50 protein-coding genes and 3 tRNA genes are annotated in these 55226 nt (G+C 73.9%); 44 read left to right on the forward strand and 9 right to left on the reverse strand.

What is annotated here, in order from left to right; all coding sequences use genetic code 11:
• The 4 genes from ACQZ2A_RS18250 to ACQZ2A_RS18265 form a co-directional block, all read left to right on the forward strand.
• Window positions 1-529 (forward strand): helix-turn-helix transcriptional regulator (locus ACQZ2A_RS18250; protein WP_430213930.1); only part of this gene is annotated, 529 nt, incomplete at its 5' end.
• A gap of 73 nt (window positions 530-602) precedes the next feature.
• Entirely contained in the window at window positions 603-851 is a 249-nt protein-coding gene (locus tag ACQZ2A_RS18255; RefSeq protein WP_430213932.1) for a DUF4242 domain-containing protein, read from the forward strand.
• Window position 852: 1 nt separating this feature from the next.
• Complete coding sequence (locus ACQZ2A_RS18260; protein WP_430213934.1) at window positions 853-1539, forward strand: hypothetical protein; 687 nt, start codon at window positions 853-855, stop codon at window positions 1537-1539.
• A 50-nt stretch (window positions 1540-1589) separates the two neighbouring features.
• Window positions 1590-2813 carry an AI-2E family transporter gene (locus tag ACQZ2A_RS18265; RefSeq protein WP_430213935.1) on the forward strand — a complete coding sequence of 408 codons (1224 nt, stop codon included), beginning with the start codon at window positions 1590-1592 and terminating at the stop codon, window positions 2811-2813.
• A gap of 7 nt (window positions 2814-2820) precedes the next feature.
• Here ACQZ2A_RS18265 and ACQZ2A_RS18270 read toward each other — a convergent pair whose 3' ends face one another.
• Window positions 2821-4359, reverse strand: coding sequence for a carboxypeptidase regulatory-like domain-containing protein (locus ACQZ2A_RS18270; RefSeq protein WP_430213937.1), 1539 nt, complete (start codon window positions 4357-4359; stop codon window positions 2821-2823).
• 118 nt (window positions 4360-4477) lie between these two features.
• Here ACQZ2A_RS18270 and ACQZ2A_RS18275 point away from each other — a divergent pair, with 118 nt between their 5' ends.
• The 6 genes from ACQZ2A_RS18275 (at window position 4478) to ACQZ2A_RS18300 (ending at window position 14046) form a co-directional block, all read left to right on the forward strand.
• Window positions 4478-9985 (forward strand): carboxyl transferase domain-containing protein, encoded by a 5508-nt coding sequence (locus ACQZ2A_RS18275; protein ID WP_430213938.1) that lies wholly within the window; start codon window positions 4478-4480, stop codon window positions 9983-9985.
• A 110-nt stretch (window positions 9986-10095) separates the two neighbouring features.
• Window positions 10096-11541, forward strand: a complete 1446-nt coding sequence (locus ACQZ2A_RS18280; protein WP_430213939.1) for a DUF222 domain-containing protein — start codon at window positions 10096-10098, stop codon at window positions 11539-11541.
• A 54-nt stretch (window positions 11542-11595) separates the two neighbouring features.
• Entirely contained in the window at window positions 11596-11889 is a 294-nt protein-coding gene (locus ACQZ2A_RS18285) for a hypothetical protein (protein ID WP_430213940.1), read from the forward strand.
• Window positions 11886-12359, forward strand: a complete 474-nt coding sequence (locus tag ACQZ2A_RS18290) for a hypothetical protein (RefSeq protein WP_430213941.1) — start codon at window positions 11886-11888, stop codon at window positions 12357-12359. The genes ACQZ2A_RS18285 and ACQZ2A_RS18290 overlap by 4 nt, the downstream gene beginning before the upstream one ends.
• A 65-nt stretch (window positions 12360-12424) precedes the next feature.
• A complete protein-coding gene (locus tag ACQZ2A_RS18295) occupies window positions 12425-13429 on the forward strand; it encodes a MerR family transcriptional regulator (protein ID WP_430213942.1) in 1005 nt (334 codons plus the stop codon).
• 74 nt (window positions 13430-13503) lie between these two features.
• Window positions 13504-14046, forward strand: a complete 543-nt coding sequence (locus ACQZ2A_RS18300; RefSeq protein WP_430213943.1) for a hypothetical protein — start codon at window positions 13504-13506, stop codon at window positions 14044-14046.
• 31 nt (window positions 14047-14077) lie between these two features.
• Here ACQZ2A_RS18300 and ACQZ2A_RS18305 read toward each other — a convergent pair whose 3' ends face one another.
• Window positions 14078-15178, reverse strand: a complete 1101-nt coding sequence (locus tag ACQZ2A_RS18305) for a DNA glycosylase AlkZ-like family protein (protein ID WP_430213945.1) — start codon at window positions 15176-15178, stop codon at window positions 14078-14080.
• Window positions 15179-15234: 56 nt separating this feature from the next.
• On the opposite strand from ACQZ2A_RS18305, the gene ACQZ2A_RS18310 reads away from it, so the two are divergent.
• The 11 genes from ACQZ2A_RS18310 (at window position 15235) to ACQZ2A_RS18360 (ending at window position 26210) form a co-directional block, all read left to right on the forward strand.
• The gene (locus ACQZ2A_RS18310) at window positions 15235-15834 is read left to right on the forward strand and encodes a nucleotidyltransferase family protein (RefSeq protein WP_430213946.1); all 600 of its coding nucleotides are present in this window, start codon (window positions 15235-15237) and stop codon (window positions 15832-15834) included.
• Window positions 15831-16214 (forward strand): DUF202 domain-containing protein, encoded by a 384-nt coding sequence (locus ACQZ2A_RS18315; protein ID WP_430213947.1) that lies wholly within the window; start codon window positions 15831-15833, stop codon window positions 16212-16214. The genes ACQZ2A_RS18310 and ACQZ2A_RS18315 overlap by 4 nt, the downstream gene beginning before the upstream one ends.
• Window positions 16211-16561, forward strand: a complete 351-nt coding sequence (locus ACQZ2A_RS18320; RefSeq protein WP_430213948.1) for a DUF202 domain-containing protein — start codon at window positions 16211-16213, stop codon at window positions 16559-16561. Before ACQZ2A_RS18315 ends, ACQZ2A_RS18320 begins: the two co-directional genes overlap by 4 nt.
• 44 nt (window positions 16562-16605) lie before the next feature.
• Window positions 16606-17496 carry an AAA family ATPase gene (locus ACQZ2A_RS18325; RefSeq protein ID WP_430213949.1) on the forward strand — a complete coding sequence of 297 codons (891 nt, stop codon included), beginning with the start codon at window positions 16606-16608 and terminating at the stop codon, window positions 17494-17496.
• Complete coding sequence (locus tag ACQZ2A_RS18330; protein ID WP_430213951.1) at window positions 17493-18617, forward strand: vWA domain-containing protein; 1125 nt, start codon at window positions 17493-17495, stop codon at window positions 18615-18617. Before ACQZ2A_RS18325 ends, ACQZ2A_RS18330 begins: the two co-directional genes overlap by 4 nt.
• Window positions 18610-19746, forward strand: a complete 1137-nt coding sequence (locus ACQZ2A_RS18335; RefSeq protein WP_430213952.1) for an XdhC family protein — start codon at window positions 18610-18612, stop codon at window positions 19744-19746. Before ACQZ2A_RS18330 ends, ACQZ2A_RS18335 begins: the two co-directional genes overlap by 8 nt.
• Before the next feature lie 162 nt (window positions 19747-19908).
• Window positions 19909-20391 (forward strand): (2Fe-2S)-binding protein, encoded by a 483-nt coding sequence (locus tag ACQZ2A_RS18340; RefSeq protein ID WP_430213953.1) that lies wholly within the window; start codon window positions 19909-19911, stop codon window positions 20389-20391.
• Complete coding sequence (locus tag ACQZ2A_RS18345; protein ID WP_430213955.1) at window positions 20391-22871, forward strand: xanthine dehydrogenase family protein molybdopterin-binding subunit; 2481 nt, start codon at window positions 20391-20393, stop codon at window positions 22869-22871. The genes ACQZ2A_RS18340 and ACQZ2A_RS18345 overlap by 1 nt, the downstream gene beginning before the upstream one ends.
• On the forward strand, window positions 22868-23716 hold the full coding sequence (locus ACQZ2A_RS18350; protein ID WP_430213956.1) for an FAD binding domain-containing protein: 849 nt from the start codon (window positions 22868-22870) through the stop codon (window positions 23714-23716). Before ACQZ2A_RS18345 ends, ACQZ2A_RS18350 begins: the two co-directional genes overlap by 4 nt.
• 7 nt (window positions 23717-23723) lie before the next feature.
• A complete protein-coding gene (locus ACQZ2A_RS18355; RefSeq protein WP_430213958.1) occupies window positions 23724-24467 on the forward strand; it encodes an SRPBCC family protein in 744 nt (247 codons plus the stop codon).
• 66 nt (window positions 24468-24533) lie between these two features.
• Window positions 24534-26210 carry an FAD-dependent oxidoreductase gene (locus tag ACQZ2A_RS18360; RefSeq protein ID WP_430213960.1) on the forward strand — a complete coding sequence of 559 codons (1677 nt, stop codon included), beginning with the start codon at window positions 24534-24536 and terminating at the stop codon, window positions 26208-26210.
• Here the strand turns inward: ACQZ2A_RS18360 and ACQZ2A_RS18365 are convergent.
• Window positions 26194-26484, reverse strand: a complete 291-nt coding sequence (locus tag ACQZ2A_RS18365; protein ID WP_430213962.1) for a hypothetical protein — start codon at window positions 26482-26484, stop codon at window positions 26194-26196. The genes ACQZ2A_RS18360 and ACQZ2A_RS18365 overlap by 17 nt on opposite strands.
• A gap of 82 nt (window positions 26485-26566) precedes the next feature.
• Between ACQZ2A_RS18365 and ACQZ2A_RS18370 the strand changes: the two genes are divergently transcribed.
• The 6 genes from ACQZ2A_RS18370 to icmF all read left to right on the forward strand — a co-directional run bounded on the left by ACQZ2A_RS18370 (window position 26567) and on the right by icmF (window position 35732).
• Window positions 26567-27520: a GlxA family transcriptional regulator gene (locus ACQZ2A_RS18370; protein ID WP_430213963.1), complete on the forward strand. Its 954-nt coding sequence runs from the start codon at window positions 26567-26569 to the stop codon at window positions 27518-27520.
• A 67-nt stretch (window positions 27521-27587) separates the two neighbouring features.
• A complete protein-coding gene (locus ACQZ2A_RS18375; protein WP_430213965.1) occupies window positions 27588-28289 on the forward strand; it encodes a response regulator in 702 nt (233 codons plus the stop codon).
• The gene (locus tag ACQZ2A_RS18380) at window positions 28286-30931 is read left to right on the forward strand and encodes a DUF4153 domain-containing protein (RefSeq protein ID WP_430213967.1); all 2646 of its coding nucleotides are present in this window, start codon (window positions 28286-28288) and stop codon (window positions 30929-30931) included. Before ACQZ2A_RS18375 ends, ACQZ2A_RS18380 begins: the two co-directional genes overlap by 4 nt.
• 34 nt (window positions 30932-30965) lie before the next feature.
• Entirely contained in the window at window positions 30966-31409 is a 444-nt protein-coding gene (aroQ, locus tag ACQZ2A_RS18385) for a type II 3-dehydroquinate dehydratase (protein WP_430213968.1), read from the forward strand.
• Window positions 31399-32424 (forward strand): hypothetical protein, encoded by a 1026-nt coding sequence (locus ACQZ2A_RS18390; protein ID WP_430213970.1) that lies wholly within the window; start codon window positions 31399-31401, stop codon window positions 32422-32424. Before aroQ ends, ACQZ2A_RS18390 begins: the two co-directional genes overlap by 11 nt.
• Before the next feature lie 62 nt (window positions 32425-32486).
• On the forward strand, window positions 32487-35732 hold the full coding sequence (icmF, locus tag ACQZ2A_RS18395; protein ID WP_430213972.1) for a fused isobutyryl-CoA mutase/GTPase IcmF: 3246 nt from the start codon (window positions 32487-32489) through the stop codon (window positions 35730-35732).
• Window positions 35733-35736: 4 nt separating this feature from the next.
• Here icmF and ACQZ2A_RS18400 read toward each other — a convergent pair whose 3' ends face one another.
• Together ACQZ2A_RS18400 and ACQZ2A_RS18405 are read right to left on the reverse strand one after the other, a co-directional pair.
• Entirely contained in the window at window positions 35737-36270 is a 534-nt protein-coding gene (locus ACQZ2A_RS18400; protein WP_430213974.1) for an ASCH domain-containing protein, read from the reverse strand.
• A 34-nt stretch (window positions 36271-36304) separates the two neighbouring features.
• Window positions 36305-36892 (reverse strand): GNAT family N-acetyltransferase, encoded by a 588-nt coding sequence (locus ACQZ2A_RS18405; RefSeq protein WP_430213976.1) that lies wholly within the window; start codon window positions 36890-36892, stop codon window positions 36305-36307.
• A gap of 86 nt (window positions 36893-36978) precedes the next feature.
• On the opposite strand from ACQZ2A_RS18405, the gene ACQZ2A_RS18410 reads away from it, so the two are divergent.
• Window positions 36979-40527, forward strand: coding sequence for an ATP-binding cassette domain-containing protein (locus ACQZ2A_RS18410; protein ID WP_430213977.1), 3549 nt, complete (start codon window positions 36979-36981; stop codon window positions 40525-40527).
• Window positions 40528-40568: 41 nt separating this feature from the next.
• Here the strand turns inward: ACQZ2A_RS18410 and ACQZ2A_RS18415 are convergent, their stop codons facing one another.
• Window positions 40569-41369, reverse strand: a complete 801-nt coding sequence (locus tag ACQZ2A_RS18415) for a deoxyribonuclease IV (RefSeq protein ID WP_430213979.1) — start codon at window positions 41367-41369, stop codon at window positions 40569-40571.
• A 70-nt stretch (window positions 41370-41439) separates the two neighbouring features.
• Here ACQZ2A_RS18415 and ACQZ2A_RS18420 point away from each other — a divergent pair, with 70 nt between their 5' ends.
• From ACQZ2A_RS18420 to ACQZ2A_RS18460, 9 genes are all read left to right on the forward strand, one after another.
• Window positions 41440-42201 carry an SDR family NAD(P)-dependent oxidoreductase gene (locus tag ACQZ2A_RS18420; protein WP_430213980.1) on the forward strand — a complete coding sequence of 254 codons (762 nt, stop codon included), beginning with the start codon at window positions 41440-41442 and terminating at the stop codon, window positions 42199-42201.
• A 7-nt stretch (window positions 42202-42208) separates the two neighbouring features.
• Window positions 42209-42961, forward strand: coding sequence for a helical backbone metal receptor (locus ACQZ2A_RS18425; RefSeq protein ID WP_430213982.1), 753 nt, complete (start codon window positions 42209-42211; stop codon window positions 42959-42961).
• A gap of 50 nt (window positions 42962-43011) precedes the next feature.
• Window positions 43012-43084, forward strand: a tRNA-Thr gene (locus tag ACQZ2A_RS18430).
• Between the two features lie 53 nt (window positions 43085-43137).
• A tRNA-Met gene (locus ACQZ2A_RS18435) sits at window positions 43138-43211 on the forward strand.
• A gap of 129 nt (window positions 43212-43340) precedes the next feature.
• Window positions 43341-43508: a 50S ribosomal protein L33 gene (gene rpmG, locus ACQZ2A_RS18440; RefSeq protein ID WP_030526789.1), complete on the forward strand. Its 168-nt coding sequence runs from the start codon at window positions 43341-43343 to the stop codon at window positions 43506-43508.
• A gap of 121 nt (window positions 43509-43629) precedes the next feature.
• Complete coding sequence (locus tag ACQZ2A_RS18445; protein ID WP_430213983.1) at window positions 43630-44079, forward strand: FAS1-like dehydratase domain-containing protein; 450 nt, start codon at window positions 43630-43632, stop codon at window positions 44077-44079.
• Window positions 44079-44501: a MaoC family dehydratase gene (locus ACQZ2A_RS18450; protein ID WP_430213984.1), complete on the forward strand. Its 423-nt coding sequence runs from the start codon at window positions 44079-44081 to the stop codon at window positions 44499-44501. The genes ACQZ2A_RS18445 and ACQZ2A_RS18450 overlap by 1 nt, the downstream gene beginning before the upstream one ends.
• Entirely contained in the window at window positions 44501-45574 is a 1074-nt protein-coding gene (locus ACQZ2A_RS18455; protein ID WP_430213985.1) for a UDP-N-acetylmuramate dehydrogenase, read from the forward strand. Before ACQZ2A_RS18450 ends, ACQZ2A_RS18455 begins: the two co-directional genes overlap by 1 nt.
• A 542-nt stretch (window positions 45575-46116) precedes the next feature.
• Window positions 46117-46857, forward strand: a complete 741-nt coding sequence (locus ACQZ2A_RS18460) for a hypothetical protein (RefSeq protein ID WP_430213986.1) — start codon at window positions 46117-46119, stop codon at window positions 46855-46857.
• Between the two features lie 445 nt (window positions 46858-47302).
• On the opposite strand, the gene ACQZ2A_RS18465 is transcribed toward ACQZ2A_RS18460, so the two are convergent.
• From ACQZ2A_RS18465 to ACQZ2A_RS18475, 3 genes are all read right to left on the reverse strand, one after another.
• Window positions 47303-48277, reverse strand: coding sequence for an adenosine deaminase (locus tag ACQZ2A_RS18465; RefSeq protein WP_430213997.1), 975 nt, complete (start codon window positions 48275-48277; stop codon window positions 47303-47305).
• 83 nt (window positions 48278-48360) lie between these two features.
• Window positions 48361-48873, reverse strand: a complete 513-nt coding sequence (locus ACQZ2A_RS18470; RefSeq protein WP_430213988.1) for a DUF5709 domain-containing protein — start codon at window positions 48871-48873, stop codon at window positions 48361-48363.
• 4 nt (window positions 48874-48877) lie between these two features.
• Window positions 48878-50179, reverse strand: coding sequence for an aminotransferase class I/II-fold pyridoxal phosphate-dependent enzyme (locus ACQZ2A_RS18475; RefSeq protein ID WP_430213989.1), 1302 nt, complete (start codon window positions 50177-50179; stop codon window positions 48878-48880).
• A 168-nt stretch (window positions 50180-50347) separates the two neighbouring features.
• On the opposite strand from ACQZ2A_RS18475, the gene ACQZ2A_RS18480 reads away from it, so the two are divergent.
• The 7 genes from ACQZ2A_RS18480 to ACQZ2A_RS18510 all read left to right on the forward strand — a co-directional run bounded on the left by ACQZ2A_RS18480 (window position 50348) and on the right by ACQZ2A_RS18510 (window position 55145).
• Complete coding sequence (locus ACQZ2A_RS18480; RefSeq protein WP_430213990.1) at window positions 50348-51175, forward strand: endonuclease/exonuclease/phosphatase family protein; 828 nt, start codon at window positions 50348-50350, stop codon at window positions 51173-51175.
• Between the two features lie 156 nt (window positions 51176-51331).
• Window positions 51332-51404, forward strand: a tRNA-Trp gene (locus tag ACQZ2A_RS18485).
• 116 nt (window positions 51405-51520) lie between these two features.
• Window positions 51521-51784 (forward strand): preprotein translocase subunit SecE, encoded by a 264-nt coding sequence (secE, locus tag ACQZ2A_RS18490; RefSeq protein ID WP_430213991.1) that lies wholly within the window; start codon window positions 51521-51523, stop codon window positions 51782-51784.
• Window positions 51785-51840: 56 nt separating this feature from the next.
• Window positions 51841-52788, forward strand: a complete 948-nt coding sequence (gene nusG / locus ACQZ2A_RS18495; protein ID WP_430213993.1) for a transcription termination/antitermination protein NusG — start codon at window positions 51841-51843, stop codon at window positions 52786-52788.
• Window positions 52789-52879: 91 nt separating this feature from the next.
• Complete coding sequence (rplK, locus tag ACQZ2A_RS18500; RefSeq protein ID WP_430213994.1) at window positions 52880-53311, forward strand: 50S ribosomal protein L11; 432 nt, start codon at window positions 52880-52882, stop codon at window positions 53309-53311.
• Between the two features lie 77 nt (window positions 53312-53388).
• Window positions 53389-54105, forward strand: a complete 717-nt coding sequence (rplA, locus tag ACQZ2A_RS18505; RefSeq protein ID WP_430213995.1) for a 50S ribosomal protein L1 — start codon at window positions 53389-53391, stop codon at window positions 54103-54105.
• A 203-nt stretch (window positions 54106-54308) separates the two neighbouring features.
• On the forward strand, window positions 54309-55145 hold the full coding sequence (locus tag ACQZ2A_RS18510; protein WP_430213996.1) for a hypothetical protein: 837 nt from the start codon (window positions 54309-54311) through the stop codon (window positions 55143-55145).
• The last annotated feature ends 81 nt before the right edge of the window (window positions 55146-55226 follow it).

The following is a 55226-nucleotide window of genomic DNA, read 5'->3' on the forward strand; positions in this document are numbered from 1 at the left end:
GCCGGCGGCGCTGCGTGCCGACTGCCCCTGGAACCGCGGGTCGGTCGCCACCTGGCTCTCGCCCGAGGTCGAGGTGGACACGGGCTCGCTGGCACCGCCCTACGCCGCCGAGCGTTCCGGTCGATGGGAGGAGGCTGCGGCGCTCTGGGACCGCCTCGGCTGCCCCTTCGAGCAGGCGCTCGCCTTGGCCCGCAGCGGGGAGCGGGAGGCGCTGACGGACGCCGTCCGCGGGTTCGACCGGCTCGGTGCCGGCGGAGCGGCTGCGCGGGCGCGCTCGATGCTTCGCGCGGGGGGATGGCCCGCGCCCCGGCCGCCGCGCGGGGCCCCGCACGTGCACGGGCTGACGGCGCGTGAGGTCGAGGTGCTCGCCCTCGTCTGCGAGGGGCTCACGGACGCCGGGGTCGCCGAGCGGCTGCAGATCTCCCGGCGCACCGCCGAGCACCACGTCGCCTCGATCCTCGCGAAGGTGGGCGCGACGTCCCGCCGCGAGCTGGTGGGCGTGGGTAGCGGTGAGCCGCAGGATGGGTAGCCGCCACCGATGAGGAGTGCAGTGCCCGGCGCCTACACCTGAGGGACCACACCCTCAGGGAAGGACCACCACCATGCCGCTCTTCATGGACGTCCACAGCCTCGGCGACGGAGTCACCCTCGCCGACGTCGCGACGGCCCACGCCGCCGACCTGGCCATCCAGGGGGCCCACGACGTGAGCTACCTGCGCTACTGGGTCGACGAGGGCCGGGGGCAGATCTTCTGCCTCGTCGAGGCGCCCGACGCCGAGGCCGCCCACACCGTGCACCGCGAGGCCCACGGCCTGGTCGCGGACGAGATCTACCGGGTGGAGGAGGGCTGACATGCCACCGACCCACGCGCCCGCCCGTCGCGGCCTGGCCGTCATCCTCGGCGGCGCCCTCCTCGGCGCCGGCGGCTGCGCGACCGACCCGGGTGCCGGGCCGGCCGCCCACGAGCGCTCGCACGCCGACGACCGGCTCGAGCTGGACCACTACCTCGCGAACCGCTCCGCGACAGCCACGGCGCGGGACGAGCACGGGGGGCACGGCGCGTCTGTGAGCCGCACCGATCGGGCCCGCGCGCAGCTGGCCACCGCGGCCTTCCAGGACGTGAGGGCCGCGGAGGCCGCCGGCTGGCGGAGCAGCCTGACGACGCTGGGCTGCTTCCAGGACCCGGAGCGCGGCGGGATGGGTGTGCACTACGTCAACGACGCCCTCCTCGACGACCGGGTCGACGTCAGGCGGCCCGAGGCGCTCGTGTACGAGCTGGGCCGCGGCGGCCGCGTAACCGGGCTCGTCGCCCACGAGTACATCGTGCCGGTCGACGCGTGGCACCGGACCTCGCCCCCGCAGCTCTTCGGCGTGGCCTTCCACCGCCACCCCAGCCTGCCGCTCTACGTGCTGCACGCGTGGCTGTGGAAGGACAACGCCCGCGGCGACCTCGACGACTGGAACCCCGCCGTGCGCCTCTGCCCGCCGGGCGTCCCGATCTTCGGGCAGGCCCGGCCGACGGGCGATGGCCGCTCCTGAGGCCGCGTCGCGGGTCCCGCCCGGGCGGCCGCCCCCTAGCATCGGGCCCCATGAGCGAGACGACGCCCGCCGCCGCCCCGGGGAGCGACCCCGACATCCTGGACCCCGCGCACCGGACCGACCGTCGCCGCACGGTCGCCGTGGTGGGGGTGCTGCTCGGCGTCGCGGTGCTCGGCTTCGTCCTGTGGCGCGGCAGCTCGATGGTCTTCTACGTCATCATGAGCTGGTTCGTCGCGCTCGCGATGGAGCCGGCCGTCTCCCGCCTCACCCGCTGGATGCCGCGCGCCGCCGCGACCGCCACGGTGATGCTCACGACGCTCGTCGGCCTCGCCGCCTTCCTCTGGCTGTTCGGCAGCCTGCTCGTCGACCAGCTGACGGCCCTCGTCACCGCGGTCCCGGGCATCGCGGCCGACGTGCTGGAGCAGGTCAACAGGGCCACGGGCTCGCAGTACACCTACGACGACCTCCTCGACCAGGCCGGCATCTCCGCCTCGGACCTCAGCGGCTACGCCCAGAACGTGGCCTTCGGCGTCGTCGGGTTCCTCACGGCCCTGCTCGGCGCGTTCTTCGGCATCTTCGTCGTCGCCTTCCTCGTCTTCTACATCTCGGCCGGGATGCCGCGCCTGCGGCTCTGGCTGGCCGGCCGGATGAACCCTCGCGTCCAGGTGCCCTTCCTCACCGCGTGGGACCTGGCCAAGGTCAAGGTCGGCAACTACATCGCCGCGCGGGTCGTGCTCGCCGCGCTCAACGCCTCGTTCAGCATGGTCGCGTTCTTCCTCCTCGACCTGCCGTACTGGCTGCCGCTCGCGCTCTGGACCGGCCTGGTCGCGCAGTTCATCCCCAACATCGGCACGTACGTGTCGATCGCCCTGCCGGTCGTCGTCGGCCTGACCTCGCCCGACCCGTGGCTCGGTGTGTGGGTGCTCGCCTGGGGCATCGCCTACCAGCAGGTGGAGAACCTCACCATCGAGCCGCGCATCTCGGCCAAGGCCGTCGACGTCCATCCGGCCGTGTCGTTCGGCGCGGCGCTCCTCGGGGCCCAGCTGTTCGGGCTGTCCGGGGCGCTGATGGGGGTGCCGCTCGCGGCCACCGCGATGGCGATGCTCGAGATCTACCAGCGGCGCTACGAGATCACGCCGGAGACCGAGGAGCGGGTCGCCGCCCTCGTCGCCCCGCGGGTCGACCCCGAGGAGGACGAGCCCGAGCTGCCGGCGCTCGCCGAGGCCCGGGCCGCGGCGCGCGAGGACGCCGGCGAGGAGTCCCGCAGGGGCTGACCGGCCGTCAGTGCGCGCGGCGGGGGCGGCGGCGGGAGAGCGCCACCAGCCCGGCGCCGACCCCGAGCAGGAGCGCGCCGAGGACGAGGGGTGCGGCCGGCTCGGCGCCCGTGGCCGCCAGCCCGCCGGACGGGGTGCCGCCGGACACCGGGCCGGTGGTGGATCCCGGTCCGCCCGGCGTGCGGGTCGGCGGGGCCGGCTCGCCCGAGGTGGTCGGTGCCGGAGACGTCGGGGTGGGTGTGGGGCTGGTGGTGGGTCCGGGGTCCTCGGTGAGGACGATCGGGGAGAGGGTCGTCCCGTCGCACCCGAGCGTGACGTCGGCCGGTGCCGGTGCGGTCCAGCCGTCGGGCGGGTCGACGGCCACGTCGAGGTCTCCGACCGGCAGCCCGCCGACGGACCACGTGCCGTCGCCGGTGCTGGTGTCGCGGCCGACCTCGGTGCCGTTCTCGAGCACCCGGACCACGGCCCCGGCCATCGGGAAGCCCGTGCGGTCGACCACGGTGCCCGACAGGGTGCGCAGCGAGCGCAGGGCGGTGGTCAGGCCGGTGACGTCGCCGTCGGACAGGTCGAGGGTCCGCGTTGCCGCGCCGTCGACCGCGGCGGTCTGCGGCGGCACGACGCGCAGGCGCCAGTCGGCGGTACCGAGCAGGCCGGTCAGCGACCAGGTGCCCTCGGCGCCGGTGGTGTCGGACGCGGCCACGGAGTCGTCCGGCCGCAGCGCCTCGACCCGCACGTCCTCGAGGTCGGCGGCGCACGGCGCGGTGAGCGAGCCCGAGACCGCCTGCTCGGCGGTGGCCAGCCAGAGCTGGTAGGTGGGGAGGCCCTGCTTCCACGTGGAGGTGACGGTGAGGGAGCGCAGCGGCACCGTCGGGGCGAGCCATCCCACGGCACCGGTGGTGTCGCAGCGGGTGGTGTCGGTCGGGCAGAGCGGGTCGGCGAGCGTCACCGACGTGCCGCCCGTCGTCGCGGTCGGGACGGCGTACGGGGCGGTGAGGCCGGAGCACGCGGAGGCCCGGGGGCTCGCGTCGCACGCGCTGAAGGTCTCGACGAGCCCGAGCCGCACGCCGGTGACGGGGTTCCCGTCGACGTCGGTGCCGGTGACGGTGAGCGTCTCGGCGTCGACGTCACCGAGGGCCAGCCCCCAGCCGCCGACCGGCGTGGGCGCGTCGAAGGTCAGCGTCGTCACCGATGGCGACCCGGCGTTGTCGGCGGCCGGACGCAGGGAGACGTACTCCCGGTCCTGGCCGGAGCCGAACCGCGCCCCGAAGGACGACGACGCGGGCAGCCACGTGGTGGCCCCGCCGAACACCTGCGCCGTGGCACGGGACGTCGAGGTGAGCGACACCGCGGGGAAGCCGGTGGCGAGGCCGGCGGCGCTCGCCGTGTACGCGCCGCCGTCGCCGGACAGGGTCCAGTCCGCATAGCCCTCGCTCGGGGCGGCCGACGCCGGTACCGCCCCGGTGCCGAGGACCGCCGCCGCCACCGCGACGAGCCCGAGCAGCCGGACCCCGCGACGCGCCGCCCGGTGCCCACCCCTGTGTCCCATGGGGGAACGCTAGGGACGCCGTGACGGTGGCGGGGCGCGCGGGACCGGATTTCTCGCGCCTCGCCGCACCCCGGGCCATTACTCGCGAGTCACCGGAGTTCGATGGCAGGCTCGGCGCATGTTCTCGCGGATCGCCGTCGTCAACCGGGGAGAGGCCGCGATGCGGCTGGTCCACGCCGTCCGTGACCTCAACGCGCAGCGCGGGCCGGGGGAGCCGCGCACCGAGGTCGTCGCGCTGCACACCGAGGCCGAGCGCTCGGCGATGTTCGTCCGCGAGTCCGACGTCGCGTACGACCTCGGTCCCGCGTCGGCCCGCCCGTACCTCGACCTGCCGAAGCTGCGGACCGCCCTGCTCGAGACCCGGGCCGACGCCGTCTGGGTCGGCTGGGGATTCGTCGCCGAGGACCCCGCCTTCGCCGAGCTGTGCCGCGAGATCGGCGTGACCTTCATCGGCCCGAGCCCCGAGGCGATGCGCAAGCTCGGCGACAAGATCGGGTCCAAGCTCATCGCCGAGGAGGTCGGCGTCCCGGTCGCGCCGTGGAGCCGCGGCGGCGTCGACACCCTCGAGGAGGCCAAGGACGCGGCGGCGCGCATCGGCTACCCGCTGATGCTCAAGGCCACGGCCGGTGGCGGTGGGCGCGGCATCCGGATGGTCGCCTCCGACGCCGACCTCGAGGACGCCTACCAGCGCACCCGCGAGGAGGCCGAGCGGGCGTTCGGCTCCGGTGTCGTCTTCCTCGAGAAGCTCGTCACCGGTGCCCGGCACGTCGAGGTGCAGGTCATCGCCGACGGCCAGGGCACCGCGTGGGCCATCGGCGTGCGCGACTGCTCGGTGCAGCGCCGCAACCAGAAGGTCATCGAGGAGTCGGCCTCGCCGGTGCTCGACGCCGAGCAGGCCGCCGAGCTCAAGGCCGCGGCCGAGCGGCTCGCCATCGCGGTCGACTACGCGGGCGCCGGCACGGTCGAGTTCCTCTACCACCCGGGCGACCGGTTCTTCGCCTTCCTCGAGGTGAACACCCGTCTGCAGGTGGAGCACCCGATCACCGAGGTCGTCACCCGCACCGACCTCGTGCGGCTCCAGATCCACGTCGCCGGTGGTGGCCGGCTCGAGGGCGAGCGCCCCGACGAGCTCGGGCACGCCGTCGAGGCCCGGCTCAACGCCGAGGACCCCGACCGCGACTTCGCGCCGTCACCCGGCCGCATCGCCCACCTCGCGCTGCCGGCCGGCCCGGGCATCCGCGTCGACACCGGTGTGGCGGAGGGTGACTCGATCCCCGCCGACTTCGACTCGATGATCGCCAAGATCATCGCGTACGGCCGCGACCGCGACGAGGCGCTGGCCCGGCTCCGGAGGGCGATGCGCGAGACGACCGTCGTCATCGAGGGCGGTTCGACCAACAAGTCGTTCATCCTCGACCTCCTCGACCAGCCCGAGGTGGTCAGCGGGAGCGCCGACACCGGGTGGATCGACCGGGTGCGCTCACAGGGGCGGCTCGTCGCCAGCGAGCACTCGGGGGTCGCCCTCGTCGCGGCGGGCATCGAGGCCTACCTCGACGCCGAGGCGCTCGAGCGGGCCCGTCTCCTCGAGACCGCCCGGGGTGGCCGGCCCCAGGTGCAGCACGACGTCGGCCGGGCCGTCGACCTCAAGCTGCGCGGCACCGCCTACAAGGTCACCGTGTTCCGCACGGGGCCCTCACGCTTCCGGGTCACCGTCGCCGACCCCGCCGGCGCGGCGCACACCGTGGACGCCGACCTCGAGCGCGTCGGGGCGTACGCGAGCCGCATCGGGGTCGGGGGGCGCACCCACCGGCTCGTCACCGCGGCCCACGGCCCGGTCCAGCTCGTCGAGGTCGACGGCGTCACCCACCGCGTCAGCCGTGACGAGGGTGGCGTGCTGCGTTCTCCCGCACCGGCACTCGTCGTGGCCACCCCTGTCGCTGCCGGCGAGGAGGTTGCGGCCGGGGCTCCCGTCCTCGTCCTCGAGTCGATGAAGATGGAGACCGTGCTGCCCGCGCCGTTCGCGGCCCGGGTCAAGGAGCTGCTCGTCGCCACGGGCAGCCAGGTCGAGACCGGCGCCGCCCTCGTGCGGCTCGAGCCCACCGGCGACGCCGCCGAGGTGGCGGCCGAGACCGCCGACGGCGCCGACCTCGACCTGCCCGACGGTCCCGACGACGCCGACGTGGCCGAGCGGGTCGCCCGCGGACGGGCCGACCTGTCCGCGATGCTCCTCGGCTACGACCTCGACCCCGCCCACGAGAGCCGCTCGCTCGAGGCCTACCTCTCGGCCCGCGACGAGCTCGCCGGGTCGGGGACGTCGGTGGTCGACGAGGAGATGCCCCTCCTCGAGGTCTTCGCCGACCTCGCCGAGCTCGCGCGCAACCGCCCCGTGGGGCAGGAGACGCACGTCGAGAACCGCGTCCACAGCCCGCGCGAGCACTTCCGCACCTTCCTCCAGACCCTCGACCCCGAGCGCGGCGCGATGCCGGCCGACTTCGTCGGGCGGCTCGAGCGGGTGCTGCGGCACTACGGGGTCGAGTCCCTCGACCGCACCCCCGACCTCGAGGGCGCGGTCTTCCGGGTCTTCCTGTCCCAGCAGCGCTCGACCCCGGAGGTGGCGATGGCCACCTCCATCCTCCAGCGCTGGCTCGCCGAGCCCGCGCCGTCGGGGGAGGCGGGGGCGGCCGCGCACGACCTCCTCGACCGGCTCGTCGTCGCCACCCAGCTGCGCTTCCCGATCATCGGCGACCTCGCGCGCAGCGTCCGGTTCCGCTGGTTCGACCAGCCGCTCGTCGACGCCGACCGTCGCTCCGTGCTCGGTTCCGTCGGAACCGAGCTCGACCAGCTCGACGCCATGGCGCCGGGCCCGGAGCGGACCGCCCGCGTCGACGCGCTGGCGGCCATCCCCGAGCGGATCGTCCGCTTCCTCGGCGAGCGGCTGCGCGGTGGCGTCGCCGAGCGCGAGCCGATGCTCGAGGTCCTCGTCAAGCGCCACTACCGGGGCTACGAGCTGAGCGGGCTCGAGGAGCGGACCGAGGACGGCCGCGCGGTCGCCGTCGCCGACTACGTGCTCGACGGCCGTGCCACCCACCTCGTGAGCACGATCGGCACCGTCGACGAGCTCGCGGCGGGGTCGTCGCTGGCCACGCTGCTCGAGCGCCTCGCCGGCGGGCGGGCCGAGGGCCAGGACGTCGTCGTCGACCTCTACGTGCACTGGCCCGACCTGCCCACCGACCCCGAGGCCGCCTCGGCCGAGCTGGCCGAGCGGGTGGCCGCGATGCCGTTCGTGCAGGGCTGCCGCCGGGTCGCCGTCGGGGTCGTCCCCGACGACGCCCGGGAGGTCGGGTACTTCACCTACCGCCCGGACGAGGGCGGCGGGGTCGTCGAGGACACCCCCGTGCGCGGGGTGCACCCGATGGTCGGCCGCCGGCTCAACCTCTGGCGGCTGCGCGACTTCGCGCTGACCCGCCTCGAGGCCCCCGAGGACGTCCTGCTCCTCCACGCGGTGGCTCGCGACAACCCGCAGGACCAGCGGCTCGTGGCCCTGGCCCAGGTCCGCCAGCTCGTCGTCGTCCGTGACGACGCCGGCCGGGTCACCGCGCTCCCGCACGTGGAGCGGGCGCTGGCCAACTGCCTCGAGGCCGTGCGGCGCGCGCGCCAGACGCTCGGCGGCGGGGCGCGCCTCGACATGAACCACGTGTGGCTGCACATCTGGCCGCCGGTCGAGGGGGACCTCGACCAGCTGACCGCCCTGCAGGGCAAGGTCGCCCCGATGACGGCCGGCGCCGGGATCGAGGAGGTGCGCATCGAGGGCGAGATCGCCGCCGACGGCGACCACACCGTGCCGATCTGCGCGCGCTTCACCTACCAGCCGGGGTCCGGCGTCACCTTCACGGTCGAGCCGCCGCCCACCGAGCGCCTCGCGCCGCTGGACTCCTACGCGGAGAAGGTCGTCCGCGCCCGTCGCCGCGGTCTCGTGTACCCGTACGAGCTCGTGTCGATGGTCGCCGGCGGCGGCGGTGAGGCCGTCGAGCACGACCTCGACGAGTCCGGGCGCCTCGTGCCGGTCGACCGCCCCTACGGGCAGAACACCTCCGGGATGATCTGCGGTGTCGTCACGACGCCGACGCCGCTGCACCCCGAGGGCGTGACGCGGGTCCTGCTCTGCGGCGACCCCCTGCGCGCGCTCGGCGCCGTCGCCGAGCCGGAGTGCCGACGCGTCATCGCCGCCCTCGACCTCGCCGAGGAGCGGGGGTTGCCCGTCGAGTGGTTCGCGCTGTCGGCCGGAGCGCGCATCTCGATGGACTCCGGAACCGAGAACATGGACTGGGTCGCCAAGGCGCTCAAGCGGATCATCGAGTTCACGCAGGCCGGGCACGAGATCAACGTCGTCGTGGCCGGCATCAACGTCGGGGCGCAGCCGTACTGGAACGCCGAGGCGACGATGCTCATGCACACCAAGGGCATCCTCGTCATGACGCCCGACTCCGCGATGGTCCTCACCGGCAAGCAGTCGCTCGACTTCTCGGGTGGCGTCTCGGCCGAGGACAACTTCGGCATCGGCGGCTACGACCGCGTCATGGGCCCGAACGGGCAGGCGCAGTACTGGGCCAAGGACCTCGTCGACGCGTACGGGATCCTGCTGCAGCACTACGAGTCCACCTGGGTGGCGCCGGGTGAGGGCGGCCCGCGCCGCGCCCCGACGAGCGACCCGGCCGACCGCGACGTGTCGGTGTACCCGCACGTGATGGAGGGCAGCGACTTCACGACGGTCGGCGACATCTTCTCGTCGGTGACCAACCCGGACCGCAAGAAGGCCTTCGACATCCGCACGGTGATGCGGGCCGTCGCCGACCAGGACCACGCCACCCTCGAGCGCTGGGCCGGGATGGCCGACGCCGAGACGGCCGTGACGGTCGACGCGCGCATCGGCGGTATCCCGGTGGCGCTGTTGGGGATCGAGTCGCGCACCGTGTCGCGTCGGGGCTTCCCGCCAACCGACGGTCCCGACACGTACACGGCCGGGACGCTCTTCCCGCGGTCGTCGAAGAAGGCGGCCCGGTTCATCAACGCGGCGTCGGGCAACCGCCCCCTCGTCGTGCTGGCCAACCTGTCCGGCTTCGACGGGTCGCCGGAGTCGATGCGCAGCCTCCAGCTCGAGTACGGCGCCGAGATCGGCCGGGCCATCGTCAACTTCGACGGGCCCATCGTCTTCGTCGTCATCAGCCGCTACCACGGCGGCGCGTTCGTCGTGTTCTCCAAGGCGCTCAACGAGCGGATGACCGTCCTGGCGATGGAGGGGTCGTACGCCTCGGTCCTCGGCGGAGCCCCCGCGGCGGCCGTGGTCTTCGCCCGCGACGTCGACGCCCGCACGGCGGCCGACCCGCGGGTGGCCGACCTGGAGGCGCGGGTGCGCGAGGCGTCAGCGGCCGAGCGGCCAGTGCTGGCCACCGAGCTCGCCACGGTGCGCCAGGCGGTGCGCTCGGAGATGCTCGGGAAGGTCGCCTCGGAGTTCGACCGCGTGCACGACATCCACCGCGCGGTGGAGGTCGGCTCGGTCGACGCCGTCATCGCACCGGAGGAGCTGCGGCCGCGGATCGTCGCCGCCTTGGAGGCCGGTCTCGGCTGACGGGTTGCCCGCTCGGTTTGCTCCGTATTTCGGATCAAACCGTCTGCAGGGCAGCCGAATTCGCCTGTGGAAACCCTTGTCGATCGTACGTCTGTTCGGTACGATGAGGCATGGACAGGGGGACGATCAGCAGCCGCATCGCGGCACTGCGCGAGGAGTGCGCGCAGCTGGGTCGTGAGCTGGTCGAGTCCGGTCACGGGTTGTCGTCGGAGGACGCGTTCGCGCTGGCCGGGGAGGCGCAGGGGCTGGCGAACGCGGCCGATGCGTTGGTGGCGGTGTCGGCGGCGTGGGGTGCGCGGTTCGAGACGCGGCTCTCGGGGGATGGTCCGGCCGAGCGGGTGCACCCGGTGGGGTTCGTGGACGGCATGTCGGGCGTGATGTTCTGTCTGGAGGCCGGCCTGACCGAGGGCGTGGCGGGGCGGAAGGTCACGCTGGGGGCGGTGCTCGGTGAGCGGTTTCCTCGCATCCGCGCGCTGTTGGTCGATGGCGCAGTGGGCACGATCACCGCGCAGAAGGTGATCGACGCGTGCGCCGGCCTGGACATCGACGCGTGCCGGGAGGTGGATGCCGAGCTCGCACGACGGCTGCCCGGCCTGGACCCGGCGCGGGTGATGTCCGAGGCGCGTCGGGTCGCGACGCGGGTGGCGGCGGACCAGGTCGCGGCGCACGTGGCACTGACGAAGTCGGGGCGGCGGGTGGAGGTGTGCCCCGGCGCGGACGGCCTGAGCGAGTGGTTCGCCTCGCTCCCGACCGCGACCTCGGCGGCGATGTGGTCGGCGGTCGAGCAGCTGGCCGGGGAGTACCGCCAGGTGGATGACTCCCTGTCGGTGCCGGAGTCCCGCGCGGACGCCCTGACCGACCTGGTGCTGCGCAACGTGTCCGTGTCGGCGCAGGTGACGCTCGGGGTGCCGGTGGTCACCGACCGCCCCGCACCGGAGCCCGAGGAGGGTGAGCGGTTCCGGGTGGATTGGGACGACGACGACACGATCGTGGACCACACCACCGGCGTCGAGACCCGCTACGGCGACCTCGACCCGGCCACGCGCGAGGAGCTGTCCTGGGTGTCGATGTCGCCCGAGTCGTTCAGCGACCGCGCGGACGTGATGGCCGAGGTCAGCCCCGGGTTCTGCGTCTCCGGGACGCACCTGCCGAACGTGGGCTGGGTCGACCCCGCCACCCTGGCGAACCTCCTCAAGCTCCTGCCGATGGAGGTCGCCCGGGCGGTGCTCGAGGCAGAGACCGGCACCCTGGCCAGTCTCACCACCGGCGCCTACAGGCCGACCAAGGCCATCACCGCGTTCGTCAGGACCCGCGACGGGACCTGCCGGATGTGGGGCTGCACCCGGCCCGCGGAACGCTGCGACCTCGACCACGTCCGAGCCTGGCCCGACGGCACCACCACGCCTACCTGCCTCGAAGACCTCTGCCGCCGCCACCACCGCTTCAAGCAGCTCGGCCGCTGGCGACCCGTCATGTCACCCGACGGCACCATCACCTGGCACGGCCCGAACGGGCGGACCCGCACCACCGAACCCCAGCACCGCCTACCCGTCTGAGCGGGTCGGTGCGGCCCACACGACGCAGGCCACCAGGACCGAGCGCACGCCACGGTGCCCGAACCGTTGCTGCCGGATGTCGGGCACTGCGCGACGGTGGAGACCTATCCTCGCGGCATGGATGAGTCTCAGGGGGGTGTCCGGGCCCACGTCGGCGGCGATGTGGACGCGAAGGTGTATGGCATCGGGTGGATCGGCGTGCTGGCGGCGGCCGCCGGTGTCGTCATCGGGGTCGCCATGATGTCCTCCGGGGACGGGTCCGGTCTCGTGGGCGCGGCAACCACAGCGGTGTCCGTCTCGCTGGGTGTCCTGACCTACCTCGTGACCAAGGTGCTGGACCGGCAATGACGTCCCGTCGGGTCCTCACCGTCGGGGTCGCGTTCGTCCTGCTCGTCGGGGCCGCCGTCGCTGCGATCCTCGTCCTCCCCCCGCGGCAGAGCGCCGACGTCGCGATGCCGGCGGCCGACGCGGTGCCGGAGCAGGTCGTCACCGCCTTCGTCGCGGCGCTCAACGCCCACGACTGCACGGTGGCCGAGGCGCTGTCGACCCCGGAGGCTCGCGACCAGACCGCCTCGTGGTGCCGTGACGTCGGGGCCCTCGACGACCTCGGGGTGGCGCCCCACGTCCTCGAGCCCCCGGAGGACAGCGGCCGCGCGGCCGACGAGCTCGTGGCGAACGTCGGCGTGACCTTCGACCTCGACTGGCGGCCCCTCCGCAGCGACGTCTCGATGCCCGAGGGCGAGACGACGTGGGGCTACCTCCTTGTGCGCTCCCCGAGGGAGCGGGCCTGGCGGGTCTTCGAGCAGGGGGTCGGCTGACCCGGAAGATCCGGCAGGATGTCGGGGCTTGACCCTCGAGCAGGTCGAGACCGGAGGGTGGGGACATGGAGAACGAGCTGTACGGCATCGGCAGGGTGTCCGCCCTCAGCGGGCTGCCCGTCAGTGCGCTGCGCTTCTACGACGGTGCCGGGGTCCTGACGCCATCGATGGTCGACCCGTCCTCGGGCTACCGCTACTACGAAGCCGGGCAGGTCGCCCGGGCCCGACTGGTGGCGCACCTGCGACGGGTCAGCCTGCCGCTGAGCGAGATCCGCGCCGTGCTGGCCGACCCGGCGCAGGCCGGGCCGGTCCTCGCGGCGCACCTCGCCCGGCTCGAGGCCGGCCTCGCCGACGCACGCAGGGAGATCTCCATCGTCCACCAGCTGCTCGACACCACGGAGACCGCCATGCACCGATGCACCCTGCCCGCCGCCGCCCTCGTCCGCGCCCTGCGGGAGGTCCGGTACGCCGTCGGCGAGGACCCCGAGCAGCCCCGCCTGCACGGCGTCCACCTCGACGGAGAGGCCGACCGGCTGCGGGTCGTGGCCACCGACCGGTACCGGCTCGCGACGAGCGAGGTCCCCACGGCGGAAGGGGCCGGCCTGCACCTCCTCCTGCCCACGACGGCCGTCGACGAGCTCCTCGCCGCCGACCCCACCGGTGACCTCGACGTCGTCGTCACCGACGGGACGATCACTCTCACCGGCACCGACGTCACCGTGCGGGCGGAGGTGCCCGACGTCGACTACCCCTCCTACCGAGCCCTGCTCGAGCACGGCCGACGGCAGGTCCCGGTGGACGTTCCCGCCCTGCGGGCCCGGCTCGAGGGCGACCCCGACGAGGTCAGCCTGCTGAGTGTCGGCACGGACGACGTGCGCGTGGGGGAGAGTGGCCACCCCGGGGACGTCGTGGTCGCGGTGAACCGCCGGTTCCTGCTGGAGGCCCTCGCGGTCGGCGACCAGCTGACCCTCGGCCTCGACGACCCCATCTCGCCGCTCGCCGTCCGCGATCCCGGGCGCGAGGGGGTCATGTCCGTCCTCATGCCGGTCCGCCAGGACCAGCCCGCCTGACGCAGCCGCCGACTCGGTACGCTCGGGCTCCGCCGCGGCCACCGGGCTCGCGGGGAGGTCCGGGTGGGGGAGCGATGGGCAGCAGCACCGAGGAGCTGGTCCGGCGGGTCCGCGAGGCGGCCGAGGGGACGCCGTACGTGGTGGTCGAGCGGCCGTACGGGTTCGACGTCACGATCGACCTCGCCGACGCGCGATGGCTGACGCTGACCCGCGCCCGCGGGCTCCGGAAGGTCGTCACGCACGAGGTGCACGTCAAGGGGTCCGGCCGGTACGGCATCACCGACATCGAGCGGACCGTCGAGTACGGGGCCGGTTCCGACGGTGCGGGCGGCGCCTCCCTCGGGGCGGCGCGCAGCATCCGGCGCGGCCGCCTCCTCGGCGGGTCACGTCGGGTCGAGATCGGCCTCGACGCCGACACGGGGAAGGTCGGCAAGGTCGTCGACTACACGTTCCGCGCCGGCGAGGGACGCGAGCTCGTGCGGGGCGCGGCGGACGAGCTCGGGTGGCGCGAGGAGATGAACGCCGAGCAGCGGGGCGGGCTCGTCGTGGGCATCGCGGCCCTCGTGCTCACCGTCGGCGTCTTCGCCGCCCTGGGCATCGCTGCCCTCCTCCGCTAGCCGCCTCCACGCCCGGACCGTGGGGGCCGGGTCAGTCGCCGCGACGGACCTCGACGCCGAGCAGCGCTGCGAGAGAGCGCAGCTCGCGCTCGACGCCCTCGCGCATCGCTGCGGACGGCTCGTCGTCCCAGTGCACCGCGTGCACCCGCAGCATCCCGGCGGCGAGGTCGGTCTGCGCGTCGACCTTGCCCACCAGCCGGTCGCCGTGGAGCACCGGCAGCGCGAAGTAGCCCCAGCGCCGCTTGGCGGCCGGCTTGTACATCTCCAGCTGGTAGTCGAACGCGAGCAGCTCGGCCATCCGCTTGCGGTCGAAGACCAGACGGTCGAGCGGGGAGAGCAGCGCGGTGCGCCCGCGGAAGGAGCCCTCGAGGTAGCGCGGCTCCACCCGCCAGCGGCCGCGCACCCCCTCGACGACGGCCTCGACCCCCGCGTCGTTCACGTGGTTGGGCTCGCCCGGCGGGAACGTGACCCGCGCCCGCGCGATGCCGAGGGCGACGAGCCGCCGCCGGTCGCGCTCGGCCTCCGCCTCGTCGTACGGCACGGTCGGCCCGTCGGGGTACACGCGGGAGGCGAGGTCCCAGTTGCGCTCCCGGTTCTCGCGGGAGGAGACCGCGACCTCGCCGCGCTGTTCCATCATGTCGAGCATCCGCTGGACGTTCTTGCTGTTGGTCCACCCCGACGAGCGCCACGGCACGACGGTCGTGTCCGGGAGGTCGCGCGCCGGCAGCGGTCCCTCCGACCGGAGCCGGGTCAGCAGGTCCTCGCGACAGGACCGGTTGTCCTCGACCCACGCCTCGATCTCGCGCCGCCACTCGGACAGGGGCTCGACGCCCGGCCACGCCTCCATCTCGGCCCGGAACAGCCGGATGTCCTCGGCCGGCCGCAGGAAGCCGAGGAGCTCGACGAGGCCGCGCGACTCGAGCAGCTCGTCGAGCGCGGCCGGCGAGTACGAGGACCCGAGCCGGCTCCAGAGCACGAGGTCGGCGTTGACCGCGACGTGCGCCGTGAGGTCCATCTGCACCAGGCCGAGGTGGCGGACCACGTCCAGCACGTCGGTCGGCCGGTCGGCCGTGAGCAGCTGGGCGCGCACGGCGATGCGCCGGGCGTCGCGTCGGGAGAGCTCGATGACCACGGACCGACCGTAACCGGGGATCCGGACGGACCGCGTCCGCATGGGAGGGTGGAGGGGTGAGCACCGTCGGCCTCCTCCTCGCCGCGGGCGCCGGCCGCCGGATGGGCCGGCCCAAGGCGCTGGTCCGCCCGACCCCGGACGCCCCCACCCTTGTCGAGACCACGGTCGACCGGCTCGCGCACGCCGGCCTCGAGCGCGTCGTCGTCGTCCTCGGCGCCGCCGCCGGCGAGGCCACCCCGCTCGTGCTCTCGCTGCACGCCGAGCCGGTCCTCGCCACCGACTGGGAGGAGGGGATGGGCGCCTCCCTGCGCGCCGGTCTCGCGCACCTGGCCGCCACCGCCACCGACGACGTCGAGGCCGCGCTCGTCACCCTCGTCGACCTCCCCGACGTCGGCACCCGTGTGTACCGGCGCCTGCTCTCGGCCGGTCGCGGCGCCGGCCCCGCGGTCCTCGCCCGCGCCACCTACGCCGGGACGGCCGGCCACCCCGTGCTGCTCGGCCGCGACCACTGGGCCGAGGTGGCCCGCACCGCCCGCGGTGACCGCGGGGCCCGCGACCACCTCGCCGCCCACCCCCCGACGGCCGTCGAGTGCGGCGACCTCGCCACCGGCGCCGACGCCGACACCCCCGGGGACCTGGACCCCGGCACCCGATGACGAGCGCCGACCGCCCCCGCCGCCGGCCGGGGTACGTCTACGACCACGGCACCGACCCCGACCCCCGCTTCTCGCTCGCCAACGAGCGCACCTTTCTCGCGTGGACGCGCACCGGGCTGGCGCTGCTCGCCGGGGCCGCGGCGCTCGATGCCCTCGACCTCCCGCTCCCCGACACCCTCCAGGCCGTGCTCGCGGCGCTGCTGGCCGTGGCCGGCGTCGTCGTCGCGGGCACCTCCTGCTGGACGTGGGCCCGGGTCGAGCGGGCGATGCGCGAGGGCGCGCCGCTGCCGGGCAACCCCGCGATGGTCGTCGTCATCGTCGTCGTGGCGGTCACCGGCCTGGCCCTGGCGGCCTCCAGCCTCGTCCGGGCCTTCTCGTGAGCCCCGAGGGCGCCGAGCAGGTCGTCCGCGACCCGGGGATGCAGCAGGAGCGCACCACCCTCGCGTGGCGCCGCACCGGGCTCGCCCTCCTCGTCGGCACCCTGACCATCGGGCGGCTCGCGCTCGACGCTCTCGGCGGTGCGGTCCTCCTCCCCACGGTGCTCGTGGCGGCGCTCGCCGGCTGGGTGGTCGTGGACACGTTGCGGCAGAAGCGACTCGGGTTCGTCCACCCCGACGACCCGCGCTACACCGTGCTGCGCGACGGTCGGCTCGTCCTCGCGGTGGCGGTGGTCGTCGCCGCCCTGGGGCTCGGCGAGCTGGCCCTCGCCGTCTCGCGTCTGGTGTGACCGTCGTCCTTCCGCGCGGCCCTCTCGTGGGTGATGCTGTGCGCATGGACCCCAGGACCACGTTCGCCTCGGCCGCCGACCTCGCGGGCGCGCTGGGGGCCACCGGCTACCTCGCCGACGACGCGCTCTCGACCGTGTCCTGGCTGTCGCTGCGCCTCGGCCGCCCGCTGCTCATGGAGGGCGAGCCCGGCACCGGGAAGACCGCCCTCGCCGAGGCGCTCGCGGAGACGATGGACCTGCCGCTCATCCGGCTCCAGTGCTACGAGGGCATCGACGCCAGCCAGGCCCTCTACGACTGGGACTTCCCCCGCCAGATCCTCCACGTGCGCGCCCTCGAGGCCGTGCAGGGCGGCGCCTCCGACGTGCGCAGCCTGGAGGCCGACCTCTTCGACGAGCGCTTCCTCCTCTCCCGCCCCGTCCTGCGGGCCCTGCGCGAGGCGCCGGCGGTGCTCCTCGTCGACGAGGTCGACCGGGCCGACGACGAGTTCGAGGCCTTCCTCCTCGAGGTGCTCTCGACCTGGCAGGTGACCATCCCCGAGCTCGGGCCCATCCAGGCCGCCACGCCTCCCGTCGTCGTGCTCACCTCCAACCGCACCCGCGAGCTGCACGACGCGCTCAAGCGCCGCTGCCTCTACCACTGGCTCGAGCACCCCGGCATCGAGCGCGAGCTGGCCATCGTCCGCACCCGCGCGCCCGAGGTCCCGGAAGCCCTTGCCGCACAGGTGGTCCGCGCCGTGCACGCCATCCGCGACGACCGCGAGATGCTCAAGCCGCCCGGCGTCGCGGAGACCCTCGACTGGGCGCGCGCGCTGCACGAGCTCGGCACCCGCACCCTCGACACCGCCACGGCCGCGGCCACGCTCGGCGTCGCCGTCAAGTACCGCGAGGACGCCGAGCGGGTGAAGAAGGCCCTCGACGCGATCCTCACGCCGTGAGCCGCCCCGACGTCCGCGACCACGTCCGGCCGCCGGAGGAGGTGCTCGTCGGGTTCGCCCGCACCCTGCGTGCGGCCGGCGTGCACGTGACCGCCGACCGCGAGCGCACCTACCTCGAGGCCGTCGCCGCCGTCGGCCTCGACGACCCGGGCGGGGTCTACCACGCCGGTCGCGCCACGCTCTGCTCCTCGCCGGCCGACCTCGAGCGCCACGACACGGTCTTCGCCGAGTGGTTCGGCGGCACCCGCGCGGGCACCAAGAAGCCCGACCCGCTGCCCCTCATGACCCCCCAGGCGTCACTCAGCGGCGAGGAGCCGCCCCCCGGCAGCGGCACCGAGGACCCGGACACCCTCCACGCGCAGGCGAGCCGCACCGAGGTGCTGCGCGAGCGCGACGTCGCGACCCTCTCCCGCCGCGAGCGCGAGGAGCTGGCCCGCCTGTTCGGCACCCTCCGCCCCCGGGCGCCCCGCCGCCGGGCGCACCGGCGCGAGCCCTCGCCCCGGGGCACGGTCGATGCCCACCGCACCCTGCGCGCGACGCTCCGCCGGATGGGCGAGCCGGGCGAGGTCGCGTGGCGCCGGCGGACCACCCGGCCCCGCCGCGTCGTCCTGCTCGTCGACGTCTCCGGGTCGATGAGCGCCTATGCCGACGCACTGATCCGGCTGTGCCACACGTACTGCGCCGCAGGCGTGCCCACCGAGGTCTTCACCCTCGGCACCCGGCTGACCCACGTGACGCGGGCCCTGCACCAGCGCGACGTCGACCGCGCGATCGTCGCGGCGGGCCGGGCCATCCCGGACTGGTCCGGCGGGACGCGCCTGGCCGAGGGGCTCAAGGTCTTCCTCGACCGCTGGGGCCGGCGGGGCATGGCCCGCGGTGCCGTGGTCGTCGTGTTCAGCGACGGCTGGGAGCGGGACCGTCCCGAGGCGCTCGGCGAGCAGGTCCGGCGCCTGCACGCCGTCGCGCACCGGGTCGTCTGGGTCAACCCGCACCGGGGGAGGGCGGGCTACGAACCCGTCCAAGGGGGCATCATGGCGGTGCTGCCGCACGTCGACGACTTCGTCGCCGGCCACTCGATGGCGGCGTTCGAGCAACTCACGGAGGTGGTCGCGCGTGCGTGACGTCCTGGACCAGCTGATGGGGTGGTGGCGCGCGGGCGAGACCGTCGGGGTCGGCACCGTGGTGGCCACCTTCCGCTCCGCACCGCGCCCCGCCGGCGCCTCGATGCTCGTCGGCCCGGAGGGCGAGGCCGTGGGCTCGGTGTCGGGCGGCTGCGTCGAGGGCGCCGTGTACGAGCTCTCGCAGTCGGTCGTCGGCGACGGCTCGCCCGTCCTCCAGCGGTACGGGGTGTCCGACGACGACGCCTTCGCCGTGGGCCTGACCTGCGGGGGCATCCTCGACGTCTTCGTGGAACCGGTGTCGCGGACGACGTTCCCCGAGCTCGGTGACGTGGCCGACGACGTCGAGGCCGGGCGGCCCGTCGCGGTCGCCACCGTCATCGAGCACCCCGACCCGGCCTGGCTCGGGCGCCGGCTCGTGGTGCGACCGGAGGACGCCGAGGGCGGCTCGTCCGGCTCCCTCGGCTCGCCGCGCGCCGACGGCGCGGTCACCGACGACGCCCGCGGTCTGCTCGCGGCCGGGCGCACCGAGACCCTCACCTACGGGCCCGACGGCGAGCGCCGCGGCGAGGGCATGCGCGTCTTCGTCTCCGCCTTCGCCCCCCGCCCCCGGATGCTCGTCTTCGGCGCCATCGACTTCGCCGCCGCCGTCGCCCACGTCGGGACCTTCCTCGGCTACCGCGTCACGGTCTGCGACGCCCGGCCGGTGTTCGCCACGAACAGCCGCTTCCCGGCGGCCGACGAGGTCGTCGTGGAGTGGCCGCACAAGTACCTCGCCGCCGAGCTCGAGGGCGGTCGCATCGACGGCCGCACGGTCGTCTGCGTTCTCACCCACGACCCGAAGTTCGACGTCCCCGTCCTCGAGGTCGCGCTGCGGCTGCCCGAGGTCGCCTACGTCGGGGCGATGGGCAGCCGCCGCACCCACGAGGACCGGCTCGAGCGGCTCCGCGAGGCGGGCATGACCGACGCCGAGCTCGAGCGCCTCTCGAGCCCCATCGGCCTCGACCTCGGCGCGCGCACGCCGGAGGAGACGGCCGTGTCCATCGCGGCCGAGATCGTCGCGCTCCAGTGGGGCGGGCAGGGCGCCCGGCTGCTCGAGCTCGGCGGGCCCATCCACCACCACGGCACCTGATCCCGGGCGCCCCGCGCGCCCCTCGTCGTTTCCTGCGGGGAAAGCGGCGGGGGGTCGAGCGCACCTGTCCGGTCGGCGGGTTCAGCCGAAGCCCTTGCCGACCGACGATGTGTGAAGCAAGATCACGAGCACGACACCGATCCCCCCGCGAAGGAGTCAAGGATGACTCGGATCACCGTCACCGTCGACGGCGTCCCCTACACCGACGAGGTCGAACCCCGGATGCTGCTCGTCCACTACCTCCGCGAGGTGGTCGGCAAGGTGGGCACCGTCGTCGGGTGCGACACGAGCAACTGCGGAGCGTGCACCGTCCATCTCGACGGGCACAGCGTGAAGTCCTGCAACATGCTGGCCGTCCAGGCCGACGGGCACGACGTCACGACCATCGAGGGCCTCGCCACGAACGGCGAGCTGCACCCGATGCAGGCCGCCTTCCACGAGAACCACGCCCTCCAGTGCGGCTACTGCACCCCGGGCATGATCATGCAGGCCGTCGACCTCGTCTCGCACAACCCGAACCCGTCGGAGGACGAGATCCGCCAGGGCATGGAGGGCAACCTCTGCCGCTGCACCGGCTACCACAACATCGTCAAGGCGGTCGCGGCCGCCGCGGGCACCATGTCCAGCCAGAGGAGCGACGCCTGATGACCGCCGTCGACGACCGTCCCAGCACCGAGATCGGCAGCGCCCGCCGGCGCAAGGAGGACCAGCGCCTCATCACCGGCCGGACGAAGTGGACCGACAACATCCAGCTCCCCGGGATGCTGCACCTCGCGATGGTGCGCAGCCCGTTCGCCCACGCGACCATCACCTCGATCGACACCGAGGCCGCCAAGGGCTCGCCCAACGTCGTCGCCGTGTTCACCCACGACGACATCGCCGACATCCAGGGCGTCAACATCACGGCCTGGCCGATCACCCCCGACCAGAAGTCGCCCGACCACCTGCCGATGCCCAAGGACCGCGTGTCCCACACCGGCGAGATCGTCGCGGTCGTCGTGGCCCGCAGCGCGGCCGCCGCACGCGACGCCGCCGAGCTCGTCGACGTCGACTACGACGAGCTCCCGGCCGTCCTCGACCTCAAGGAGGCCGCCAAGGACGAGGTGCTCGCCCAGCCCCACCTCGGCACGAACAAGAGCGCGTTCTGGCAGCTCGACTCCAAGGCCGGCGGCACCGGTGGCGACGTCGAGGAGGCGATCGCCAAGGCCCGCGAGGGCGGCATCGTCATCGAGCGCGAGTACCGGCAGCAGCGGCTCATCCCGGCGTTCATGGAGCCCCGCTCGACCGTCGTCGACCCCACCGGCGAGCAGGTCGTCATGTGGACGGCCACCCAGGCGCCGCACGTGCTGCGTTTCTGCATCGCGGCCACGACCGGCCTGCCCGAGAGCAAGATCCGCGTCATCGCCCCCGACGTCGGCGGCGGCTTCGGCGGCAAGCTGCAGTCGACGCCCGAGGAGTTCATCACCCTCGCCGTCGCCCGCAAGCTCGGCAAGCCCGCCAAGTACACCGAGACCCGCAGCGAGTCGATGGTCTCGGCGCACCACGGCCGCGACCAGTGGCAGAAGCTGACGCTGTCGGCCGAGAAGGACGGCACCGTCACCGGCCTCAAGGTCGAGCTGCTCGCCGACCTCGGTGCCTACGCGGCGCTCGTCGGCGGCGGCGTGCCGGTCCTCGGCGCGTGGATGTTCAACGCCATCTACAAGTTCCCGGCCTACCAGTTCAACACGACGAACTACTACACGAACAAGACGTGGGTCGACGCCTACCGCGGCGCCGGCCGGCCCGAGGCCACCTACGCCATCGAGCGGCTGATGGACGAGCTCGCCGTCGAGGTCGGGGTCGACCCGCTCGAGATCCGCGAGAAGAACTGGATCAAGCACGACGAGTTCCCGTTCACCACGGTCGCGGGCATGACCTACGACTCCGGGAACTACGAGGCCGCCACCGAGAAGGCCAAGGAGCTCTTCGGCTACGACGAGCTGCGCGCCGAGCAGAAGCGCCGCCGCGACGCCGGCGACCCGGTCCAGCTCGGCATCGGCGTCTCGACGTTCACCGAGATGTGCGGCCTGGCCCCCTCCCGCGTCCTCGGGTCGCTGAACTACGGTGCCGGCGGCTGGGAGTCGGCGAGCATCCGGATGCTCGCCACCGGCACCGTCGAGGTCGTCACCGGCGCCTCGGCGCACGGCCAGGGCCACGAGACGGCCTGGAGCCAGATCGTCGCCGACCGGCTCGGCGTGCCGTTCGAGAACGTCGAGGTCCTCCACGGCGACACCCAGATCGCACCGAAGGGCATGGACACCTACGGCTCGCGCTCGCTCGTCGTGGGTGGCGAGGCGCTGGTGCGGGCCGCGGACAAGGTCATCGAGAAGGCCAAGCCGATCGCGGCGCACATGCTCGAGGCCAGCGTCGACGACCTCGAGTTCGAGGGCGGCCGGTTCTCGGTCAAGGGCACCGACAAGGGGGTCGGCATCTCCGACGTCGCGCTCGCGACGTTCGCGGCGCACGACTACCCCGAGGGCCTCGAGCCGAGCATCGACGCCGACGCCACCTTCGACCCGGTGAACTTCTCCTTCCCGCACGGCACCCACCTGTGCGCGATGGAGGTCGACACCGAGACCGGCGCCACGACGATGCGCAAGTACGTCTGTGTCGACGACATCGGGACGATCATCAACCCGCTGATCGTCGAGGGTCAGGTGCACGGCGGTCTCGTCCAGGGCATCGCCCAGGCGCTCTGGGAGGGTGCGGAGTACGATGAGCAGGGCACGCTGGTGTCGGGCTCGTTCGTCGACTACACCCTGCCGACCACGGCCGACACGATCAGCTTCATCACGGACCACACGACGTCGCCGGCGACCTCGAACTCGTTGGGCACCAAGGGTGTCGGCGAGGCGGGAACCATCGCCTCGACGCCCGCGGTGGTCAACGCGATCGTCGACGCGATCCGGCACCTCGGGGTCGACGACGTCACGATGCCCTGCACGCCCGAGCGGGTGTGGAAGGCCATCCAGAGCGGTGGCGGCACGACGGACGCGGCCCCGGTCGCGGACGCCCAGCCGCACTTCGACGAGGCGGCTCCCAACCAGGATCCCGCCGCCGGCACGACGGACGGAGCAGCGCAGTGATCCCCGCATCCTTCGACTACGTGGCCCCGGGCAGCGTCGAGGAGGCCCTCTCGGTCCTCGCCGACGCCGGGGACGACGCCAAGGTCCTCGCCGGTGGGCAGTCGCTGCTGCCGATCCTGCGGATGCGCCTCAACGCCCCGGAGAAGGTCGTCGACCTCGGCCGGATCGAGGCGCTGCGCGGGGTCCGCGACGGTGGCGACCACCTCGCCATCGGGGCGATGACGCCCTACAGCGAGATCGTCGACAATGACCTGGTGCGTGAGCACGCCGGTCTGCTCCGCAAGGCCGTCGAGACCGTCGCCGACCCGCAGATCCGCCACCGCGGGACCATCGGCGGCGCGCTCGTGCACGCCGACCCCGCGGGTGACGTCGGCGCACCGGTCCTGGCGCTGGACGCCACGCTCGTCGTCGTCGGACCGGGTGGCGAGCGCACCGTGCCGGCCACCGAGTTCTTCCGCGACCTCTTCGAGACCGCGGTCGAGGACGGCGAGCTGCTCACCGAGATCCGCATCCCGAAGCACACCGGGTGGGGCTCGGCCTACGAGAAGTTCGTCCGGGTCTCGCACCAGTGGTCCATCGTCGCCGTGGCGGCCACGGTCCGCGTCGAGGGCGGCTCGATCGCCGAGGCGCGGGTCGGCCTGACCAACATGGGCTCGACGCCGCTGCGCGCCACCGCCGTCGAGCAGGCGCTCGTCGGGTCGGCCGCCTCCGGGCTCGCCGACGCGTGCGCGGCGGCCGCCGAGGGCACGAACCCCCCGAGCGACCTCAACGGCGACTCGGACTACCGCAGGCACCTCGCGACGGTCCTCACCCGCCGCGCCGTGCAGAAGGCCATGGAGGGCTGATCCCGGTATGCAGCTGACGCACGACTTCACCGTCCCCGCCGACGTCGACACCACCTGGCGCACCTTCATGGACCTCGAGCGGGTCGGTGGGTGCTTCCCCGGTGCCACGGTGACCGAGGTGACCGAGGACGGCTTCGCGGGGACGGTGAAGGTCAAGCTCGGGCCGATCGCACTGCAGTACAACGGCACCGGGCACTTCGTCGAGAAGGACGACGCCACGCACCACGCGGTCATCGAGGCCAAGGGCAAGGACAAGCGGGGCAACGGCACCGCCGGCGCGACCGTGACGATCCAGCTCACGCCCGACGGCACCGGCACCAAGGTCGACGTCGCCACCGACCTCGCCGTCACCGGCAAGCCGGCGCAGTTCGGCCGCGGTGTCATGCAGGACGTCTCGGACAAGCTGCTCGGCCAGTTCATCGCCTGCATCGAGGGCCACCTGACGGCGGCTCCGGCCGACGAGGCCGCGGCGGCGCCCGCGGCCGAGGCCCCGGCGGCGGCGCCGGTGGCCGACACGGTCACCGAGCCGGCCGCCACCGCTCCGGCGCCCGAGGTGGCGAGTGCCGCCCCGGCGGCGGCCGCCCCGACACCCTCGCCCGCGCCCAGGCCCGCCCCCCGGCCGAAGCCCGCCGAGGACGACGCCCTCGACCTCGGCGCCACGGTGCTCCCGGTGCTCGTGCGCACCTACGCCCCGTACGTCGTCGTCGGCGTCATCGGCATCGTCGTCGGGTGGCTCATCGGCCGCGGCTGATCAGCCCGTCGCCGTGTCCCCGGACCGCGTTCGTTGTCTTACCCCCGGGGGTATACGATCAACGGCATGAGGAAGCACATCGTCATCGTCGGAGGGGTCGCCGGCGGCATGTCCGCCGCGACCCGGCTGCGTCGGCTCGACGAGGAGGCGTCCATCGTCGTCCTCGAGCGCAGCGGTCACGTCTCGTTCGCGAACTGCGGTCTGCCGTACCACCTCGGCGGGGTCATCGAGGAGCGCTCCGCGCTGCTGCTCCAGACGCCGGAGTCGCTCGCCGCGCGGTTCGCGCTCGACGTCCGGGTCCACCACGAGGTGGTCTCCGTCGACCGATCGGCCCGCACCGTGACGGTGCGCGACCTGGCGACCGGGACGACCGGCGAGCTGCCGTACGACGCCCTCGTCCTCTCGCCCGGCGCCCGGCCCGTCCTGCCCCCGGTCCCGGGGCTCGAGGTGGCGCACACGCTGCGAGACGTCGAGGACCTCGACCGCCTCGTCGCCGCGACCGGTGGCGCGCGCTCCGCCGTCGTCGTGGGGGGCGGCTTCATCGGCGTCGAGGTGGCCGAGAACCTCCTGCGGCTCGGGATCGCGGTCACCCTCGTCGAGGCGGCCGGCCAGGTGCTGGCCCCGCTCGACCCCGAGATGGTCCAGCCCCTGCACGACGTGCTGCGCGAGGCGGGCGTCGACCTCGCCCTCGGCGCGTCCGTCGAGCGGGTCGAGCCGGCCGACGGCCCCGGCGGCGAACACGCCGTCCACCTCTCCGACGGTCGGGTGGTGCCGGCGGAGGTCGTCGTGGCGGCGGTCGGTGTCCGTCCCGAGAGCGGGCTGGCGCAGGCCGCCGGCCTCGACGTGGGGGAGCGCGGCGGCATCCTCGTCGACGAGTCCTTCCGCACCTCCGACCCGAGCATCTTCGCCGTCGGCGACGCCGTCGAGAAGACCGACGGGCTCGACGGCTCGGCGGTCCTCGTGCCGCTCGCCAACACGGCCAACCGGCAGGGCCGCGTCGTGGCCGACGTCATCGCGGGCCGGCCGGGGCGCGACCGCGCCGTCCTCGGCACGGCGGTCGTCGGGGTGCTCGGCGTCGCCGCGGCCACCGTCGGGTGGACCGAGAAGCGGCTGCGCGCCGCCGGGCGCCCGCACCGCGTGGTCCACATCCACCCGGGCTCGCACGCCGGGTACTACCCGGGCGCGCACCCGTTGGCCCTCAAGCTGCTGGTCGACCCCGCCACCGACGAGATCCTCGGCGCGCAGGCCGTCGGCCGCGACGGTGCCGACAAGCGCATCGACGTCATCGCGACGGCGATGGCCGGCGGCCTCACGGCGAGCGACCTCGCCGAGCTGGAGCTCGCCTACGCCCCCCAGTTCGGGTCGGCCAAGGACCCGGTGAACATGCTCGGGTGGGTGGCGCGGGCCCTGGCCGCCGGGGACGTCGAGACGCTCCAGTGGCACGAGCTCGACGACGCCCTCGCGGCGGGCGCGACGCTGGTCGACGTCCGCAGCCCGCAGGAGCACGCCGACCGGCCGCTCCCGGGAGCGCTGAAACTCCCGGTCGACGAGCTGCGCGACCGGCTGGCCGAGCTGCCGGCAGGGCCCCTCGTCGTGCACTGCGAGGTCGGCCTGCGCGGGTACGTCGCGGCCCGCCTCCTCGCCCAGCACGGGCGCGAGGTGCGCAACCTCGACGGCGGGTACCGGACCTGGCGGGCCGGCACCGCCGCCGTGCGCGGTGCGGAGGTCAGCGCGCGGGCGTGACCCAGACGTGCCGGCGCCCACGGAGGCGGGGGACCGGCGCGGCGTCGACGGGCGCGACCGGGGCGGGCGGCGTCGGGAGGGCGCGCAGGTCGGCGGCCACGCGCCGCGCGTCGGCGTCGTCGTGGTCGGTGCTGCGCAGCCAGTGCGCGACCCGCCCGCCGTTGTCGAGCGATGCGCGGCGGTGGGTGCGCTCGAGGAGGTAGACGACCGGGGCGACGAGCGCGCCGGCGGCGGCGAGGGTGGTGACGGTGTCGAGGATCTCTGTCGTGGTCATGGCACGATTCTGTCGTTCGGCAAGACCCTGCCACCAGTGGCAGACCTGACGCTCATCCACAAGTTTCTGCCATACTAGGGCGATGGCCCTGCGCACCGTCGCCGTCCTCCTCCAGGAGCCGGTAGCCCTCTTCGAGTACGGCGTGCTCGCCGAGGTCTTCGGCATCGACCGCACCGAGGAGGGGCTGCCGCCCTTCGACTACCGGGTGTGCTCGGAGGAGGACCGCCCGCTCGACGCCCGCCACGGCACGACCGTCACGGCCGCCCACCGCCTCGACGCGACGTACGACGCCGACCTGGTGGCCGTCCCCGCCTCGCCCGCGGCGCAGACGCCCAGCCCGGCCGTCGTCGCGGCGCTGCGCGACGCGCACGAGCGCGGCGCCTGGGTGATGTCGGTCTGCTCCGGCGCGTTCACCCTCGCCGCGGCCGGCATCCTCGACGGTCGTTCGTGCACCACGCACTGGATGCACGCCGCCGAGCTCGCCGCGATGGCCCCGGCCGCCTCGGTCGACCCCGACGTCCTCTACGTCCGCGACGGCAACGTCATCACCAGCGCCGGCACCGCGGCCGGCATCGACGCCGCCCTCCACCTCGTGCGCACCGAGCTGGGCGCCGCCGTCGCGGCGACGATCTCGCGCCGGATGGTCGTGCCGCCGCACCGTGACGGCGGCCAGCGCCAGTTCGTCGAGCGGCCGGTGCCCACCTGCGAGGCCGACAGCCTCGGCCCGCTGCTCCAGTGGATGGTGCAGCACCTCGACGAGTCCTTCACCGTCGACGACCTCGCCGCCCGCGCCGCGATGTCCCCGCGCACCTTCGCCCGCCGCTTCGTCGCCGAGACCGGCACGACCCCGCACCAGTGGGTCACCGACCAGCGCGTGCTGCGCGCCCGCCACCTCCTCGAGGAGAGCGACCTGAGCATCGAGGAGGTCGCGCGGGACGCCGGGTTCGGCTCGGCCGCGCTGCTGCGCCACCACTTCTCGCGCTGCACGGGCATCACCCCGACCGCCTTCCGCGCCCAGCACCGCGTCACGGCCTGAGCGACCTTCACACGATCTCCACACGGAGGCCCGGCGGGCTGCAGCCGCCCGGTCCTACGCTCGCAGCATGACCGAGGGGATGACCGCCGGCGCGCGCAGCGTGCTCGTCGTCGAGGACGAGCCGACGATCAACCAGGCCGTCACCGACCGGCTGCGCGCCGAGGGCTTCGCCGTGCACCAGGCGTTCGACGGCCCGTCGGCCGTCGCCGCCTTCGCCGCGCACGACCCGGACGCCGTCCTCCTCGACGTGATGCTCCCCGGCTTCGACGGCCTCGAGGTCTGCCGCCGCATCCAGGCCGTCCGCCCCGTCCCCGTCCTGATGCTCACCGCCCGCGACGACGAGACCGACCTCCTCGTGGGGCTCGGCGTCGGCGCCGACGACTACGTCACCAAGCCCTTCTCGATGCGCGAGGTCGTCGCCCGGCTGCGGGCCCTGTTGCGGCGCGTCGAGCGGGCCGAGGAGCTGGCCCGCAGCACCGGCCGGATGGACCTCGCGGGCCTCGTCGTCGACCCGGCCTCGCGGCGGGTGAGCATCGACGGGGAGCAGGTGCACCTCACGCCGCTGGAGTTCGACCTCCTGTGTGCGCTCGCCGCCGCGCCCGGCACCGTCCGCTCCCGCGAGGAGCTGATGCGCGAGGTGTGGGGCTGGGGCGACGCCGCCGGCACCCGCACCCTCGACAGCCACGTCAAGGCCCTGCGCGCCAAGATCGGGGCCGAGCGCGTGCGCACCGTTCACGGCGTCGGCTACGCCCTGGAGGTGGGCGGGTGAACACCGACCGCCCGCTCGACGCCGTCACCTCGATCAAGCTCAAGCTCGGGCTGCTCGTCGGGGCGAGCGTCCTCGCGGCCGTGCTCGTCGCGGCGATCGGCGACGGTGCCGGTGTGCCGTGGTGGCAGAGCGTGCCCGTCACGGCCGGAGCCGCGGTGGCCGTCACCCAGTGGCTCGCGCGGGGGATGACCTCGCCGCTGCGGGCGATGACCGACGCCGCCCGGCGGATGGCCGTCGGCGACTACGGGCAGCGGGTGAGTGCGACCTCCTCCGACGAGGTCGGCCAGCTCGCCCGGACCTTCAACGCGATGGCCGCCGAGCTCGCCGGCGCCGACCTCGAGCGGCGGCGGCTCATCGCCACCGTCTCGCACGAGCTGCGGACCCCGCTCACGGCGCAGCGTGCGCTGCTCGAGAACCTCGCCGACGGTGTCGTCGAGCCCGACCCCGAGACGCTGCGCGCCGCGCTCGCCCAGGCCGAGCGGCTCAGCGCGCTCGTCGGCGACCTGCTCGACCTCTCGCGCATCGACGCCGGCGTCGCACCGCTCGCGCTCGGTCCGGTCCGTGTCGCCGACCTGCTCGAGCGCGCCGTGGCCGAGGCCGGGGTGTCGGGTCGTCCGGTCCGGGTCCGGCAGGTGGTCGAGCCGCGTGACCTCGAGGTCAGCGCCGACCCGGCGCGGCTGGCGCAGCTCGTCGCCAACCTCGCGGACAACGCGGTGCGGCACAGCCCGCCCTACGGCGAGGTCCGCCTCTCCGCGCGCCTCGACGGCCCGGCGCACTGGGTGCTCGAGGTCCGCGACGAGGGGCCCGGCATCGCGGCCGAGGACGCAGGGCGCGTGTTCGAGCGGTTCGGCACCGGAGCGGACTCCGCCGGCGGCACCGGCCTCGGCCTGGCCATCGTCCGGTGGGTCTGCGAGCTGCACGGCGGGCGGGTCGAGGTGGTGCCCGGCGACGGTGGCGCCTGCTTCCGCGTGACCCTGCCGGTGTCGCCCGATGCCGAACGTCCCTCCCACCTGCGCGAGATCCCCTCTGCCGCAACCCCGCTCAACACACCCGTCCCGCCGACCCAGGAGGCCGCCATGGGCGTCCCGACCCCCGTCCCCGCCGGAGCCGCCGTTCCGCCCGCGACGGCGGTCGGCCCCTACGGCGGCGGAGGCCCCGGTCCGGTCGACGGCGCGCTGTCCCGCGTCTGGCCGGAGCCGGACCGCCGGCCCCGCGTCGGGGTCGTCGGTGCCGCGGCCGGCATCGGGCTGCTCGCCGCACTCACCTGGCCGTACCGCGGCATCGGGCTGGCGACCTCGCTCGTCATGGTCGCGACCGGGGCCCTGATGTGGACCGTCGCCCGGCACCGGCGCGACCCGTGGACCATCGGGGGCGGGGTGGTGGCGCTGCTCCTCGCGAGTGTGGCCACGCTGCGCGACGCCGGGGGTGTCGTCACGCTCTCGGTCCTCGCCGGGGTCGCCGTCGCCGCGGCCGCCCTCACCCGGGCCCACGGGCTGCTCGCCATCCTCGCCAGCTGGGCGGCCTGGCCACTGTCGGCACTGCGTGGGCTCCCGCTGCTCGGTCGCACGATCACCGCGACGAGCCGCGTGTCCGTGCTCTGGCCGGTCGTGCGCACCGTCGTCCTGTCGCTGCTGGTCCTCGTCGTCTTCGGCGGGCTGTTCGCCACGGGCGACGCGGTCTTCGGGTCGTGGGCCTCCGCGCTCGTGCCGGACCTCGGCTGGGACACCATCGTGCTGCGCGGCTTCCTCTTCGTGCTGCTCACGGGTGTCGCGCTCACCGGGGCCTACCTCGCGCTCAACCCTCCTCAGGCCGACCTCGTCGCCCTGCCCGAGAGCCGCCGCACCCGCCCGGTGTGGGAGTGGGCCGTCCCCGTCGGTGTCGTCGTCCTCCTCTTCGGCGGGTTTCTCGTGGCCCAGGCGACGGTGCTCTTCGGCGGCGATGCCTACCTGCGGCGCACGACCGGTCTCACCCACGCCGAGTACGTGCACCAGGGCTTCGGCCAGCTGACCGTCGCCACCGCCTTCACCGTGCTCGTCATGACGCTCACCCTGCGCATCGCCACCCGCGAGAGCGCCCGTGACCGGCTCGTCGTGCGCGTGCTCCTCGGCGCCCTCGGGGTCTTCACATTGGCCGTCGTGGCGTCGGCGCTGTACCGGATGTCGCTCTACCAGGACGCGTTCGGCTACACCGTGCTCCGCGTCTTCGTCGACGGCTTCGAGCTGTGGCTCGGCCTCGTCGTCCTCATGCTCCTCGTCGCCGTCCTCGGCCTCTCGACGCGGTGGGTGGCCCGGGCCGTCCTCGTCTCGGGCGCGGTCTTCACGCTGGGCTTCGCCGCGATGAACCCCGATGCGTGGGTCGCCGGGCAGAACATCGACCGCTACGAGGCGACGGGCAAGGTCGACACCCTCTACCTGTCGACGCTGTCCGCCGATGCCGCGCCGGTGCTCGCCGAGCGGCTGCCGCGCGAGATGGCCGCCTGTGTGGTCGGCTCGCCGGCCGACCTCGAGGTCTTCGACCGCCGGGCCACCGACGACGTCCTCGGCTGGAACCTCGGACGCGCCCGGGCCGAGAGCGCCCTCGCCACCGTGGGGTCCCCGCCCACGGACTGCTCGGCCTACCTCACCGACACCTACCAGCGCTGACGCGGCCCGGCGTCCGGGTGGCATGCTCGCCGTCATGGACGACCGCACCGTGCTCGTGCTCAACGGCCCGAACCTCAACCTCCTCGGCGAGCGCGAGCCCGAGGTCTACGGGCACCACACGCTGGCCGACGTCCAGGCGCTCTGCGTCGAGGAGGCCGCCCGGCACGGCCTGACCGTCGACTTCCGGCAGAGCAACCACGAGGGCACGCTCGTCGACTGGGTGCAGGAGGGGCGTGCCGGGTCGGCGGGCATCGTCCTCAACGCCGCCGGGTACACGCACACGTCGGTCGCCCTGCGCGACGCCCTGTCGGCCTGCCGGGTGCCGCGGGTCGAGGTGCACATCAGCGACATCCACGCGCGCGAGGAGTTCCGGCACTTCTCCTACCTCGCCGACGTCTGCGACCACCACGTCATCGGGCACGGCGTTGCCGGGTACGCCGAGGCGGTCGCGTGGGTCGCCGGACGCCGTGCCGGCTGACCACCCCGCCCGCTGGGAGGGCGCGGCCTGGCTCGAGGAGGTCGAGGCGTGGCTGCTCCCGGCCCTCGAGCGGCGCGGCTTGACCCCGACCGGCCCGGTCGAGCGCGACCGGGTGAGGTTCTGGTCCGTGATCGCGCGGGTCGAGACCGACGGCGGCCGGGTGTGGGTCAAGGAGAACGCCCCGTCGCAGAGCTTCGAGGCCGGGCTGGTGGAAGTGGTGCACCACGTCGTGCCGGGGGCCGTGCCGACGCCGCTCGCCGTCGACCGCGATCGCGGATGGCTGGCCACCGCCGACCTCGGCCTGCCGATGTGGCACGACGATGCCGCGCCCCCGCTGGAGGACTGGGTCGGCGTCCTGCGCGACTTCGGCGCGCTCCAGCACGCGCTGACGGGGCACGAGGAGGCCGCGCTCGCGACCGGCCTGCCGCGGTTCCCCGAGTCGCCGGATGACGTCGAGGCGTGGCTGGGCCGCCTCGTCGCCGAGGTGCGGGCCCACCCGGACGGGGACCCCCGCCGCCTCGACGACGCCGAGGCGGCCGCGGTCGAGGCCGGCATCCCGCGGCTGCGGAACGCCGCCGAGGAGCTGGCCGCGTCGTGGACGGCGCCCTCCCTCCAGCACAACGACCTGCACCTCGGCAACGCCTTCCGGCGCCCCGACGGCGGTGCGGCGTTCATCGACCTCGGCGACGCCCTGTGGACCCATCCGTTCACGGCGGCGCGCATCCCGCTCTGGATCATGGCGAACCGTCTCGAGCTCGACCCCGACGGCCCCGAGCTGCGGCGCGCGACCGACGCCTACCTCGAGCCGTGGACCGACCGGACGGACCGCGCGACCCTGCGAGCGCTCCTGCCGGCGGCGCACCGGCTCTCGTGCCTGCACCGGGCCGAGTCGTGGCGCCGGCTCCAGGCCGACGTCCCGGTCGAGCGCGTCGACGAGCCGTTCCTCCGCTCGGTGCCGACCTGGCTGGTCGACGCCGCGGCCCCGGACCCCCACGCCGCGGCGGTCGCCTGGTGACTTCCGGGTAGGTAGTTGGACGTCCTACTATTTTCGGACACCCCGAACTGGAGGACCACCCCATGGCAGCGCAGCCGACCGGCGCCGGGCTCCACGTCCCGACCCACCCCGTCCGCATCGTCACCGCCTCCGCCCTCTTCGACGGCCACGACGCCTCGATCAACATCATGCGGCGGATCATGCAGAGCCAGGGCGCCGAGGTCGTGCACCTCGGCCACAACCGCTCCGTGCGCGAGGTCGTCGACGCCGTCATCGACGAGGACGCGCAGGGTGTCGCCGTCAGCTCGTACCAGGGCGGACACGTCGAGTACTTCGAGTACCTCGTCGAGCTGCTCCGCGAGGCCGGGGCCCCGCACGTGCAGGTCGTCGGCGGTGGCGGCGGGGTCATCGTCCCGGCCGAGATCGCCCGGCTGCGCGAGGCCGGCGTCACGATCTTCAGCCCCGAGGACGGCCAGCGGCTCGGCCTGCCCGGGATGGTCAACCAGGTCGTCGCGGCGTGCGACACCGACCTCTGGGAGGTCGCTCCGACCACCCTCGAGGCCGTGCTCTCCGGCGACCGCTCGGCCGTCGCGCGCGCCGTCACCGCCGCCGAGACCGGCCACCTCTCCGACGCGATGCGCGCCGAGCTCGAGCGTGCTGCGGCCGCACGCACCGTGCCGGTCCTCGGCATCACCGGCACCGGTGGCTCCGGCAAGTCCAGCCTCACCGACGAGCTCGTCCGGCGGCTGCGCGTCGACCAGCAGGACAAGCTCCGCATCGCCTGCGTCGCCGTCGACCCCACCCGCCGCCGCGGGGGAGGGGCCCTCCTCGGCGACCGCATCCGGATGAACAGCCTCGACGGCGACCGCGTGTACTTCCGCTCGCTGGCCACCCGCGGTGGGCGCGAGGTGCCGGAGGCGCTCGGCGACGTCATCACCATCCTCAAGGCCGCCGGCTACGACCTCGTCGTCGTCGAGACGCCGGGCATCGGCCAGGGCGACGCCGCCATCACCTCCTACGCCGACGTCAACCTCTACGTCATGACGCCCGAGTTCGGCGCCGCCAGCCAGCTCGAGAAGATCGACATGCTCGACCTCGCCGACGTCGTGGCCGTCAACAAGTTCGAGCGCCGCGGTGCGATGGACGCCCTGCGCGACGTCGGGCGCCAGATGGTCCGCAACCGCGAGGCGTTCGGCAAGCGGCCCGAGGACATGCCGGTGTTCGGCACCTCGGCGGCCACCTTCAACGACGACGGGGTCACCGCGCTGTACCAGGAGCTGCGCGGACAGCTGGTCGGCGTCGGCCTGCCCGTCGCCGAGGGGACGCTCCCCGTCGTCGACGTCCGCCACTCGACGATGCTCCGCCAGGTCGTCCCGCCGCAGCGCGTGCGCTACCTCGCCGAGATCGCCGAGACGGTGCGCGGCTACCACGCGGAGACCGAGCGCTGGGCCGACGCCGCCCGCCGGGTGCAGCGGCTCGACGACGCCCGCGAGGCGCTCGCCAGCGCCGGCAAGGACACTGCCGACCTCGACGCGCTTCTCGAGCAGGCCCGCGACGACCTGCCCGCCGCCCTGCGTCGTCAGCTCGACCAGTGGCCCTCCGTCGTCGAGGCGTACTCCGGGGACGAGCAGGTGGTCACGGTGCGCGACAAGGAGATCCACACCAAGCTCGTTCGGGAGTCGCTCTCCGGCAACGAGATCCGCCGCGTGTCACTGCCCCGCTACAGCGATGACGGCGACCTGCTGTCGTTCCTGCGCCGCGAGAACCTCCCCGGTGTGTTCCCCTTCGCCGCAGGGGTGTTCCCGTTCAAGCGTGACGGCGAGGACCCCGCCCGGATGTTCGCCGGCGAGGGCGACCCGTTCCGCACCAACCGGCGCTTCAAGCTGCTCTCCGAGGGCCAGCCGGCCACCCGCCTCTCGACAGCCTTCGACTCGGTCACGCTCTACGGCCGGGACCCCGACCGCCGCCCCGACATCTTCGGCAAGGTCGGCACGTCCGGGGTCTCCGTCGCGACGCTCGAGGACATGAAGGCGCTCTACGACGGCTTCGACCTCACCTCGCCGACCACCAGCGTCTCGATGACGATCAACGGCCCGGCGCCGACCATCCTCGCGTTCTTCCTCAACACCGCGATGGACCGCGAGGTCGAGAAGTGGGTGCAGGAGAACGGCCGTGAGCCCGACGACGCCGAGCGCGAGGCCGCCCGGGCCCGGGCCCTCGCCACGGTCCGCGGCACGGTGCAGGCCGACATCCTCAAGGAGGACCAGGGCCAGAACACCTGCCTGTTCTCCACCGAGTTCAGCCTGCGGATGATGGCCGACATCCAGGAGTGGTTCATCGAGAAGAAGGTCCGCAACTTCTACTCGGTCTCGATCAGCGGCTACCACATCGCCGAGGCCGGGGCGAACCCCATCAGCCAGCTCGCGTTCACCCTCGCGAACGGCTTCACGTACGTCGAGGCGTACCTCGCGCGCGGCATGGACGTCGACGACTTCGCGCCCAACCTGTCGTTCTTCTTCAGCAACGGGATGGACCCCGAGTACACCGTCATCGGCCGGGTCGCCCGCCGCATCTGGGCGGTCGCGATGCGCGAGAAGTACGGCGCCAACGAGCGCAGCCAGAAGCTGAAGTACCACGTGCAGACGTCGGGTCGTTCCCTGCACGCCCAGGAGATGGACTTCAACGACATCCGCACGACGCTGCAGGCGCTGACCGCCATCTACGACAACGCGAACAGCCTGCACACCAACGCCTACGACGAGGCCGTCACCACCCCGAGCGCCGAGTCGGTGCGCCGCGCGCTGGCCATCCAGCTGATCATCAACCGCGAGTGGGGCCTCGCGATGAACGAGAACCCGCTCCAGGGCTCGTTCGTCGTCGACGAGCTCACCGACCTCGTCGAGGCCGCCGTGCTCGCCGAGTTCGACCGCATCTCCGAGCGCGGGGGAGTCCTCGGCGCGATGGAGACCGGCTACCAGCGCGGGCGCATCCAGGACGAGTCGATGCTCTACGAGCACCGCAAGCACGACGGCTCGCTGCCGATCGTCGGCGTCAACACCTTCGTGCGGCCCGACTCCGACGTCTCGCCCAAGGAGGTCGAGCTGGCCCGCGCCACCGAGACCGAGAAGGAGGGCCAGCTGGCCCGCGTCGAGGGCTTCCGCGAGGAGCACCGCGACGCGGCGCAGGCGGCGCTGGCCCGGCTGAAGGAGGCGGCGACCACTGGCGAGAACGTCTTCGCCGTGCTCGTCGACGCCGCGCGGGTGTGCTCGCTCCAGCAGGTCACCGAGGCGTTCTTCGAGGTGGGCGGCCAGTACCGCCGCAACGTCTGAGCCTTCAGCCGGTGACCGGGTCGGCGGGCGCGCCGTAGAGGACGGCGAAGCGCTCGAGGACGACCGGCATGTCGGGGCTGAACCCGCGCTCGTGGGCGGCGTGCTCGGAGAAGAACCGCCGGTGCACCTCGCGCCAGGAGGTCAGCGTCCGGTCGCCCTCACCCTCGAGGTGGGCGTGCTCGGCGTCCACGTCGTCGAAGGGGACGGTCTCGACGCGGGTCGTCGCGATGAGCGCGCGCGGGACGCCGCGGCCGTCGGTGACGATGCCGAGGTCACCGACGGCCGGCAGCACCTCGCCCTCGGCCTCGTAGTCCCACAGCGCGCTAGCGGTCGCGGTCTTGGTGCCGGAGAGCACGAGCGCGAGCAGCCGGTCGGCCTGGTCCGGCGTGGCCCCGAAGGACCAGGCGGGTGGGGGAAGGATCCCCAGGGGTCGCTCGCCGGCGTAGAACCCGGTCGGGTTGAGGCGGGCCCGCACCCGCGCCACCTCCCAGAAGGCGTCGACGGTCGACGGAGCGGGGTCGGGATCGGGCGCAGGCATCTCCCGAGGCTAGCCGGAGGTCGGGGTGCGGGCCTCAGCCGTCGAGGCGGTGGCGGACCACCCGGCGGCGCAGCGTGGGCTCGGCATGGACGGAGTACCCGGCGTCGAGGAAGACCTGCAGCAGGCCGACCGACGCCTCGTCCCAGATGACCGTCTTCCCCGGCACCGGCTCGGTGGGGTAGCCCTCGAGGACCCGGGCGCCGACCTGCCGCCCGTACTCGACGGTGGCGGCGGCGAGCTCGTACATCAGCCCCTGCCGCCGGAAGCCCTTGCGCACGACGAAGCAGGTGACCGACCAGATGCCCTCGGCCTCGGGGTCCATCCGCATCCACGGCTGCTTGCGCGCCCAGATGCGCGGGTACTCCTCGCGCGGCTCGACGGCCACCCAGCCGGCCGGCTCGCCGTCGACGTAGCCGACCAGGCCGGAGGTCGGGCCGTCGGTGCCGCATCCGGTCTGCGCCACCAGGGCGGCGTCGCGCTCGTCCTGCGTGGTGTCGCGCCAGATCCAGCCCGGCGCCTTGAGTGCCTGGCAGCGGCACTTCCGGGCGCCCCCGGCCTCGAAGAGCGCCTCGACCTCCTCGGGGGAGGCCTCGTTGGCCGGACGCCACGTGAACTCGGGCATGGCGCGAGCCTAGGGGTGGCCGCCGACGACCGGGGCGGGACGGAAACCCGGATGCCCGTGTCGGCGCCGGGCCGTAGGTTTGGTGGGTGGGGACGACGACCGTGACGCCGCCCGCCTCGTCCGCCCTCGCGCCGGCCGAGGCGCGTCCCGTCGCGCCCGGGCGTCGGCTCGACCTGCGGCGCCTGCGCGGCTGGTCCACCGGGTGGGCCCTGCTCGCCTCGGCCACCGGTGCCGTGGGGCGCACGCTCGGCACGGTGGTCGCCGGGCTGCTCGCGGCGAACCCCTCCACGCGGCTCGTCGGCCTGCTCGCGCTGTGCGTCGTCGGCGCCGCCGTCCTCGACACCGCCGGTCGCACGCTCTGGGCAGCCGTCGTCGACCGCGCCGAGGGGCGCCTGCGCGACGACCTCGTCGACGCCGCGCTCGCCCAGCCGGTGCACGCCCTCGGCGAGCAGGCGGTCGGCGAGGTCCTCGACCGGGTCGACGCCGACACCCACGACGTCGGGGCGATGCTGCGCCGGCAGGTGTGGGACGCCCTGCGCTCCGTCTTCGCCGCCGTGCCGATGTGGGTCGTCGCCGGCCTCACCTGGTGGCCGGCCTGGGCCCTGTTCCCCGTCGCCGCGGCCGGCTCCTTCCTGCTCGTGCGTCGGCTGCTCCCCACCATCGCCGAGCGCAAGGTCGTCGAGGAGATGGCCTGGACCGACCACGCCGCCGCCCTCGAGGAGGGCGTCACCGCGCGCGACGACCTGCGCACCAGCCTCGGCCAGGCCCACGTCGTCGCCCGGCTGAGCCGGCTCTCCGCCCTGGTGCACGAGCGCTTCCGGCAGGTCATCGACCTCCAGGTCCGGGTCACCCGCCGCACCGGGCTGCTCCTCTACGGGATGCTCGCCGGCACCCTCGTCGCCGGTGTGGCGATGGCCGCCGGCGGGGGCCTGTCGGTGGCCCGGCTCGTCACGCTCTTCCTCGTCACCAGCACCTTCGTCGGCCAGGTCGACCAGATGGCCCGCCACCTCCCCGAGCTGCAGGCCGGGCTCGGTGCCATCACCCGGCTGCGCCAGCTGCTCGGGGCCGAGCCCGAGCCGGTGGGCGGACTGCCCGTGCCGGGCGGTCGCCTCGACCTCGAGTTCCGGGACCTCGAGTTCGCCTATCCCGAGGGCGGTTTCGCGCTCCGCCACGTCGACCTCCGGGTGCCGGGCGGGCAGACCTGCGCGCTCGTCGGACGTACCGGTTCCGGCAAGTCCACCTTGGCCTCGCTCGTCTCCCGGGCCGTCGAGCCCGCACCCGGTTCGGTGTTCCTCGGTGGCGTCGACGTCCTCGACCTCGACCTGCAGCAGCTGCGCGCATCCGTCGGCGTCGTCACCCAGCGCACCGAGATCCTCGCCGGCACGCTCGCCGAGAACATCACGCTCTTCGCCGGCCTCCCGCGGTCCCGGGTCGAGGCGGCGGTCACGCAGCTGGGCCTCGACGGCTGGGTCGCCGCCCTGCCCGACGGCCTCGACACCCTCCTCGGGCCGGGCGGCACGGCCCTCTCGGCCGGCGAGGAGCAGCTCGTCGCCTTCGCGCGCCTCCTCGTGCGTGACGTCGCGGTCGTCGTCCTCGACGAGGCGACCGCGCGGATGGACCCGCTCACCGAGGCCCTCGTCGTCCGGGCCGCCGACCGCCTGCTCACCGGACGCACCGGCATCCTCGTCGCCCACCGTCTCTCGACCACCCGCCGGGCGTCCCGGGTGGCCGTGCTCGACCACGGCCGGGTCGTGCAGCAGGGCCCGCGCGCCGAGCTCGCCCGGGCCGACGGTCCGTTCCGCGACCTGCTCGCGGCCAGCGGGGACGACCTCGATGACGACCTCGGTGCGGCCGCCGAGCCGGCGGAGCCCGGTCCCGCGGGTCTCGCCGTCGCCGGGGCCCGGCGGGCCGGCCCGCCCCCCGCGCTCGTCGACCCCGGCGAGGGACCGTCGCTGGCGCGCGGCATCCTCTCGGCCCTCCTCGTCCGGCCGCGGTGGGGTGTCTGGCCGGCCGTGCTGTTCCTCGTGTCCGCGCTCGGGGGCGCGTTCGGCGCGGCCACCGGCTTCGTGTGGGGCCGGGTCGTCGAGCACCTGCGCTCCGGCGCCGGCGGCGACACCGAGACCGTCGTGCTCACCGCCCTGACCGCCGCGTCGGTGCTCTTCGCCCCGCTGGTGCTCGTCGCCGCGATGCGCCGCTACCCGCGCTGGTGGATCGAGGTCATGCTCCGCGTGCGGATGTCCGTGCTGCTCGGGCAGACCCGCCAGCACCGCCTCGAGCGGACGCCGGCCGGCGAGGTCGTCGCGCGCTCGATGGACGCCGACCGGTACGCGCTCTACGCCGACCGCTGGGTCGACTTCCTCAACGGCCTCGCCATCGTCGTCGTCACCGCGGCCCTCGGCGGCAGCCTGCTCGCCGGCGGGGTGCTGCTCGTCGTGCTGCTGGGCGCGGCGCTGGCCTCCGCCGTCGGTCGGCCCATCGCCGGGCGCTCGGCGGCCGAGTCGTCCCGGGCGCGGGCGCGCTTCGGGCGGGCCGTGGTCTCCGTCCTCGAGTCGGCCCGCACGGTCAAGCTCGCGGCGGCCACGCCGGCCGCCCACGCGCACCTGCGGCAGGTGGACGCCGGCCGCGTGCGGGCCGCCGTCTTCGAGCACCGGGTCCAGGCCGTCCTCGACGGCGTGCCGCTCGTCATGGTGCAGGCCGGCGTCGTCGCCGCCTGGGGCGTCTACGTGCTCGGTGGCTGGGGCCTGGCGACGGCCATCCTCGTCTCGGGCGCCGTCAACGGCTTCGACTGGTTCGGCCGGGTCGCCGGGGCCGTCGTCACCGAGGCGCCCGGAACCCGCTCCTGGCAGCGGGCCACGAGCCGGCTCGCGGGCGGCGTCGACCTCGTGCGGCTGCCGGCGGGCATCGACCTCGTCGAGGGCGCGGCCCCCGCGGCCGAGGTGCCGAGCCGGGTGCCGCTCGAGGAGCTCCGGCTCACCGGGGTCGGGGCCGTGCACGACGACGGCACGCGCGGGGTCGAGGGCGTCGACCTCACCGTCCCGGCCGGCGAGCTCGTGCTCCTGCTCGGCCAGGTCGGCTCCGGCAAGTCCAGCCTGCTCGGCGCGCTCGCCGGGCTGCTCGAGCACACCGGGTCGATCACCTGGAACGGCGTCGAGGTCGAGGACGCCCAGGTCTTCCTCCGCCCGGGCCAGGTGTCGCACGTGGCGCAGGTGCCCCGCGTGCTGTCCGGCACCTTCGCCGACAACGTCGTGCTCGGGCACGGGCGCACGCTCGGCCCGGCCATCGCCGACGCGCGCCTGGACCAGGACGTCCGCGAGGCCGGTGGCCACGACGCCCTCGTCGGCCACCGGGGGGTGCGGCTCTCCGGCGGACAGGTGCAGCGCCTCGCGCTCGCCCGCGCGCTGGCCGCCGAGACCGAGCTGATCCTCGCCGACGACGTCTCGAGCGCGCTCGACGCCGCCACCGAGGTGGAGCTCTGGTCGGCGCTGCGCGCGCGGCGCACGACGGTCATCGGGGCCACCTCGAAGCGGGCCGCGCTGGCCCAGGCCGACCGGGTCGTCGTGCTCGTCGAGGGACGGGTCGCCGCCGTCGGTCCGTGGCGCGAGCTGAGCCCGCGCTGGGCGCACCTGGCCGGCTGACGCCGGCTGACGCCACGCGCCGGCCGGGACGGCCGCGCTCCTCAGGCGTCGACGCGCTCGCGGAGCCAGTCGATGTCCGCGCGCTGGCCCTCGGTGCCGCCCGGCGTCTCCACGACCACCGGCGCCCCGGCCTCGCGGACGACGTGGACGATGTCCGCGCCGTCGATGTGCCCCGACCCGAGGTTGGTGTGCCGGTCGGCGCCGGAGTCGAAGGTGTCGCGGGAGTCGTTGCAGTGCACCAGGTCCACCCGCCCGGTGATGGCGCGGACCTTGGCCACGACGTCGCCGAGGTCGTTGCCGCCGGCGTGCGCGTGGCAGGTGTCGAGGCAGAACCCGACGGTGTCGCCGCCCTCGGCGCGGCCGATCGCCTCCCAGAGCCGCTCGATGGCCTCGAGCCGCCGGGCCATCGCGTTGTCGCCGCCGGCGGTGTTCTCGATGAGCAGCGGCACCGGCATCTCGAGGCCGTCGACGCACTTGCGCCAGTTGTCGAAGCCGACGCCAGAGTCCTCGTCCTTGCCGAGGTGGCCGCCGTGGACGACGACGCCCTTCGCGCCGATCTCGGCCGCGGCGTGCAGGTGCTGCTGGAGCAGCTTGCGCCCGGGGATGCGGATGCGGTTGTTCGTCGCCGCCACGTTGATCGGGTAGGGCGCGTGGACGTAGAGGTCGATGCCCGCCTCCTCGGCGGCCGCCCGCAGCGCCTCGGCGCCACCCGGGTACTCGACCACCGGGCCCTTGTAGCTCTGCGGGTCGCCGAGGAAGAGCTGGCTGAGTGTGGCCCCGCGGGCGAGCGCCTCGCCCACCGGGTCGGCCTGGTCGACGTGTCCTCCGATGCGCAGCGTCATGCCCCCACGCTACGACGGGGCGCCGACTCCCGGGCACCGCCACCGGCGCCGGGCAGGGCAGGATGGCGCCATGCAGATCGCCGACACCTCCGCCATCGTCACCGGGGGCGCCTCCGGCCTGGGCGCGGCCACCGCCGCCGCCCTAGCCGCCGCGGGCGCCCGCGTGACCGCCCTCGACCTCCCGGACGCCTGCGCCGCCGCGCCCGAGGTCTCGGGCATCACCTACGCGCCGACCGACGTCACCTCCGAGGCCGACGTGCGTGCCGCCGTCGCCGAGGCCGCCGGTGACCCCGAGCGGCCGCTGCGGGTCGTCGTGAACTGCGCCGGCATCGGACCCTCGCAGCGCATCCTCGGACGCAAGGGCACCCACTCGATCGACCTGTACCGCAAGGTCCTCGAGGTCAACCTGCTCGGCACCTTCGTCGTCATGACGGTGGCCGCCGAGGCGATCGCCGCCACCGAGCCCGAGGCCGAGGGTCAGCGCGGAGTCGTCGTCAACACGGCGAGCATCGCCGCCTACGACGGCCAGGTCGGGCAGGCCGCCTACAGCTCGAGCAAGGGCGGCATCGTCGGGCTCACCCTCCCGGCGGCCCGCGACCTCGCGCAGTACGGCATCCGCGTGGTGACCATCGCGCCCGGGATCGTCGAGACGCCGATGCTCGCCACGGTCTCCGACGAGTTCCGCGCCGGCCTCGCCGCGGGCGTTCCCTTCCCGCAGCGCCTCGCCAGGCCCGAGGAGTACGCGAAGCTCGCCCTGGCGATCGTCGACCACGACTACCTCAACGGCGAGGTCATCCGGATGGACGGCGCGCTGCGGATGGCCCCGCGCTGACGCCCTGATGCCCCTCCTCGACGACCTCGGCGCGCCGGTGCCCCTCACGGGGCCGGCGCGCCGCGTGGTCTCCCTCGTGCCCTCGCTCACCGAGGCGCTCGCGGCGACCTGCCCGGAGCGGCTCGTCGGGGCCACCGACTGGTGCACGCACCCGGCCGACCTCGACGTCACGCGCGTGCGGGGGACGAAGAACCCGGACCTCGCGGCGGTGGCCGATCTCGCGCCCGACCTCGTCGTCGCGAACAAGGAGGAGAACCGCGAGCTCGACGTCACCCGGATGCGCGAGCGCGGTCTGGCGGTCTGGGTGACCGACATCGAGACGGTGCCGCAGTCGCTGGCGTCGATGGGGCGGCTGCTCGCCGAGGCGCTGTCGGTCGACGAGCCGGGCTGGCTGGCCGAGGCGCGCGAGGCCTGGGCCGGCCCGGTGCCGGTGCCGCACGCCAGGGCCGTCGTGCCGATCTGGCGCGACCCGTGGATGGTCGTCGGCCGGCCGACCTTCACCGCCGACCTCCTGACCCGCGCGGGCTTCGAGGTCGTCACCGGGGGAGCGTCGGGCCGTTACCCGCACGTCGACGCCGCCGCGCTCGACGACCCGGACGGGGCCGACGTCGTCCTGCTCCCGGACGAGCCGTACGAGTTCACCGCGGCCGACGGCCCGGAGGCGTTCACCCGGGTGCCGACCCGGCTCGTCTCCGGCCGGCTGCTCACCTGGTACGGACCGGCCCTGGTGGAGGCCCGGATTTCACTGGACCGAGCGTGACCGTGTAGTGTCTCCGTCGCGCTCATGGGTGGTTTTCGGCCCTCGCGCGCGCCCCCTTAGCTCAGTCGGCAGAGCGTTTCCATGGTAAGGAAAAGGTCGTCGGTTCGATTCCGACAGGGGGCTCTGGTCCGGCCGGAGCCCAGCTCCCCGAGAGGGGTTCCCGGTCGTTCCCCCAAGGCGGGGTAGCTCAGCTGGTTAGAGCGCACGACTCATAATCGTGAGGTCGCGGGATCGAGCCCCGCTCCCGCTACGCAGTCCGTGATTTCCCGGGAACACCGGGGTCGCGTACCCTGTTGTGCTGGTGCCGCGCGTGGGCTGGATCCCTCGCCCGCGCCGCATCCCGAGATCCACCACCGTTTTCCGAGAGCAGGTTGCCCCCATGGCCAAGGCCACCGACGTCCGCCCCAAGATCACCCTGGCGTGCACGGAGTGCAAGGAGCGCAACTACATCACGAAGAAGAACCGCCGCAACGACCCCGACCGGCTCGAGCTGGCGAAGTTCTGCCCGCGCTGCAAGAAGCACACGGCGCACCGCGAGACCCGCTGACGCGCACCCGCGTCGCCGACGAGGCCGCCCGCACCCCTCCGGTGCCGGCGGCCTCGTCGCGTCCGCGATGGCGCTCGGGCGGGGTGGGGGTGGCGGCGCGTCCGCCCCTAGAGTGGGCGCCATGGCCGTGAACCCCGACTTCGTCGGACGCACCTACCCGCCGAGCGGGCCGTACGCCGTGGACGCCGCCCTCATCGCCGCGTTCGCCGCGGCCGTGGGCTCGCACGACCCGGTCCACACCGACGCCGAGGCCGCGCGCGCCGCCGGCTACGCCGACGTCGTGGCACCGCCGACGATGGCCGTCCGCTTCGCACAGGCCTCGGACCGCACCTACGTCGCGGACCCGGAGGCCGGTATCGACTACAGCCGGGTCGTCCACGGCGAGCAGCGCTTCGTCCACCACCGCCCGATCACCGCGGGCGACGAGCTGCTCGGCACCCTGACCGTCGACCAGATCCGCCAGGCCGGAGGCCACTCGATGATCACGACGCGCACCGAGCTGGCCACGGTCGCCGGCGAGACGGTCGCCACCTGCACCTCGACCATCGTCGTCCGGGGAGGGGAGGACTGATGGCCGCGCGCGCCCTCGCCTCGGTGTCCGTCGGCGAGATCGTCGGGCCGGTCACCGTCCCCGTCACCCGCGACACCCTCGTCGCGTACGCCAACGCCTCCGGCGACCAGAACCCCATCCACCAGGACGAGGAGTTCGCGCGCTCGGTCGGTCTCCCGGACGTCATCGCGCACGGGATGTGGACGATGGGCGCCGCCGGCACCGTCGTCGCCGAGTGGGCGGGCGATGCCGGGCGGGTGGTCGAGTACGGCACACGGTTCACCAAGCCCGTGGTCGTCCCGACCTCCGGCACCACGGTGACGGTCGAGGGCAAGGTCACCGCCGTCGACGCGGAGAGCGGCCGCGTCTCGGTCGACCTGGCGGTCGCGAGCGACGGGCAGAAGGTGCTCGGCCGCTGCATCGCCGTCGTGCGCCTCGACTGATGGAGGAGCGGCACGACGAGCCCCTCGCGGGCTGGACCACCATGCGCGTGGGCGGCCCGGCGGCGCGGATGGTGGTCGTCTCGACAACCGACGAGCTCGTCGACGCGGTGCGCGAGGTCGACGACGCCGACGAGCCGCTGCTGGTGCTCGGGGGTGGCTCGAACCTCGTGCTGCCGGACGATGGGTTCGCGGGGACCGTCGTGGCCGTCCGGACGACCGGGGTCGAGGTGGACTCGGCGGACCTGTGCGGTGGCGCGAACGTGACGGTGGCGGCCGGCGAGCCGTGGGACCCGTTCGTCGAGCGAGCCGTGGCCGAGGGCTGGTCCGGCATCGAGGCGCTGTCCGGCATCCCGGGATCCACGGGCGCGACGCCCATCCAGAACGTCGGGGCGTACGGGCAGGAGGTCGCCCAGACCATCGCGCGGGTGCGCGTCTGGGACCGGCTCGAGGAGCGGGTCCGCACGATGATGACGATGGACTGCCGCTTCACCTACCGGCACTCGCTGTTCAAGGGGACCGACCGCTACGTCGTGCTCGACGTGATGTTCCAGCTCGTGCTGCAGAGCCTCTCCCAGCCGGTGCGGTACGCGGACCTCGCGACCCAGCTGGGTGTCGAGGTGGGGGAGCGCGTGCCGCTCGGCGACGCGCGCGAGGCGGTGCTGGCGCAGCGCCGGCGGCGGGGCATGGTGCTCGACTCCGAGGACCACGACACCTGGTCCTGCGGGTCCTTCTTCACCAACCCCGTGCTCACCGAGGCCGAGTTCGCTGCCCTGGAGGAGCGGGCGGCCGAGCGGCTGGGGGCGGACGCGCCGGCCCCGCCCCGCTTCCCAGAGGCGGGGGGCCGGGTCAAGACGTCCGCGGCGTGGCTCATCGAGCGGGCCGGCTTCGGCAAGGGGTACGCGATGCCCGGTCCGGCCGCGGTGTCGACGAAGCACTCGCTGGCGCTGACCAACCGCGGCTCGGCGCACACGTCGGACATCGTGGCCCTGGCCCGCGAGGTGCGCGACGGCGTGCGCGACGCCTTCGGGGTGGCGCTGGTCAACGAGCCGGTGCTGCTCGGTCAGGAGCTCTAGGACGACGCACACGGCCGGGTCCCGGTCGGCGAGAACAGGTGTGGTGTCGCGGGACGTCCATGTGCTCCGGATGCCGGGCCGGTCCCGCGGTCGCCTCGCCCGGCGGTCGAGAACTGGTGTGTTGCTGCGGGAGGTCCATGTGCTCCGGATGCCGGGCCGGTCCCGCGGTCGCCTCGCCCGGCGGTCGAGAACTGGTGTGTTGCTGCGGGAGGTCCATGTGCTCCGGATGCTGGGCCGGTCCCCGTGGTCGCCTCGCCCGGCGGTCGAGAACTGGTGTGTTGCTGCGGGAGGTCCATGTGCTCCGGATGCTGGGCCGGTCCCCGTGGTCGCCTCGCTCGGTGGTTGAGAACTGGTGTGTTGCTGCGGGAGGTCCATGTGCTCCGGATGCTGGGCCGGTCCCCGTGGTCGCCTCGCCCGGCGGTCGAGAACTGGTGGCGGGAGGGGCTGTCGCGCTCGTCCACAGGGCCCCCGTCGGCGCCGGCTCGTCCACAGGTACGACCTGGGCTCTTGGCCGGCGGGACGGTGAGCTGCAGGCTCGGACCATGGTTCACCACCCCACCCGGCCGGAGGCCGCGCAGGAGCTCCTCGCGGCGGCCCGCGCACGCCTGACCCTCTCTGACGAGGTCGGTCTCGCCCTGCGTGCCCATCGTCGACGGCTGCGGCTCAGCCAGCGGGCGTACGCGGCGCTGCGCGGGTACTCGCGGACGACGCTCGGGAGGTTGGAGGTCGCGGCCGGCGGGCACCGGCTCGACGACGTGGTGCGCGCGCTCGAGGGCACGGGTTTCGCCCTGTACCTGGGGCGCTCGCCCACCCCTCCACGCGTCGACGACTCCGCGCTGTCGGCGCCCGAACCGCAGCCTCGCGTTGCGAGCACCCTTCCCCGGGCGCTTCCACCCGAGGGTGCGCCGTCGCCGGTGGGACCCGAGGAGTGGCCGAGCACCGAGCTCGTCGCCCGGGTACGTGGGGAGACGCGGCGGTTCCCGGGGCACCTGGAAGCCACGCGGGTGAGCTCGCCCCCGAGGTGGTGGTGGATGCACGAGTTCTTCTCCGGCCCGACGCCGGAGCCGCTCTGGTACTCGCCGCGCCCCGTGCTCATGCCGAACGGCACGACGCTCTACCTGCTCGCGGCGGACGACGAGCACTCCTCCGACGGGCCTGACGACGCGGCGCCACTGCGAGCCGGGAAGGTGGCGCCGGACGACCCCGGCCTCGGGCCGCCGTTCCGCGAGAACGACGCACCGCCCGAGCTCTCCACCGAGGAGTGCGGCCGGGACGCCGCCTGAGGCACAGCCGACCGCCCCGGGTCCCGCGCGTGCCGAGCGTTCCGCAGTGGCCCGGCACCCGGAGCACATGGACGCCTCCGGCGGCACCCACCGTGTTGTACCGCGTCCGCCACGCGCGGATGCCCGGTCGCTTCGGCCGTGGCCCGACATCCGGAGCACATGGACGTCTCCGGCGGTACCCATCGTGCTGTACCGCGTCCGCCACGCGCGGACGCCCGGTCGCTTCGGCCGTGGCCCGACATCCGGAGCACATGGACGTCTCCCGTGGCACCACAGTGGTGCCCCGGGCCCGCCCCGCGCGCGGACGCCCGGTCGCTTCGGCCGTGGCCCGACATCCGGAGCACATGGACGTCCCGGGCGGCACCCACAGTGCTGTGCCGGGCCCGCCCCGCGCCGACGCTCCGCCGTACCGTGCCGCGGCGACCGTTGCCGAGGCGGGCTGCGCTCAGCAGCCCGGCTCGCCCAGCCAGGCGTCGATGTCGCGCTCGGCCGCCGCCCGGACCTCCGCGGGCGCCCGGCTCGCCGCCAGCGACGCCCGCGCCAGACCCGCCAGCTCCGCGTCCTCCAACCCGTGGATCGTGCGCGCCGTCTCGTACTGCTCGGCCAGCCGCGAGCCGAAGATCAACGGGTCGTCGGCTCCCAGCGCCACCGTCGCCCCGGCGGACAGCAGCTGCCGCAGCGGCACCTCCTCGGACACGTCGTACACCCCCAGCGAGACGTTCGACCCCGGGCACACCTCGAGCGCCACCCCTGCCGCCACGACCCGGTCGAGCACCCGCGGGTCCTCCACCGAGCGCACCCCGTGCCCCAGCCGGTCCGGCGCCATCGCATCGAGCGTGGCCGCCACCGCCTCCGGCCCCAGCAGCTCCCCGGCGTGCGGCACCGACGCCAGCCCGGCCGCCCGCGCGATGCGGAAGGCGTGCCCGAACTCCTCGGTGTCACCGCGCCGCTCGTCGTTGGAGAGGCCGAAGCCCACCACGGTCCCGGCACCCTCACCCGCGTACCGCGCCGCCAGCCGGGCCAGCGTCCGCGCCTCGAGCGGGTGCCGCATCCGCGACGCCGCCACGACGACCCCCACCTGCGCGGCCCCGGCGACCCGCGACACCTCCGCCGCCTCGTCGAGCACGATCTCCAGCGCCGGCGTGATGCCTCCCACGAACGGCGCGTACGACGTCGGGTCGACCTGCAGCTCCAACCACCGCGACCCCTCGGCGCCGTCGTCGAGCGCCGCCTCCCGCACGATCCGCCGCATCTCGGCCTCGCCGCGCACGCAGCCCCGGGCCACGTCGTACAGCCGCTGGAACCGGAACCAGCCGCGGACGTCGGCGGCGTCGAAGAGCGGCGGGTAGTCGTCGGTCAGCGTCGACGGGAGGCGCAGGCCGTGCTCGGCCGCCATCTCACGGACGGTCTCGACCCGCATCGAGCCGGTGAAGTGCAGGTGCAGGTGCGCCTTGGGCAGCGTGCCGACCGGGCGCGGGGCCGCGGCCCCGGCGGTCGACCCGCTCACTCCTCCGAGGTCTCCTCGTCGAGCTCGCCCTCGCCGACGACGTGCACGGCGGCCTCCTCGGCCGAGGCCCCGGCGCCGTCGATGCCGACGTCCTCGCCCACGAGGTCCTTCTCGTCGTCCTCGCCGAAGCCGCCGTCAGGAGCCACGAGCCTCCCGGCGCGCTCGTCACCGACCTCGCCGTCGCCGAGCCAGTCGTCCTCGGCGTCGATGGCGTCGGGGTCGTCGCCGCCGACGCGGTCCTCGTCGAGCCCGGACTCGTTCTCGGGCGCCCCGTACGCCGACGACGGGTCCGGCACCTCCTGGTGGATGCGCTCCTCGATCGTCTCGTCGCGGCCCTGCTCCTCGGCGGTGACGCCGTGGGCGATCGACCCGTGCAGCCGCTCGGGCGGGGAGTAGCCGCGGTCGAGCACGTCGTCGACGTCCTCCTGCACGAGGGTGTCCTCGGGCTGCAGCTGGTCCTCGTCGCCGTAGGAGGTGGGGTCCGTGCTCTCGTCGGGGCGCTCGCTCATCCCGTCACCCTACGTCGCCGGCGAGCTGCTCGGCGGCGGCCAGCGCGACGCACGTGGCCACCCCGGCCATCGCCGCCTCGACCTCCTCGAGCACCGGGAAGGACGGTGCGAGACGGATGTTCCGGTCTCGCGGGTCCTTGCCGTACGGGAACGACGCCCCGGCCGGGGTGAGCGCGATGCCGGCCTCCTTGGCCAGCGCGACGACCCGCGAGGCACACCCGTCCGGCACGTCGAGGCTGACGAAGTAGCCACCGCGCGGGCGGGTCCACTCGGCGATGCCGAGCCCCTCGAGCCCAGCGGTCAGGGCCGCGTCGACCGCCGCGAACTTCGGCGCCAGGACCGCGCGGTGCTTCGCCATGTGCTCGCGCACGCCGTCGGGGGAGCCGAAGAACTGGACGTGCCGCAGGTGGTTGACCTTGTCCGGCCCGATGGACGCGAACTTCAGGTGCCCCAGGTACCAGCCCACCGTCTCGCGTGAGCCCGCGAGGAAGGCCACCCCGGCCCCGGCGAAGGTGATCTTGCTCGTCGAGGCGAAGACGACCGGCCGGTGCGGGTGCCCGGCGGCCGAGGCCAGGGACAGGATGTCGGCCGACTTCGCCTCGTCCTCGGTCAGGTGGTGCAGCGCGTAGGCGTTGTCCCAGAACAGCCGGAAGTCCGGTGCGGCCGTGGGCATCGCGGCCAGCCGCGCAGCGACCTCCTGGGTCACGACCGAGCCGGCGGGGTTGGCGTAGGTCGGCACGATCCACATGCCCTTGACGCTCGGGTCGTCGCGCACGAGTGCCTCGACGGCGTCGACGTCCGGGCCGTCGGCGAGCATCGGCACGGTCACCATCTCGATGCCGTACGACTCGAGCATCGTGTAGTGGCGGTCGTAGCCGGGCACCGGGCAGACGAAGCGGACGGTCTCCTCGTCCTTCCACGGCCGCGGCGAGTCGACGCCGCCGTGCATCAGGTGGAAGACCAGCACCTCGTGCATCATCGACAGGCTCGCGTTGCCGCCGGCGACGATCTGGTCGGAGTCCACCCCGAGCAGCTCGGCGAACATCTCGCGCAGCTCGGGCAGCCCCTCGAGCCCGCCGTAGTTCCGCACGTCCGTGCCGGCGCGGTCGCGGTGGCCGTCGGGCAGGGAGAGCAGCCGCTCCGCGAGGTCGAGCTGCTCGGCGCTGGGCTTCCCGCGCGTCAGGTCGAGGCGCAGGCCCCGCTCGGTGAGGTCCGTGTACGCCGCGCGCTGCTCCTCGAGGAAGGAGCGCAGCTCCTCGGGGGAGCGGTCGGCGAGGGGGGTGCGGGAGACGGCGTCGGTGCTCACCCCTCCATCGTGGCAGAGCGACCCGTCGCACCGGGGGGCCCGACCGCGCACCGAACGGCCTCCGCGAGCCGGGGGAGTCCTCCCCATCGCGGGCCGGGGTCGAGGCTGGCACGGTCGTGGACTGCCGGGGGGCGACCAGCGCCTCCCCACGAACCCCTGGGGGACCACATGCAGCACCGCACCCGCCCGCTCCTCGCCGCGCTCGCCGCGGCGGGCGTCACCGCCGCCGGCCTCGTCGGCACGACCGCCGCCGCACCGACCGCCGAGGCCGCGGGCCCGACGACCATCCGCGTCGTCCAGCACAACACCGACCAGCACAAGGACCGCTTCCTCGAGGTCGTCCGCGACCTCGAGCAGGGCAGGGCGGACGTAGGGCTGATGCAGGAGGTCTGCCAGTCCTGGGTGAAGGACCTGAAGAAGAAGCACAAGGGGTGGACCGTCAGCTACCACGAGCAGACCTCCAACCCGGACTGCCCGGCCGGCAAGGGGAACGTCGCGATCCGCCCCGGGAAGGGGAGCGTGTTCGCAGAGGCGTACAACGTGCCCGGGGAGGGCAAGACCTTCGGCCTCGCGTGCGTCGCGTTCGGCTTCGGGGGCATCCGCACGCACGCCTGCTCGACGCATCTGTCGACCTACGACACGAACGCAGCGGTCGTCCGGCGCGGCGAGACCGAGCGGATCAAGGCGATCACCAACTCCTGGATCGACGCCAAGGACGCGGTCATCGTCGCCGGCGACATGAACTCCCAGCCGACCTCGACCGAGCTCGACCCGCTCTACCTCTACCCGGCGTCGCGCTCCGAGGGCCGCTTCGTCGAGGCCGGCCAGCTGGCCCGGGACCGCAAGAAGCGCGTCGGGCCCGACACGCACCGCAAGGGCAAGATCGACTACGTGTTCTTCTCGGAGAACCACACGCCGCTCGCGGCCGGCGCGAAGCTCGCGCAGGAGAAGACGTCCGGGCACAAGATCCTCCGCGTGACGACCACCCTGCGGTGACGTAGGGCGCCGGACGGTGACGGGGGTCCCGGGTCGGGCGGTTCGCGCCCGGCCCGGGACGTCCCGTATGCTGTCCGTTCGGTGTGACCACCATCTGTCGGCGTGCCGTCGGACCGGTCGCACCACCCCGGGCCCGCCCCCCAACGGCGGTCCCACAGGGCAGTGGCTCAATTGGTAGAGCACCGGTCTCCAAAACCGGCGGTTGGGGGTTCGAGTCCCTCCTGCCCTGCGTCGCACGTGTGGTTCGTCCACGAAACGCGGTCCGTCCCTCGGGCTGCCTTCGCGGTCGTGCCGCGCGGAAGGCACCGAACCGAGCACCGACCGTGAAGAGGCACCGTGACTGACGTGGGTCAGACCAGGACTCCCTCCCGCCCCGCCAAGGGGACGGAGCGGAGCGGCAACCCCATCTCCCGGTGGTTCCGCGCGCTCGCGCTGTTCGTCAGCCAGATCCTCGACGAGCTCCGCAAGGTCGTCCGGCCGACGCGCAACGAGCTCTGGAACTACACCCTCGTCGTCATCGTCTTCGTCACGGTGATGATGGCGATCGTGTCCGGCCTCGACTTCGGCTTCAGCAAGCTCGTCGGGCTGGTCCTGGGCAACGGTTCCTGACCGCGCCCACGCGCACCCCGCCCCCCGGCACCCGCAGAACAAGGAAGAGGTCACCCGTGTCCGACCAGTGGACCGACAACCCCGACGTGGCGTCCGACGACGCCCCCGAGGTGGCTCCCGAGGCCGCGACGGAGCAGTCCGCCACCGACCTCCCGGTCGACGACACCCCGGTCCAGGAGGCCGACCTCGAGGCCGCCGAGTCCTTCGACGCCGCGCAGGCCGACGAGGCCGACGAGGACGGTGCCGACACCGAGGGTGACGACACCGACGGTGCCGCCACCGAGGGTGACGACACCGCAGTCGCCGACACCGACGACGCGTCCGCCGACACCGACGACGCCCCCACCGGCGCCGTCGACGAGGACGGCGACGTCCTCGAGGGCGTCGACCCCGTCCAGGCGTTCAAGGACGACCTCGCCGGCAAGTTCGGCGACTGGTACGTCATCCACTCCTACGCGGGCTACGAGAACCGCGTCAAGGCCAACCTCGAGAACCGCACGCAGTCCCTCAACATGGAGGACTACATCTTCGAGACCCAGGTCCCGATGGAGGAGGTCACCGAGATCAAGGGCGGACAGCGCAAGCTGGTCCGCCGGGTCCGGATGCCCGGGTACGTCCTCGTGCGCATGGACCTCACAGACGAGTCGTGGGGCGCCGTGCGGCACACCCCGGGCGTCACCGGGTTCGTCGGCAACGCCCACCAGCCGGTGCCGCTGACCCTCGACGAGGTCTTCACGATGCTCAAGCCGGCCGACCTCGAGTCCCCGGTCGCGGCGAGCACCTCCGGCGGCGGCCAGGCCGCGTCGGGCGGCTCCGGTGGCGAGACCACGGTCGTCGACTTCGAGGTCGGCGAGTCCGTCACCGTCATGGACGGCCCCTTCGAGACGCTGCCGGCGACGATCTCCGAGATCAACCCCGACACCCAGAAGCTCAAGGTGCTCGTCTCGATCTTCGGCCGGGAGACCCCGGTCGAGCTCTCCTTCGGCCAGGTCGCCAAGATCTGACCGGGGAGCAACCCCGCCCCGGGGGTCCCGGGGATGCAAAGGGGTCATCGCCCACGGCGTCGGCCCACCACCACACAGAACAAGGACAGTCATGCCCCCCAAGAAGAAGGTCTCCGGCTACATCAACCTGCAGATCCAGGCAGGTGCCGCGACCCCCGCGCCCCCCGTCGGCCCCGCGCTCGGTCAGCACGGCGTCAACATCATGGAGTTCGTCAAGGCGTACAACGCGGCGACCGAGCACCAGCGCGGCAGCATCATCCCCGTCGTCATCACGGTCTACGAAGACCGCTCCTTCACCTTCATCACGAAGACCCCGCCGGCCTCCGAGCTCATCAAGAAGGCCGCCGGTGTCCAGAAGGGCTCGGGCGAGCCGCACAAGACCAAGGCCGGCAAGCTGACCAAGGACCAGCTCCGCGAGATCGCGGAGGCCAAGATGCCCGACCTCAACGCCAACGACGTCGACGCCGCGATGAAGATCATCGCCGGCACCGCCCGTCAGATGGGCATCGAGACCGAGCTCTGAGCCCGGTCGAACCCCCCTGTGGCAGGGCCTGCTTCGGCCCGATGACCACGACTCCACCACCACACCAGGAGCAGCACATGAAGCGCAGCAAGTCCTACCGCGCCGCCACCGAGAAGATCGACGCGGACAAGGTCTACGCCCCCCTCGACGCCATCCGCATCGCCAAGGACGTCGCGTCGGCCAAGTACGACGAGACCGTCGAGGTCGCGTTCCGCCTCGGCGTCGACCCCCGCAAGGCCGACCAGATGGTCCGCGGCACGGTCAACCTCCCGCACGGCACGGGCAAGACCGCCCGCGTCCTCGTCTTCGCCAACGGCGACAAGGCCGAGGCGGCCACCGCGGCCGGCGCCGACTTCGTCGGCTCCGACGACCTCCTCGAGAAGGTCGCCGGCGGCTGGCTCGACTTCGACGCCGTCGTCGCGACGCCCGACCTCATGGGCAAGGTCGGCCGGCTCGGCAAGGTGCTCGGCCCGCGCGGCCTCATGCCCAACCCGAAGACCGGCACGGTCACGATGGACACCGCCAAGGCCGTGTCCGACATCAAGGGCGGCAAGATCGAGTTCCGCGTGGACAAGCACGCGAACCTCCACTTCATCATCGGCAAGGCCTCCTTCGACGAGAAGGCCCTCGTGGAGAACTACGCCACGGCGCTCGAGGAGGTGCTCCGGCTCAAGCCGGCCGCCTCCAAGGGCCGGTACATCACCAAGGCGACCCTGTCGACGACGATGGGCCCGGGCATCCCGCTGGATGCCAGCAAGACCCGCAACCTCACCGAGGAGACCGTGGAGGCCTGAGCCCCCGCCCCCTCGCCACGAGCCCGCCGTCCCACCCGGGGCGGCGGGCTCGTGCGTGGGAGGGTCCTGAAGAGTTGGTGACGAGAGGGTCACGACCGGGGAACCGCTGCTCGCCCGGCCTCGTCGGACCCGTACGCTGTCACCACGCGGAGGCCGCCACGGCCACGCGGCACACCGACCACCTGCAACGGGGGAAGCTCCACATGAAGCGCACCATCGTCTCCGCCCTGGCCCTGTCCGGGGCCCTCGTCCTCGGGGCCTGTGGCTCCGCCACCAACGACACCGGCACCGGCAGCAAGGCCGCCGCGACGAGCGAGGCGCCCGCCGCCGCCACCGCCAAGGTCGGCGACACCGTCGACCTCGCCGAGCTGGGTGCCAAGAGCCAGGCCGCCACGCAGGCCAAGCGCACGTCCCACATGACGATGGACATGGGCTCCCAGGGCAAGGCCGAGGCCGACGTCGACTACAGCGACGGCGCCACGAAGATGTCGATGTCGATGGACGCCGAGGGCGAGAAGCTCCAGATCGTCTACGCCGACAAGGTCATGTACCTGGGCGGCGACTCGTTCGCCGAGCTGGCCGGCGGCAAGAAGTGGATCAAGATCGACCCCAAGGGCAAGGACATGATGTCCCAGATGATGGGGCCCATGATCGGCCAGATGGAGTCGTCAATGTCGAACCCGGCGGGGGAGCTGGCCAACCTCAAGGGGACGAAGGCCACCGTCACCAAGGTCGAGAACGGCGTGACCACCTACGAGGTCAAGCTCACGGCCGAGCAGATGAAGGAGATGGTCAAGAAGCAGGCGTCCGGCATCCCCGGGGTCAGCGAGGACGCGCTCAAGCAGATGCTCGAGTCGAACGCGATGCCCGACGGCCTGACCTACGAGCTGTCGATCGACGCCGAGGGCCTGCCCACGAAGGTCGTCGCCGGGCTGAAGGGCCAGGCCGTGACCATGGAGTACTCCAAGTGGGGCGAGCCGGTCGACATCAAGGTCCCCGCGGCCTCCGAGGTCGGCACCTTCGAGATGCCCACGAGCTGACCGCTCGCAGAACGCAGCACCGCCGCGGGGGGGGGGGGGGGGGGGGGGGGGGGGGGGGGGGGGGGGGGGGGGGGGGGGGGG

The sequence above is a fragment of the Phycicoccus avicenniae genome (assembly GCF_050496545.1).
In the GTDB taxonomy this organism is placed as follows: domain Bacteria; phylum Actinomycetota; class Actinomycetes; order Actinomycetales; family Dermatophilaceae; genus Phycicoccus; species Phycicoccus avicenniae_A.

Excerpts from the sequence above, each read along its gene's own strand:
- ACQZ2A_RS18325 (WP_430213949.1), top strand. The coding sequence starts at position 16,606 with ATGGACCCCAGGACCACGTTCGCCTCGGCCGCCGACCTCGCGGGCGCG.
- ACQZ2A_RS18360 (WP_430213960.1), top strand. The coding sequence starts at position 24,534 with ATGAGGAAGCACATCGTCATCGTCGGAGGGGTCGCCGGCGGCATGTCC.
- ACQZ2A_RS18425 (WP_430213982.1), top strand. The coding sequence starts at position 42,209 with ATGCCCCTCCTCGACGACCTCGGCGCGCCGGTGCCCCTCACGGGGCCG.
- ACQZ2A_RS18340 (WP_430213953.1), top strand. The coding sequence starts at position 19,909 with ATGACTCGGATCACCGTCACCGTCGACGGCGTCCCCTACACCGACGAG.
- ACQZ2A_RS18400 (WP_430213974.1), bottom strand. The coding sequence starts at position 36,270 with ATGCCTGCGCCCGATCCCGACCCCGCTCCGTCGACCGTCGACGCCTTC.
- ACQZ2A_RS18255 (WP_430213932.1), top strand. The coding sequence starts at position 603 with ATGCCGCTCTTCATGGACGTCCACAGCCTCGGCGACGGAGTCACCCTC.
- ACQZ2A_RS18355 (WP_430213958.1), top strand. The coding sequence starts at position 23,724 with ATGCAGCTGACGCACGACTTCACCGTCCCCGCCGACGTCGACACCACC.
- rplA (WP_430213995.1), top strand. The coding sequence starts at position 53,389 with ATGAAGCGCAGCAAGTCCTACCGCGCCGCCACCGAGAAGATCGACGCG.
- ACQZ2A_RS18275 (WP_430213938.1), top strand. The coding sequence starts at position 4,478 with ATGTTCTCGCGGATCGCCGTCGTCAACCGGGGAGAGGCCGCGATGCGG.
- ACQZ2A_RS18480 (WP_430213990.1), top strand. The coding sequence starts at position 50,348 with ATGCAGCACCGCACCCGCCCGCTCCTCGCCGCGCTCGCCGCGGCGGGC.
- ACQZ2A_RS18265 (WP_430213935.1), top strand. The coding sequence starts at position 1,590 with ATGAGCGAGACGACGCCCGCCGCCGCCCCGGGGAGCGACCCCGACATC.
- ACQZ2A_RS18465 (WP_430213997.1), bottom strand. The coding sequence starts at position 48,277 with ATGCGGGTCGAGACCGTCCGTGAGATGGCGGCCGAGCACGGCCTGCGC.
- ACQZ2A_RS18455 (WP_430213985.1), top strand. The coding sequence starts at position 44,501 with ATGGAGGAGCGGCACGACGAGCCCCTCGCGGGCTGGACCACCATGCGC.
- ACQZ2A_RS18450 (WP_430213984.1), top strand. The coding sequence starts at position 44,079 with ATGGCCGCGCGCGCCCTCGCCTCGGTGTCCGTCGGCGAGATCGTCGGG.
- ACQZ2A_RS18365 (WP_430213962.1), bottom strand. The coding sequence starts at position 26,484 with ATGACCACGACAGAGATCCTCGACACCGTCACCACCCTCGCCGCCGCC.
- ACQZ2A_RS18370 (WP_430213963.1), top strand. The coding sequence starts at position 26,567 with ATGGCCCTGCGCACCGTCGCCGTCCTCCTCCAGGAGCCGGTAGCCCTC.
- ACQZ2A_RS18300 (WP_430213943.1), top strand. The coding sequence starts at position 13,504 with ATGGGCAGCAGCACCGAGGAGCTGGTCCGGCGGGTCCGCGAGGCGGCC.
- rplK (WP_430213994.1), top strand. The coding sequence starts at position 52,880 with ATGCCCCCCAAGAAGAAGGTCTCCGGCTACATCAACCTGCAGATCCAG.
- ACQZ2A_RS18345 (WP_430213955.1), top strand. The coding sequence starts at position 20,391 with ATGACCGCCGTCGACGACCGTCCCAGCACCGAGATCGGCAGCGCCCGC.
- ACQZ2A_RS18460 (WP_430213986.1), top strand. The coding sequence starts at position 46,117 with ATGGTTCACCACCCCACCCGGCCGGAGGCCGCGCAGGAGCTCCTCGCG.
- aroQ (WP_430213968.1), top strand. The coding sequence starts at position 30,966 with ATGGACGACCGCACCGTGCTCGTGCTCAACGGCCCGAACCTCAACCTC.
- ACQZ2A_RS18510 (WP_430213996.1), top strand. The coding sequence starts at position 54,309 with ATGAAGCGCACCATCGTCTCCGCCCTGGCCCTGTCCGGGGCCCTCGTC.
- rpmG (WP_030526789.1), top strand. The coding sequence starts at position 43,341 with ATGGCCAAGGCCACCGACGTCCGCCCCAAGATCACCCTGGCGTGCACG.
- ACQZ2A_RS18445 (WP_430213983.1), top strand. The coding sequence starts at position 43,630 with ATGGCCGTGAACCCCGACTTCGTCGGACGCACCTACCCGCCGAGCGGG.
- ACQZ2A_RS18415 (WP_430213979.1), bottom strand. The coding sequence starts at position 41,369 with ATGACGCTGCGCATCGGAGGACACGTCGACCAGGCCGACCCGGTGGGC.
- ACQZ2A_RS18270 (WP_430213937.1), bottom strand. The coding sequence starts at position 4,359 with ATGGGACACAGGGGTGGGCACCGGGCGGCGCGTCGCGGGGTCCGGCTG.
- ACQZ2A_RS18470 (WP_430213988.1), bottom strand. The coding sequence starts at position 48,873 with ATGAGCGAGCGCCCCGACGAGAGCACGGACCCCACCTCCTACGGCGAC.
- ACQZ2A_RS18280 (WP_430213939.1), top strand. The coding sequence starts at position 10,096 with ATGGACAGGGGGACGATCAGCAGCCGCATCGCGGCACTGCGCGAGGAG.
- ACQZ2A_RS18295 (WP_430213942.1), top strand. The coding sequence starts at position 12,425 with ATGGAGAACGAGCTGTACGGCATCGGCAGGGTGTCCGCCCTCAGCGGG.
- ACQZ2A_RS18315 (WP_430213947.1), top strand. The coding sequence starts at position 15,831 with ATGACGAGCGCCGACCGCCCCCGCCGCCGGCCGGGGTACGTCTACGAC.
- ACQZ2A_RS18290 (WP_430213941.1), top strand. The coding sequence starts at position 11,886 with ATGACGTCCCGTCGGGTCCTCACCGTCGGGGTCGCGTTCGTCCTGCTC.
- ACQZ2A_RS18405 (WP_430213976.1), bottom strand. The coding sequence starts at position 36,892 with ATGCCCGAGTTCACGTGGCGTCCGGCCAACGAGGCCTCCCCCGAGGAG.
- icmF (WP_430213972.1), top strand. The coding sequence starts at position 32,487 with ATGGCAGCGCAGCCGACCGGCGCCGGGCTCCACGTCCCGACCCACCCC.
- ACQZ2A_RS18375 (WP_430213965.1), top strand. The coding sequence starts at position 27,588 with ATGACCGAGGGGATGACCGCCGGCGCGCGCAGCGTGCTCGTCGTCGAG.
- ACQZ2A_RS18420 (WP_430213980.1), top strand. The coding sequence starts at position 41,440 with ATGCAGATCGCCGACACCTCCGCCATCGTCACCGGGGGCGCCTCCGGC.
- ACQZ2A_RS18260 (WP_430213934.1), top strand. The coding sequence starts at position 853 with ATGCCACCGACCCACGCGCCCGCCCGTCGCGGCCTGGCCGTCATCCTC.